Origin of the sequence: Microbispora siamensis (genome assembly GCF_016863095.1) — a bacterium.
Taxonomy (GTDB): Bacteria; Actinomycetota; Actinomycetes; order Streptosporangiales; family Streptosporangiaceae; genus Microbispora; species Microbispora siamensis.
In genome coordinates, this window is sequence record NZ_BOOF01000014.1 from 1 (window position 1) to 55,709 (window position 55,709).

At 68.4% G+C, this 55,709-nt stretch carries 58 protein-coding genes and 1 tRNA gene (1 of these 59 running past the window's edge); 25 read left to right on the forward strand and 34 right to left on the reverse strand.

Features of this window, described 5'->3' with window-relative positions:
- Positions 1-33: 33 nt before the first annotated feature.
- Positions 34-879, reverse strand: a complete 846-nt coding sequence (locus Msi02_RS14860) for a PIG-L family deacetylase (protein ID WP_239108416.1) — start codon at positions 877-879, stop codon at positions 34-36.
- An 80-nt stretch (positions 880-959) separates the two neighbouring features.
- On the opposite strand from Msi02_RS14860, the gene Msi02_RS14865 reads away from it, so the two are divergent.
- Positions 960-1,433, forward strand: coding sequence for a hypothetical protein (locus Msi02_RS14865; protein ID WP_239108417.1), 474 nt, complete (start codon positions 960-962; stop codon positions 1,431-1,433).
- Here the strand turns inward: Msi02_RS14865 and Msi02_RS14870 are convergent.
- The gene (locus Msi02_RS14870) at positions 1,430-2,629 is read right to left on the reverse strand and encodes an MFS transporter (RefSeq protein ID WP_204048901.1); all 1,200 of its coding nucleotides are present in this window, start codon (positions 2,627-2,629) and stop codon (positions 1,430-1,432) included. The genes Msi02_RS14865 and Msi02_RS14870 overlap by 4 nt on opposite strands.
- A 147-nt stretch (positions 2,630-2,776) precedes the next feature.
- Here Msi02_RS14870 and Msi02_RS14875 point away from each other — a divergent pair, with 147 nt between their 5' ends.
- Entirely contained in the window at positions 2,777-3,457 is a 681-nt protein-coding gene (locus Msi02_RS14875) for an alpha/beta fold hydrolase (protein WP_204048902.1), read from the forward strand.
- A 7-nt stretch (positions 3,458-3,464) separates the two neighbouring features.
- Here the strand turns inward: Msi02_RS14875 and Msi02_RS14880 are convergent, their stop codons facing one another.
- Positions 3,465-4,415 (reverse strand): sigma-70 family RNA polymerase sigma factor, encoded by a 951-nt coding sequence (locus Msi02_RS14880; protein ID WP_204048903.1) that lies wholly within the window; start codon positions 4,413-4,415, stop codon positions 3,465-3,467.
- A gap of 121 nt (positions 4,416-4,536) precedes the next feature.
- On the opposite strand from Msi02_RS14880, the gene Msi02_RS14885 reads away from it, so the two are divergent.
- The 4 genes from Msi02_RS14885 (at position 4,537) to Msi02_RS14900 (ending at position 8,867) form a co-directional block, all read left to right on the forward strand.
- Positions 4,537-5,955: an MFS transporter gene (locus Msi02_RS14885; protein WP_204048904.1), complete on the forward strand. Its 1,419-nt coding sequence runs from the start codon at positions 4,537-4,539 to the stop codon at positions 5,953-5,955.
- A gap of 170 nt (positions 5,956-6,125) precedes the next feature.
- Positions 6,126-6,551 (forward strand): ester cyclase, encoded by a 426-nt coding sequence (locus tag Msi02_RS14890; RefSeq protein WP_204048905.1) that lies wholly within the window; start codon positions 6,126-6,128, stop codon positions 6,549-6,551.
- A gap of 72 nt (positions 6,552-6,623) precedes the next feature.
- On the forward strand, positions 6,624-7,469 hold the full coding sequence (locus Msi02_RS14895; protein ID WP_079313389.1) for an MBL fold metallo-hydrolase: 846 nt from the start codon (positions 6,624-6,626) through the stop codon (positions 7,467-7,469).
- Positions 7,470-7,637: 168 nt separating this feature from the next.
- Positions 7,638-8,867, forward strand: coding sequence for a glycoside hydrolase family 16 protein (locus tag Msi02_RS14900; protein WP_204048906.1), 1,230 nt, complete (start codon positions 7,638-7,640; stop codon positions 8,865-8,867).
- Positions 8,868-8,917: 50 nt separating this feature from the next.
- Here the strand turns inward: Msi02_RS14900 and Msi02_RS14905 are convergent, their stop codons facing one another.
- From Msi02_RS14905 to Msi02_RS14920, 4 genes are all read right to left on the reverse strand, one after another.
- Positions 8,918-10,027 carry a calcium:cation antiporter gene (locus tag Msi02_RS14905; RefSeq protein WP_204048907.1) on the reverse strand — a complete coding sequence of 370 codons (1,110 nt, stop codon included), beginning with the start codon at positions 10,025-10,027 and terminating at the stop codon, positions 8,918-8,920.
- Positions 10,028-10,061: 34 nt separating this feature from the next.
- Complete coding sequence (locus Msi02_RS14910; protein WP_204048908.1) at positions 10,062-10,937, reverse strand: NUDIX domain-containing protein; 876 nt, start codon at positions 10,935-10,937, stop codon at positions 10,062-10,064.
- 39 nt (positions 10,938-10,976) lie between these two features.
- The gene (locus Msi02_RS14915; protein ID WP_204048909.1) at positions 10,977-11,228 is read right to left on the reverse strand and encodes a hypothetical protein; all 252 of its coding nucleotides are present in this window, start codon (positions 11,226-11,228) and stop codon (positions 10,977-10,979) included.
- Between the two features lie 413 nt (positions 11,229-11,641).
- The gene (locus Msi02_RS14920) at positions 11,642-12,487 is read right to left on the reverse strand and encodes a M15 family metallopeptidase (RefSeq protein WP_239108418.1); all 846 of its coding nucleotides are present in this window, start codon (positions 12,485-12,487) and stop codon (positions 11,642-11,644) included.
- A gap of 174 nt (positions 12,488-12,661) precedes the next feature.
- Here Msi02_RS14920 and Msi02_RS14925 point away from each other — a divergent pair, with 174 nt between their 5' ends.
- From Msi02_RS14925 to Msi02_RS14950, 6 genes are all read left to right on the forward strand, one after another.
- Positions 12,662-13,495, forward strand: coding sequence for a prolipoprotein diacylglyceryl transferase (locus Msi02_RS14925; protein WP_079320109.1), 834 nt, complete (start codon positions 12,662-12,664; stop codon positions 13,493-13,495).
- A gap of 281 nt (positions 13,496-13,776) precedes the next feature.
- Positions 13,777-14,082 carry a hypothetical protein gene (locus Msi02_RS14930; RefSeq protein ID WP_204048910.1) on the forward strand — a complete coding sequence of 102 codons (306 nt, stop codon included), beginning with the start codon at positions 13,777-13,779 and terminating at the stop codon, positions 14,080-14,082.
- Positions 14,079-15,647, forward strand: a complete 1,569-nt coding sequence (locus tag Msi02_RS14935; protein WP_239108419.1) for a radical SAM protein — start codon at positions 14,079-14,081, stop codon at positions 15,645-15,647. The genes Msi02_RS14930 and Msi02_RS14935 overlap by 4 nt, the downstream gene beginning before the upstream one ends.
- Positions 15,644-15,988, forward strand: a complete 345-nt coding sequence (locus Msi02_RS14940) for a hypothetical protein (RefSeq protein ID WP_239108420.1) — start codon at positions 15,644-15,646, stop codon at positions 15,986-15,988. The genes Msi02_RS14935 and Msi02_RS14940 overlap by 4 nt, the downstream gene beginning before the upstream one ends.
- 175 nt (positions 15,989-16,163) lie before the next feature.
- A complete protein-coding gene (locus Msi02_RS14945) occupies positions 16,164-17,132 on the forward strand; it encodes an ankyrin repeat domain-containing protein (protein ID WP_204048911.1) in 969 nt (322 codons plus the stop codon).
- 375 nt (positions 17,133-17,507) lie between these two features.
- Positions 17,508-18,689, forward strand: coding sequence for an ATP-binding protein (locus Msi02_RS14950; protein ID WP_079320107.1), 1,182 nt, complete (start codon positions 17,508-17,510; stop codon positions 18,687-18,689).
- A gap of 105 nt (positions 18,690-18,794) precedes the next feature.
- Here the strand turns inward: Msi02_RS14950 and Msi02_RS14955 are convergent, their stop codons facing one another.
- Positions 18,795-19,625, reverse strand: coding sequence for a MauE/DoxX family redox-associated membrane protein (locus Msi02_RS14955; protein ID WP_204048912.1), 831 nt, complete (start codon positions 19,623-19,625; stop codon positions 18,795-18,797).
- Positions 19,626-19,628: 3 nt separating this feature from the next.
- The gene (locus tag Msi02_RS14960) at positions 19,629-20,600 is read right to left on the reverse strand and encodes a hypothetical protein (RefSeq protein ID WP_204048913.1); all 972 of its coding nucleotides are present in this window, start codon (positions 20,598-20,600) and stop codon (positions 19,629-19,631) included.
- 274 nt (positions 20,601-20,874) lie between these two features.
- Here Msi02_RS14960 and Msi02_RS14965 point away from each other — a divergent pair, with 274 nt between their 5' ends.
- Positions 20,875-21,375 carry a SigE family RNA polymerase sigma factor gene (locus Msi02_RS14965; RefSeq protein ID WP_079320105.1) on the forward strand — a complete coding sequence of 167 codons (501 nt, stop codon included), beginning with the start codon at positions 20,875-20,877 and terminating at the stop codon, positions 21,373-21,375.
- Between the two features lie 3 nt (positions 21,376-21,378).
- On the opposite strand, the gene Msi02_RS14970 is transcribed toward Msi02_RS14965, so the two are convergent.
- Together Msi02_RS14970 and Msi02_RS14975 are read right to left on the reverse strand one after the other, a co-directional pair.
- Positions 21,379-22,416 (reverse strand): thermonuclease family protein, encoded by a 1,038-nt coding sequence (locus Msi02_RS14970; protein ID WP_204048914.1) that lies wholly within the window; start codon positions 22,414-22,416, stop codon positions 21,379-21,381.
- A 137-nt stretch (positions 22,417-22,553) separates the two neighbouring features.
- A complete protein-coding gene (locus Msi02_RS14975; protein ID WP_079320103.1) occupies positions 22,554-23,051 on the reverse strand; it encodes a MarR family winged helix-turn-helix transcriptional regulator in 498 nt (165 codons plus the stop codon).
- A gap of 98 nt (positions 23,052-23,149) precedes the next feature.
- On the opposite strand from Msi02_RS14975, the gene Msi02_RS14980 reads away from it, so the two are divergent.
- The gene (locus Msi02_RS14980; RefSeq protein ID WP_204048915.1) at positions 23,150-23,713 is read left to right on the forward strand and encodes a YceI family protein; all 564 of its coding nucleotides are present in this window, start codon (positions 23,150-23,152) and stop codon (positions 23,711-23,713) included.
- Between the two features lie 192 nt (positions 23,714-23,905).
- Positions 23,906-23,995 (forward strand) — tRNA-Ser (locus Msi02_RS14985).
- Positions 23,996-24,107: 112 nt separating this feature from the next.
- Here the strand turns inward: Msi02_RS14985 and Msi02_RS14990 are convergent.
- The 4 genes from Msi02_RS14990 to Msi02_RS15005 all read right to left on the reverse strand — a co-directional run bounded on the left by Msi02_RS14990 (position 24,108) and on the right by Msi02_RS15005 (position 27,443).
- Complete coding sequence (locus tag Msi02_RS14990) at positions 24,108-25,457, reverse strand: tyrosine-type recombinase/integrase (RefSeq protein ID WP_204048916.1); 1,350 nt, start codon at positions 25,455-25,457, stop codon at positions 24,108-24,110.
- Positions 25,457-25,633 (reverse strand): helix-turn-helix domain-containing protein, encoded by a 177-nt coding sequence (locus tag Msi02_RS14995; protein WP_239108427.1) that lies wholly within the window; start codon positions 25,631-25,633, stop codon positions 25,457-25,459. Before Msi02_RS14995 ends, Msi02_RS14990 begins: the two co-directional genes overlap by 1 nt.
- A complete protein-coding gene (locus tag Msi02_RS15000) occupies positions 25,633-27,207 on the reverse strand; it encodes a replication initiator (RefSeq protein WP_204048958.1) in 1,575 nt (524 codons plus the stop codon). Before Msi02_RS15000 ends, Msi02_RS14995 begins: the two co-directional genes overlap by 1 nt.
- 80 nt (positions 27,208-27,287) lie before the next feature.
- A complete protein-coding gene (locus Msi02_RS15005) occupies positions 27,288-27,443 on the reverse strand; it encodes a hypothetical protein (protein WP_204048918.1) in 156 nt (51 codons plus the stop codon).
- Positions 27,444-27,529: 86 nt separating this feature from the next.
- Here Msi02_RS15005 and Msi02_RS15010 point away from each other — a divergent pair, with 86 nt between their 5' ends.
- A complete protein-coding gene (locus Msi02_RS15010) occupies positions 27,530-28,027 on the forward strand; it encodes an Imm21 family immunity protein (RefSeq protein WP_204048919.1) in 498 nt (165 codons plus the stop codon).
- An 8-nt stretch (positions 28,028-28,035) separates the two neighbouring features.
- Here the strand turns inward: Msi02_RS15010 and Msi02_RS15015 are convergent, their stop codons facing one another.
- The 6 genes from Msi02_RS15015 to Msi02_RS15040 form a co-directional block, all read right to left on the reverse strand.
- Positions 28,036-29,460, reverse strand: coding sequence for an FtsK/SpoIIIE domain-containing protein (locus Msi02_RS15015; RefSeq protein ID WP_204048920.1), 1,425 nt, complete (start codon positions 29,458-29,460; stop codon positions 28,036-28,038).
- An 87-nt stretch (positions 29,461-29,547) separates the two neighbouring features.
- A complete protein-coding gene (locus tag Msi02_RS15020; protein WP_204048921.1) occupies positions 29,548-29,850 on the reverse strand; it encodes a hypothetical protein in 303 nt (100 codons plus the stop codon).
- Positions 29,850-30,122, reverse strand: coding sequence for a hypothetical protein (locus Msi02_RS15025; protein WP_204048922.1), 273 nt, complete (start codon positions 30,120-30,122; stop codon positions 29,850-29,852). The genes Msi02_RS15020 and Msi02_RS15025 overlap by 1 nt, the downstream gene beginning before the upstream one ends.
- Positions 30,119-30,532 carry a plasmid replication, integration and excision activator gene (locus tag Msi02_RS15030; protein ID WP_204048923.1) on the reverse strand — a complete coding sequence of 138 codons (414 nt, stop codon included), beginning with the start codon at positions 30,530-30,532 and terminating at the stop codon, positions 30,119-30,121. Before Msi02_RS15030 ends, Msi02_RS15025 begins: the two co-directional genes overlap by 4 nt.
- A 334-nt stretch (positions 30,533-30,866) precedes the next feature.
- Complete coding sequence (locus Msi02_RS15035) at positions 30,867-31,457, reverse strand: transposase (RefSeq protein ID WP_239108422.1); 591 nt, start codon at positions 31,455-31,457, stop codon at positions 30,867-30,869.
- Complete coding sequence (locus Msi02_RS15040) at positions 31,400-31,942, reverse strand: winged helix-turn-helix domain-containing protein (RefSeq protein WP_204048924.1); 543 nt, start codon at positions 31,940-31,942, stop codon at positions 31,400-31,402. The genes Msi02_RS15035 and Msi02_RS15040 overlap by 58 nt, the downstream gene beginning before the upstream one ends.
- A 460-nt stretch (positions 31,943-32,402) precedes the next feature.
- Here Msi02_RS15040 and Msi02_RS15045 point away from each other — a divergent pair, with 460 nt between their 5' ends.
- Entirely contained in the window at positions 32,403-32,846 is a 444-nt protein-coding gene (locus tag Msi02_RS15045; RefSeq protein ID WP_204048925.1) for a hypothetical protein, read from the forward strand.
- Between the two features lie 310 nt (positions 32,847-33,156).
- Complete coding sequence (locus Msi02_RS15050) at positions 33,157-34,392, forward strand: acyltransferase family protein (protein ID WP_204048926.1); 1,236 nt, start codon at positions 33,157-33,159, stop codon at positions 34,390-34,392.
- 720 nt (positions 34,393-35,112) lie between these two features.
- On the opposite strand, the gene Msi02_RS15055 is transcribed toward Msi02_RS15050, so the two are convergent.
- The 6 genes from Msi02_RS15055 to Msi02_RS15080 all read right to left on the reverse strand — a co-directional run bounded on the left by Msi02_RS15055 (position 35,113) and on the right by Msi02_RS15080 (position 40,293).
- Entirely contained in the window at positions 35,113-36,579 is a 1,467-nt protein-coding gene (locus Msi02_RS15055) for a DUF2079 domain-containing protein (RefSeq protein WP_308441806.1), read from the reverse strand.
- 285 nt (positions 36,580-36,864) lie between these two features.
- Entirely contained in the window at positions 36,865-37,704 is an 840-nt protein-coding gene (locus tag Msi02_RS15060; RefSeq protein WP_204048928.1) for a protein phosphatase 2C domain-containing protein, read from the reverse strand.
- Positions 37,704-38,546: a sigma factor-like helix-turn-helix DNA-binding protein gene (locus tag Msi02_RS15065; protein ID WP_239108424.1), complete on the reverse strand. Its 843-nt coding sequence runs from the start codon at positions 38,544-38,546 to the stop codon at positions 37,704-37,706. The genes Msi02_RS15060 and Msi02_RS15065 overlap by 1 nt, the downstream gene beginning before the upstream one ends.
- A gap of 146 nt (positions 38,547-38,692) precedes the next feature.
- Positions 38,693-38,920 (reverse strand): hypothetical protein, encoded by a 228-nt coding sequence (locus Msi02_RS15070; protein WP_204048929.1) that lies wholly within the window; start codon positions 38,918-38,920, stop codon positions 38,693-38,695.
- Positions 38,921-38,964: 44 nt separating this feature from the next.
- Positions 38,965-39,384, reverse strand: a complete 420-nt coding sequence (locus Msi02_RS15075; RefSeq protein WP_204048930.1) for an ATP-binding protein — start codon at positions 39,382-39,384, stop codon at positions 38,965-38,967.
- A gap of 96 nt (positions 39,385-39,480) precedes the next feature.
- Positions 39,481-40,293, reverse strand: coding sequence for a helix-turn-helix domain-containing protein (locus Msi02_RS15080; protein WP_204048931.1), 813 nt, complete (start codon positions 40,291-40,293; stop codon positions 39,481-39,483).
- Between the two features lie 249 nt (positions 40,294-40,542).
- On the opposite strand from Msi02_RS15080, the gene Msi02_RS15085 reads away from it, so the two are divergent.
- The 3 genes from Msi02_RS15085 to Msi02_RS15090 all read left to right on the forward strand — a co-directional run bounded on the left by Msi02_RS15085 (position 40,543) and on the right by Msi02_RS15090 (position 43,461).
- Entirely contained in the window at positions 40,543-41,484 is a 942-nt protein-coding gene (locus Msi02_RS15085; protein WP_204048932.1) for an ABC-three component system protein, read from the forward strand.
- Positions 41,481-41,735, forward strand: coding sequence for an ABC-three component system middle component 6 (locus Msi02_RS44275; RefSeq protein ID WP_308441807.1), 255 nt, complete (start codon positions 41,481-41,483; stop codon positions 41,733-41,735). Before Msi02_RS15085 ends, Msi02_RS44275 begins: the two co-directional genes overlap by 4 nt.
- 217 nt (positions 41,736-41,952) lie before the next feature.
- A complete protein-coding gene (locus Msi02_RS15090) occupies positions 41,953-43,461 on the forward strand; it encodes an ABC-three component system protein (RefSeq protein ID WP_239108425.1) in 1,509 nt (502 codons plus the stop codon).
- A 106-nt stretch (positions 43,462-43,567) separates the two neighbouring features.
- On the opposite strand, the gene Msi02_RS44520 is transcribed toward Msi02_RS15090, so the two are convergent.
- Positions 43,568-45,376 (reverse strand): IS481 family transposase, encoded by a 1,809-nt coding sequence (locus Msi02_RS44520; protein ID WP_373308271.1) that lies wholly within the window; start codon positions 45,374-45,376, stop codon positions 43,568-43,570.
- 394 nt (positions 45,377-45,770) lie between these two features.
- Between Msi02_RS44520 and Msi02_RS15100 the strand changes: the two genes are divergently transcribed.
- Positions 45,771-46,472 carry a hypothetical protein gene (locus Msi02_RS15100; RefSeq protein WP_204048935.1) on the forward strand — a complete coding sequence of 234 codons (702 nt, stop codon included), beginning with the start codon at positions 45,771-45,773 and terminating at the stop codon, positions 46,470-46,472.
- Between the two features lie 587 nt (positions 46,473-47,059).
- On the opposite strand, the gene Msi02_RS43975 is transcribed toward Msi02_RS15100, so the two are convergent.
- The 3 genes from Msi02_RS43975 to Msi02_RS15115 all read right to left on the reverse strand — a co-directional run bounded on the left by Msi02_RS43975 (position 47,060) and on the right by Msi02_RS15115 (position 50,108).
- A complete protein-coding gene (locus tag Msi02_RS43975; RefSeq protein ID WP_204048936.1) occupies positions 47,060-47,392 on the reverse strand; it encodes a tyrosine-type recombinase/integrase in 333 nt (110 codons plus the stop codon).
- Positions 47,393-48,873: 1,481 nt separating this feature from the next.
- Positions 48,874-49,566, reverse strand: a complete 693-nt coding sequence (locus Msi02_RS15110; protein ID WP_204048937.1) for an iron-dependent transcriptional repressor DtxR — start codon at positions 49,564-49,566, stop codon at positions 48,874-48,876.
- 8 nt (positions 49,567-49,574) lie between these two features.
- Positions 49,575-50,108: a YbhB/YbcL family Raf kinase inhibitor-like protein gene (locus tag Msi02_RS15115; protein ID WP_204048938.1), complete on the reverse strand. Its 534-nt coding sequence runs from the start codon at positions 50,106-50,108 to the stop codon at positions 49,575-49,577.
- Between the two features lie 151 nt (positions 50,109-50,259).
- Here Msi02_RS15115 and Msi02_RS15120 point away from each other — a divergent pair, with 151 nt between their 5' ends.
- Positions 50,260-50,958, forward strand: a complete 699-nt coding sequence (locus Msi02_RS15120; protein ID WP_079319492.1) for a GntR family transcriptional regulator — start codon at positions 50,260-50,262, stop codon at positions 50,956-50,958.
- Between the two features lie 131 nt (positions 50,959-51,089).
- Here Msi02_RS15120 and Msi02_RS15125 read toward each other — a convergent pair whose 3' ends face one another.
- On the reverse strand, positions 51,090-51,668 hold the full coding sequence (locus Msi02_RS15125; RefSeq protein WP_204048939.1) for a hypothetical protein: 579 nt from the start codon (positions 51,666-51,668) through the stop codon (positions 51,090-51,092).
- A 103-nt stretch (positions 51,669-51,771) separates the two neighbouring features.
- Here Msi02_RS15125 and Msi02_RS15130 point away from each other — a divergent pair, with 103 nt between their 5' ends.
- Complete coding sequence (locus Msi02_RS15130) at positions 51,772-52,545, forward strand: SDR family NAD(P)-dependent oxidoreductase (protein WP_204048940.1); 774 nt, start codon at positions 51,772-51,774, stop codon at positions 52,543-52,545.
- Between the two features lie 22 nt (positions 52,546-52,567).
- Here the strand turns inward: Msi02_RS15130 and Msi02_RS15135 are convergent, their stop codons facing one another.
- Entirely contained in the window at positions 52,568-53,224 is a 657-nt protein-coding gene (locus Msi02_RS15135; protein WP_204048941.1) for a response regulator, read from the reverse strand.
- Positions 53,214-55,286, reverse strand: a complete 2,073-nt coding sequence (locus tag Msi02_RS15140; RefSeq protein ID WP_204048942.1) for a sensor histidine kinase — start codon at positions 55,284-55,286, stop codon at positions 53,214-53,216. The genes Msi02_RS15135 and Msi02_RS15140 overlap by 11 nt, the downstream gene beginning before the upstream one ends.
- Before the next feature lie 234 nt (positions 55,287-55,520).
- Between Msi02_RS15140 and Msi02_RS15145 the strand changes: the two genes are divergently transcribed.
- Positions 55,521-55,709 carry the 5' portion of a hypothetical protein gene (locus Msi02_RS15145; RefSeq protein WP_204048943.1) on the forward strand. 462 nt of this gene lie beyond the right edge of the window, so only the first 189 of its 651 coding nucleotides appear in the window; its start codon is at positions 55,521-55,523; the stop codon falls past the right edge of the window.

Consider the following 55,709-nt stretch of genomic DNA (forward strand, 5'->3'; position numbering starts at 1 on the left):
AGACCGTTTGGAACCGGCCGAATGAGCGCGAGCTCAGCGGAGGCCGGCGAACAGGTCGTCTTCCTTGTCGGGGGCGGCCACCCGGGATGTCGTCCGGATGAAGTACTCGCGTGAGAATGCCTGGTGCTGGGCCTCCGGCGGCATCCTCAGGAAGGGGATGTTCTCGCCCTGGCTCGCGTGGGCCTCCAGGGCCTTCAGCTTGTTCTCCACGTACGGGGAGACATCCACGACGCTGGTGATGAGCTCGTCGGGCGTGCCGAAGTCGTCGGGGAGCTCGAAGTCGTCCGGGGTCATGCCGTTCGCCCGCATGAACTCGAACATCTGCCGGATGCCCTCACGAGGCACGGCCGTGTAATAGAACTTGTCCGGAATGCCGGTCATCTCGGCCGCCGCGACCGCGATGCGGTGGGCCTGGATGTGGTCGGGGTGCCCGTAGTTGCCGTTCTCGTCGTACGTGACGATCACCTGCGGGCGGTAGCGCTCCATCAGCGCGGCGAGCCGGGCGGCGGCCTTCTCGACCGGGACGTTCGCGAACGCGTCGGGGTGGCCGTTGCCGTCCCAGCCGTCCATGCCGGAGTCGCGGTAGCCGAGCAGTTCCAGATGATCGATGCCGAGGTGGGCGACCGACTCGCGCAACTCGGCCAGCCGCCGCTCCGCGACCGCGGCGTCGTCGTGGCCGGGCTCGCCCGGCTTCACCCCGCCGGGGCCGTCCCCCTGCTCGCCGTTGGTGCACGTCACCAGGACCGTACGGATCCCTTCTGCGGTGTACTTCGCGAGGATGCCGCCGGTGCCGATCACCTCGTCGTCGGGGTGCGCGTGCACGGCCATCAGGGTGAGCTCTCGGTCCATTCCGTCCCCCGGGGTGTCGTTTACCGTCACCCGGACGACCCTATATCGCCCGTTGATCCTCGCGCGGGCGTGCGTCGTTTGAGGTGGCCAGGCCCGGTTAGGCGACCGCTATGGGGATTTATCGGGACATGGTGGCGGGAGTGGTCGCGGGAGCGGCCGGCACGACCGTGCTCAACGCGATCACCTACCTGGACATGGCGGTGCGCGCGCGGCCGGCGAGCTCGCTGCCGGAGCAGGCGGCCGGCGCCGTCAGCGAGCGGCTCCACGTCGACCTCGGCGAGGAGGAGGACGCCCGCAATCGGGAGCAGGGGCTCGGGCCGATGCTCGGCATCCTCACCGGCGTCGGCGTGGGCCTGGCCTACGGCCTGTTCCGCCACGCCGTACGGCGGAGGGTCAGCCTCCCGGCCGCGGCGACCGGGGTGGGCATGGCCGCGGCGGTCGCGGGCAGCGCGCCGATGACCGCGCTCGGGCTGACCGACCCGCGTGAGTGGGGCGTCAGCGGCTGGATGGCCGACCTGGTCCCCCATCTCGGGTACGGCCTCGCCACGGTCGCCGCGTTCGAACTGACCAGGAGCCGCCGTTAGGAGACGGCGCGGGGGGCCGGGTTCATGCGGCCCACCACCAGCCACCAGAAGAGCACCTGCAGCAGGGCGAGCGCCACGGCGAAGGGCGGCAGCGTCCAGACCCCGACGCCCTGGGCGATCGCCCCGGCCAGCCACGGGAACACCGCGCCGCCGACCACCGACACCCCGTTCAGCAGCCCGATCGCCGTGGGCACCAGCCGGGTCACGGTGAGCCGCGGCGCGACGGCCATCGTCGTGGGGAAGATCGGCCCGAGCCAGAAGCCGAGCAGCACGAAGCTCACGCTGGCCACCACGCCGCCCGGCGCGATCCACGCCAGAACCGAGCTGACGGTGATGCCGGCCAGGCAGACGAAGGTCATCCCGGTCGCGGTCATGCCGAGCCTGGTGGCCGCCGGGCTGATCAGGAAGCGCCCGAGGGCGAGCCCGAGCCAGTAGCCGGACACGGTGTATCCGGCGAGCAGGCTCCCCTGCCCGTGCTCGTCGACCAGGAAGGTGAACCCCCAGTTGCCCACGCTGATCTCCAGGCCGACGTACACGGCCAGGAACACCGCGCCCAGCAGGACGGCGGGCTGCCGCGACGCGGTGGCCAGCAGGCCCGGACGCTCCGCCTGCTCCTCGGCCGACGCGGGCGGCGGGGCCTCGCGTGCGGGCAGGGTCAGGTGGAAGCCGACCAGCAGCGGCAGGCACACCAGGGCCAGGACCAGCCACACGGCCGTCCACGGCAGGAAGGTCAGGATCCAGGTGGCCAGCAGCGGCCCGAGCAGCGCGCCGACGCCGAAGAACGCGTGCAGGCGGTTGAGCAGCGTCGTCGCCCCGGGCAGGTCCGTGAGGTAGGCGTTCAGCACCGATTCGAGGATGCCGGTGCCATACCCCGCCAGGATCTGGACCGCCACGAAGGCCAGGAACGGCGGGCGTACGGACGAGTAGAGGCCGGCCAGCACGAACGTGCCGCCGCCGAGGATGAGCGAGGCCCGGATCCCGAAGCGGTGGATCAGCAGGCCGGCGGTCGACCCGGCCAGCATGAACCCGGCGGAGAAGGTGAAGAACTGCGTGCCGACCGTGGCCTTGTCGAGGCCGTAGTCGTCGATCTGCGCCGGCAGCAGCACCCCGCCCACACCGGCGCTCAGGCCGACGAGGATGAACGTGACGTAGGAGAGGGCGACCGGCGCCCACAGTCCACGCCGCAGTGCGGACACCTGACCTCCCGCGGTACGAGCAGCCTCCGGCCACCCGGCATGCGGGATCGGCCGTATCCGTGATCAACGGTGATCCCGTTTTTCGGCGTCATGGTACTTGGTGTGCCTATTGCTCCAATAGGGGTTGATCGGGGTTATCGTCGCCATGTGACGGATCATGCGAAGGTTCGGGCCAACGGCATCGGGATCGCGTACCGGACGTACGGCCAGGACGACGCCCCGCCGCTGATCCTGCTGCACGGCCTGGGCGAGGGCATGGCCGACTGGGACGGCGTGGCCGGCGCGCTGGCCGCCGGCCGGCACGTGTACGCGCCGGACCTGCGCGGCCACGGAGCCAGCGACTGGCCGGGAGACTACGGCCTGGAACTCATGCGCGACGACGTCCTCGCCTTCCTCGACGCGCTGTCGCTCGGCACGGTGGACGTGATCGGGCACTCGATGGGCGGCGTCGTGGCCTACCTGCTCGCCGCCGGGCGGCCGGACCGGGTGCGGACGCTGGTCCTGGAGGACGTCCCGCTCCCGGTGCCGCGCGAGCCGCCCCCGCTCGTACGGCCGGAGGAGCCCCTGTCGTTCGACTGGGCCATGGTGGAGGCGATCAGGCCGCAGATCGACCACCCCGACCCGGCCTGGCTGGGGCGGCTCGGCCGGATCACCGCACGCACGCTCGTGATCGGCGGTGGACCGGACAGCCACATTCCCCAGGACCGGGTCGCCGAGATGGCCCGCCGCATTCCCGGCGCCGCGCACGTCACGATCCCGGCCGGGCACCTGGTGCACGAGAACGCGCCCGACGCCTTCGTCCGCGAGGTCGCGGCCTTCCTTTCCTAGAGCACGGCTAGAGCTCGGGCGGCAGCGAGAAAACGGCGAACAGGGCGGCATCGCCGAACACGACGTTCCGCGCGATGCCGTCCGCGGCGATCGCGAGCACCTGGAGCGAGTGGGCACGGAAGACGCCGTCGCCGCCGTCCAGGTAGGCCGCGAGCGCCGGCTGTCCGTTGGCGCGCGTGGGGACCATCCGCCAGGGGCCCCGCGTGGCGCAGACCCAGCGGATGAAGCGGCCGAACGCCTCCCGCCCGGCGAACCACGACAGGAACGGCGGCATCTCCAGGACGGCGTCCTCCCGCAGCAGCCGTTCCAGGGCCGCGACGTCGGCCTTCTCGAACGCCGCGACGTACCGGTCGAGCAGGTCGCGGCAGGCCGGGTCGTCCGGTTCTGTCAGGTGGTCCTCGGCCGGGGCCACCCGGGCGAGCTGGGCGCGGGCGCGTTGCAGGGCGCTGTTGACGGCGGCGACCGAGGTCTCCAGCAGGTCGGCGACCTCGCTCGCCCGCCAGGCCAGCACCTCGCGCAGGATGAGCACCGCCCGCTGCCGCGGCGGCAGATGCTGCAGGGCCGCGACGAACGCCAGCCTGATCCCGCCCCGCGACGCGACGACCGCGGCGGGGTCCACCAGTGCGTCGGGGATGGGCTCCAGCCAGGTCACCTCCGGCAGCCGCCGTTGCGGTCCCGCCTCAGGGTCGTCGCCGGGGCCGGTGAGGCCGGACGGCAGGGCCCTGCGCCCGCGCTGTTCGAGCGCCGTGAGGCAGGCGTTCGTCGCGATGCGGTAGAGCCAGGTGCGCGGCGAGGCCCGCCGCTCGTCGTAGTCGCCGGACGCCCGCCACGCCCGCAGCATGACCTCCTGCAGCAGGTCCTCGGCGTCGTGCACCGAGCCCAGCATCCGGTAGCAGTGCGTCATCAGCTCCCGCCGGTAGGGCCCGGTGAACCGCTCGAACTCCTCGTCACTCCACATGTGCTCTCCCGCGTCGCGTCGCCGTCACCGGTATCTACCGCCGCGCCCGGCGGAACTCATCGATGAGTTCTCCGCCCGGCGCCGGTAGGTACCGGCGGACCCACTGCGGAAGGACCAAAGAGTGACAATCAGCCATACCGTCCGCCCTGCCCCGGCCCGTGCCGTACGGCCCTGGCCGATGCTGGCGGTGCTGCTCGCCGGCCAGTTCATGGGGCTGCTCGACCTCTACATCGTCAACGTGGCGATCCCCAGGATCGGCGCCGACCTGGGGGCGTCCGGGGCCGCCCTGCAACTGGTCGTCGGCGGCTACATCATCGCGTACGCGACCCTGCTGGTCACCGGCGCCCGGCTCGGCGAGCTGTACGGCAGGCGGCGCATGTACATGATCGGAGTCGCCGGCTTCACCGCGGGCTCGCTGCTGTGCGGGCTCGCGCCGGACGCCGGGACGCTGATCGCCTTCAGGTTCGTCCAGGGGGCCGCGGCGGCGGTGATGGTCCCGCAGATCATGAGCGTGATCCAGACCAGGTTCACCGGCAGGGCCAGGGCGACGGCGCTCAGCGCGTACACCGCGGTGCTCTCGGCCGGTTCGGTCGTCGGGCTGGCGCTGGGCGGGGTGCTGGTCGGCGCCGACCTGGCCGGCACCGGCTGGCGGCCGGTGTTCCTCGTGAACGTCCCCGTGGGCGTCCTGCTGACGCTCGCGGTGCCCCGGCTGGTGCCGCCGGACGCGCCGTCGGATCGGCCGCGTGGCACGCGCCGGCTCGACCTGCGGGGCCTCGCGCTCGCGCTGCCCGCCACGCTGCTGGTCGTGCTGCCGCTCGTGCTGGGCCGGGAGGCCGGCTGGCCCGCCTGGACGTACGCGTCGATCGCCGCGGGGGTCGCGCTCGCCGCCGTGTTCGCCGTGACGCAGCGCCGTACGGCGGCCCGGGGCGGCGACCCGCTGCTGAACCTGGACGTGCTGCGCGCGACCGGCATGCCGTCGGGCCTGACGACGCTGCTCGCGCTGATGGTCGCCTACGGCGGGTTCCTGTTCACCTTCGCGGTGCACCTGCAGGGCGTCCTCGGGGAGAGCCCGCTGCGGGCCGGGCTCACGTTCCTGCCCATGGCGGCCGCGTTCGGGCTGGGCAGCTTCTACTGGCGCAGGCTGCCGGGGCGGATCCACCACCTGCTGCCACCGGCCGGGCTGGCGCTCAGCGTCCTCGGCACGGCGGCCCTGGCCGTCTCGGTGACCGGCGGCCCATTGCTGTGGGCCGCGCTGGTCGTGTACGGCGCGGGACTGGGCGTCTCGACCAGCCTGCTCACCCACGCCTTGGTGCACGTGCCGCCCGCCCGCGCCGCCGACGCGAGCGGCCTGCTCACGACGACCATGCAGTTCGGCCAGCTCAGCGGGGTGGCGGTGTTCGGCGCGGTGTTCCTCGCCCTGGCCGACCCGCCGCGAGCGGAGGCCATGAGCACGACCGCGTGGTGGCTGGCGCTGGCCGCGGCCGCCGGCGCGGCGGGCGCGGTCGCCCTGGCCCGCGCCGCACGGCCCCGGCCCGCGTGACCCTCGACGTGCACGCCAAGCGGACCCCGGGCCCACCGGGGTCCGCTTGGCCGGAAGGTCCGGACGCTGCAGGCGCTTCGCACGTTGCATCCGGCGGTGTTGCGTCTCCTGCGGACGGCCTTTGCCATGGCGGCGTTACCGTGGGTGTACGCCCTGGGGAGTGATCCGCCATGCCTGATGGCCGACAGCTCGCGGACCGCGTGCTGGACGCGGTGAACGCTCACGACCTGGACCGGCTGTCGGCGTGCTACGACCGGCACGCCGTCCTGGCCACCCCGTTGGGCGTGTGCGAGGGGCGCGAGCAGATCGCCCGATACTGGGAGAGCCTGTTCAAGGGTTTCGCCGACATCGCCATGACGGTCTGGAACAGGGTGGAGTGCGCCGACCCCGGCTTCAGCGAGTGGACGATGACGGGCACGCACACCGGGTCCTTCGCGCTGCCGGACGACGGTGTCGCGGGCGCGAGCGGCCGGCGGATCACCGTGCGCGGCTGCGGGGCGTGTCACGCGAAGAACGGCCTCGTGGTCGCCCACCGGGACTATTTCGACCTGCTGGAGCTGTACTCCCAGATCGGGTTCTCCCTCGTCCCTGACTAGGTAACTACCCCCCGCTTTCGGGTGATTTGTGGCGGTTTACGTAGCCTGAAAGTCTGGGAGAGGGGAGGCGTCATGCCCGATCCAGCGGACGCGACCGTGTTCTTCGTGGGAAACGCCACCATGATCATCCGTTCTCACGGGTTCACCGTGCTGACGGATCCGAACTTCCTGCACCAGGGGCAGCGAGCCCATCTCGGCTGGGGGGTGAGCACCCGCCGCCGCACCGAGCCGGCGATGGAGATCGGGCAGCTTCCGCCGCTGGACCTCGTCGTGCTGTCGCACATGCACGGTGACCACTGGGACAGGATCGCCAGGAACGGCCTCGACAAGGACCTGCCGATCGTCACCACCCGGCACGCGGCGGCCAGGCTGCGCCGTCAGGGATTCGGCCACGCCATCGGCCTGGAGCCCTGGGAGTACCACCACGAGCGACACGGCGACGGCACGCTGACGGTGACGACCACGCCCGCCCGGCACGCGCCGGGCCCGGCGAACGCGCTGATGCCGCCGGTGGTGGGGAGCGTGCTCGACTTCGCCCACGCCGGCGAGGTGGACCTGCGCCTGCACATCAGCGGCGACACGATCATGGACGAGTGCCTGTCGGAGATCCCGCGCCGCTTCCCCGACATCGACGTCGGCATCGTGCACCTCGGCGGCACGCGGATCCTCGGCGTCACGGTGACCATGGACGGCGCCCAGGGGGTGGAGTGGCTCAGGCTGATGCAGCCGGAGTCGGCCCTGCCCGTCCACTACGACGACTACGAGGCGTTCGCCTCCCCGCTCAAGGACTTCCAGCAGCACGTCCGGCGCGCGGGGCTGTCGCACCTGGTCCACTACATCATGCGCGGGGAGACCTACCGCCTGCCCGTACGGCAGGCCGGCGTACGCCCGCACCGCCCGGTCATCGGGCCCGGCTGACAAGGACAAGTCAGGGCCTATTGACAGCCCGCGCGATGAGGGTGTTGCATCTTAATTCAAGCTCTAAAGCTTGCCTGAAGCGCTGGACACGCCGGCGCGCGCCCCCGCACACCGCGACGGCGCGGGCCGGAGATCCTGCTGGCATCCCCCCACCAACCGGAGATCTCCATGCGCAAACCCCGGCTCCTCATCATGGCCGCGGCCATGGTCGTCACCCTCGGCGGCGGCCTGGTCGCCGGCCCGGGCGCCGACCGGGCCGACGCCGCCATCGGCCCCGTCACCTGGTCCGACGAGTTCAACGCCGCGGCGGGAACGCCCGTCGACGGCTCCAAGTGGAAATTCGACATCGGCGGCGGCGGCTGGGGCAACAACGAGTTGGAGTACTACACCAACTCGACCCGCAACGTGTACCACGACGGACAGGGACACCTCGCGATCACCGCCCGCAAGGAGAACCCGTCCAACTACCAGTGCCACTACGGCACCTGCCAGTACACCTCCGGCCGCATCCTGACCGCCGACAAGTTCAGTCAGGCGTACGGCCGCTTCGAGGCGAGCATCAAGATTCCGAAGGGCCAGGGCATCTGGCCGGCGTTCTGGATGCTCGGCGGCGGCAACTGGCCGAACACCGGCGAGATCGACATCATGGAGAACGTCGGCAACACGCCCAACACCGTCTACGGCACCGTGCACGGCCCCGGCTACTCCGGCGGCAGCGGCGTCGGCGGCAACCGCACGATCGGCGCCCCGCTCGGCGACGCCTTCCACACCTACCGCGTCGACTGGTCGCCCAACCTCATCGTCTGGTACCTGGACGGCTCGGAGTACTTCCGCGTCACGCCGGCCGACATCCGCGGCAACCAGTGGGTCTTCGACCACCCGTTCTTCCTGATCCTGAACGTGGCGGTCGGCGGTTACTGGCCGGGCAACCCCGACTCCACCACGTCGTTCCCGCAGACGATGCTGATCGACTGGGTCCGCGTCTCCGCGTGGACCAACGACGGGGGAGGCGGGACCGGCGGCGCGCTGAAGTCCAACCTGAACGGCCGCTGCATCGACATCCCGGGTGCGAACCCCGTCGACGGCGCCCGGCTGCAGATGTACGACTGCAACGGCACCGCCGCCCAGCAGTGGACGATCAACGGTGACGGCACGGTCCGCGCGATGGGCAAGTGCATGGACGCCGCGTCGGCCGGCACCGCCAACGGCACGCCGATCCAGCTCTACACCTGCAACGGCACCGGCGCCCAGCGCTTCACGCTCACCCCGGCAGGCGACCTCGTCAACACCGCCGCCAACCGATGTGTGGACATCGTGGACGTGAACCCCAACAACGGGGCGCGCCTCCAGCTGTGGGACTGCACCGGCGGTGCCAACCAGAAGTGGACCCGCGGCTGACCGCGTGACCGGCGTGAGAGGCCCGGCGCCTCTCACGCCTCACCCCTCGCTCATGGGCTGACCGCCAGGAGCAGGAAGGCGGCGCACAGCGTGAGATGGACGCCCGCCTGCAGGACGGTGGCCCGGCCGGGCACCACGGTCAGCGTCGCCACGACGACCGTCAGGGCGAGCAGCACGATGTGCGTCGGGCCGAGTCCGAGCAGCAGCGGCCCCTCCAGCCACAGCGACGCCCCGGCGATCGTCGGGATGGTGAGCCCGATGCTGGCCATGGCCGAGCCGAAGGCGAGGTTCAGGCTGACCTGGACCCGGGCCCGCCGGGCCGCGCGTACGGCGGCGAGGGTCTCCGGCAGCAGCACCAGCAGCGCGATCACGACGCCCACCGCGGACTGGGGAAGGCTCGCCGCGCGTACGGCCGACTCGATGGCGGGAGACTCGACCTTCGCCAGGCCGACCACCGCGACGAGCGCGCCCAGCAGCAGCGCCAGGCTGGCCGCGGCGGCGCGCGTGGTCGGCGGGTCGGCGTGCTCGGCGGCGTCCCCGCCCTGGCCGCCGGACTCCACCGGGAGGAAGTAGTCGCGGTGCCGCACGGCCTGGGTGAGCACGAACAGGCCGTACAACGCGATCGAGGCGACCGCGGCGAACGCGAGCTGGGCCGGGGCGAAGGCGGGCCCCGGCCTGCTCGTGGTGAACGTCGGCAGGACGAGGCTCAACGTGGACAGCGTGGCGACGGTGGCCAGCGCGCCTCCCGTCCCCTCCGCGTTGAACACCGCCACCCGCCGCCGCAGCGCCGCGACCAGCAGCGAAAGGCCGACGATCCCGTTGCAGGTGATCATCACGGCGGCGAACACCGTGTCGCGGGCGAGCGACGACGCGGCCGGTCCTCCTGACGCGGTGAGGCTGATGATCAACGCCACCTCGATCACCGTGACCGCCACGGCGAGCACGAGCGATCCGAACGGCTCGCCCACGCGATGGGCGATGACCTCGGCGTGGTGCACGGCCGCCAGCACGGAAGCCGCGAGGAAGAGCGCCGCGATCAGCACGACGACGGGAGGAATGGTCCGCCCCCACGCCAGCGCGAGCACTGCCACGGCGAGGATCGGCACGGTCACGGTCCAGGTGGTGGCCAGTCGGCGGTAGAGCAGGATCATGTGCTTCATCCTGCCCAAATAGGACGAATGGTAGAAAAAGTATTCAGAGCTGCTTGAGCAACCAGCGGGGGCCGGTGACCAGGGCGCCGAGGGCCGTCACCCGCTCACGCAGCCCTCGGTCGGCGGTGACGACGAGGGCGGTCTCCCAGGGCCGCACGTCGCGCACCGCCTCCACGATCGCGTCGTCCCCGCTGCCTGCGGCCACCACGACCGTCAGGTCCCCGGCCACCGGCCCCGGGTCGGCCGCCCCGGCCGCCGCCCCTTCGAGCACCACGACCATGCGCGGGAACCATCGGGTCAGGGCGGGCACTCCTTCCGGCATCTCGCCGAGGCCCTGCCCGCAGAGCGGGATCAGCTCGTTGAGCAGGCGGTTCGCGGCGCCCGCGCGGTCCTTCCACCAGCCGTGCTCGGCCCGCGCGCCGATGATGTTGGCCATGTCGAGGACGACGACCACCGGGCTCAGCGCGGGCCGGATCCTCGGCCACGAGTCGGCGAAGCCGGGGTGCAGTTCCTTCGACACGACCTCGTCGGCCGCCACCCAGCGCATGTCCGCGCTCTCGCCGTTGGCGGGTGCGGCGTCGAGCAGCCCTTCGGCCTCCGCGATCACCGTCTGGAACGACCAGCCGCCGTGGTCGTCGACGTAGAGCCCGCGCACCCGGACGAGGTCGGAGTCCAGCGCCGCCTCCTCCCGGGCCTCGCGCAGCGCGCCGGTGATGGCGTCCTCATGGCTGTCGCACGCGCCGCCCGGCAACCCCCAGGTTCCGCCGTGATGGCTCCACCAGGCACGCTTCTGCATAAGCACGTACGGCATGCCGTCGAGCGTGTGGTGCACGGTGAGCAGGCCGGCGGCGCCGTACAGTCCCCAGTGCTGGTGACCCAGCGCGCACAGGGCCCAGCCGTCGCCGTCCTTCGCCGTCATGCACCCATCTTGCCGCAGCCTGCAGGCTCGCTCTAATGGTCACCAGCGTTCGAGGGGGACCTCCACCCCGGCGACCAGGTCGAAGAGGGTCACTCCGTCCTCGATGCGGACGACCTGGATCTGTGTCGCGAAGCGTACGTCCCGAAGACGCGTGGCGGCCTCGTGAGCGGTTCGCGGGAGGTGGTAGCGATCGGCCGCGCCGCCGTCCGGGATGGGCCGGGTCGAGCGGACCTCGAACCGGTCCGGCGGCCATACCGGGGGAAGGGGAACGGAGTGCTGCCAACCAGACATGTCTCTCCCGTCATGCCGTCTTCAAAGCAGTTGACCTGTGGAACCTGATTGATCGCTAGTGCGTGACGGGGTCGTAGGCCGATCGTTATTAACCGGTAAGCGATCCTTTCCGACCCGGAGTCCGTAGCCCGTTAGCGTTTGAGCCCTCACTCGTGATTCCCCCTTTGTCTGGAGAATCAGGAGATGTCATATCTGGAGAGACGCCCGCTTCCTGCGGCCGGAGGAGCGGGCGTTGTCCTCCCTCTTGTCCTTGCTCTTCCGCCACCTGCCCGTCGACGGTCGTCTCTGATCCGCTGCGATCCCGCTCGGCCACTTCGGGCCGGTAGGCGGTCTCCGGCAGCCCCCGCCTCCGCGTCGCCGGAAGGGCGAGGGCCCGGCTTCCGGCTGCTCGTGATCGGGCCGCCGCTCCGGTTCTACCGGCCGTTGACGGAGAAGTGCTGGTAGTCCTTGGCGCCGGACCACGAGCCGCCCCAGCCCCAGCCGATCTGCCCGAAGGCCCGCACTACTCGATCGCCCTCGTTGATGACGCCGCGCTTCTTGAGCGGCCGGTCCACGAACGCGTCCGCGTTGCGGTGCGCGTTGGAGCCGTTCGCGTAGACGTACGGGTTCTCCCGCGGGTTGAGGTCCACCGCGAGGCCGTAGGCGTGGTTGGACCAGCTGCCCGAGCCGGTGGCGTTGCGGCAATTGAAGGCCGAGGTGTTGTCGGCGTCGATGGAGTCGTAGTCGCTGCCCTTGTAGACGTCGACGGGCTCCATCCTGCGGATGGGGTAGCGCATGTCGTAGAGCTTCCCGAAGACGGAGGCCACGTCCTCGGCCACCTTCTTGTTGACCACGAGAGTGCCGGTGTGCGCCTGGTCGTCGAAGCCCCAGTAGGTCATGGTGATCTTGCGCAGCCCGCTCAGCGGAACCGGGCAGCCCGGACGCCAGGAGTACCGCACGTCGTCGCGGGACACCTTCTCGATCTTCGCGGAGAAGGGGGGCGGCCCGCTCGGGCTCGGCGAGGGCTCGTTCCCGGGCGCGGGCGAGACCGGCACGGACGAGGGCGTGACGGGCGACGGGGTGGCGGACGCGGAGGAGGTCGGCGCGGCCGAGGGAGCGGCGGGCGTGGACGAGTCCGCCGCCGGTGACGCCGGGGCGGGCGCGGACACCCGGGTCCTGGCGGTGGCGGACGCGCCGGCGTCGCCGACCCCGGCGCAGCCGGTCATCCCGACGAGAGCCGCCATCACTACCGCTGACCTGCGGTTCCACAAGGAGGTCATAGGCGCAGGTTACCCGCGGCCGAGGCGTGCGCAGGCGCTCGCGCACGCTCCTGTGGACAGCGGGGCCCCTGTGGACAAAGCCCGGGGCGGTTGGCCGGAATCGCCGTATAGAGGAGGCGCAAGCCGTACGAATTGACGATCGGAATCGTCGTGGGCCGCCGCTAGGGTGGCGTCGTGCTTGAGCATCTGCGTTTCGGCGAAGTGAGCGTGCCGACCCACGCGTTTTTCGTGGGCCTCGGCGTGCTCCTCGCGAGCGTGGTGTTCGTCCTGGAGGCGCGGCGCCGGGGGGCCCTGCGGGAGGAGTCGCTCGTCGCCGTCACCGGCGCGCTGGTCGGCGGGGCGATAGGCATGCGGCTGTCCGGATGGGCCGAGCATCTCGACCCCGCGCTCAACCCCGGCCTTCTCGAGGCGTGGATGTTCGGCGCCCGCAGCATCCTCGGCGGCCTGACCGGTGCGTACGTCGGGGTGCTGGTGGCGAAACGGCTGATCGGCTACCGGGAGCGGACCGGTGACCTGTTCGCGCCCGCCGTCGCGCTCGGCATGGCCGTCGGCCGCATCGGCTGCTTCCTCACCGAGGCCCCCGGCCGGCCCACGAGCCTGCCCTGGGGGGTCCACGCGCCCGCCACCGTCCCGGAGTGCCCCGGCTGCCTGGCCGGGCAGGCCATGCACCCGTCGTACCTGTACGAGACCGTGTTCCAGCTCGCCGCCTTCGGCGCGTTGCTGTGGGCGCGGAGCCGGGTCGATAGGCCGGGCGAGCTGTTCACCCTGTATCTGGGCGCGTACGCCGTCTTCCGGTTCCTCGTCGAGTTCACCAGGGCGAACGAGACGGTCTGGCTCGACCTGACCCGCCCGCAGTGGTTCCTCGTCCCGGGGCTCGTGCTCCTCGCCGTCCGCCTCGGGCTCGGGTATCGCAAGGGGTTCTACGATCGGCTGCTTCCCCTGCGGGGAGAGCGGCGACCGCTGTTACCGGCCGTCCGGCTGTCGCCCGCGGGCGAGGAGGAGAGATGAGCACACCCCCCGAGCCGCCCGAGCGGCCGCATGACCCCCAACCGGGCCCGCAGCCGGGCGATTCTCCCCGGCATCCGCCCGTGCCGCCGCCTCCCGGCGCGCCGTACGGTCCGGGCGGCCCGCCGCCGTCCCAAGGTCCGGCCGGCCCGCCGCCGCAGGGCCCGGGTGGGTCACCGCCGTACGGACCGGGTGGGCCGCATGGGCCGGGTCCCGGTGGGCCGTACGGACCGGGTGGGCCACGCCCGTGGCCGCCGCCGCCCCCGGCGCAGAACACGACCGGCGTGGTCATCGCGATGACGATCGCGGGGATCGTGGCCTACGTGGTGATCAACTTCGTGCTCTTCCTCGCGACCCTCGCGGCGGCGGACGGAGTCGCGAGCGAGCACAAGAACGTCGCGCTCATCGGCGGATCCGTGATCCTGGCCGTGATCGCGTTCGGCGGCGGAACGCTGCTGCTCCTTCTCCGAAAGCCCTGGTCGCGTGGGCTCGGGCTGGGGCTGATGATCGGCTGGGCGCTCATGACGATCTTCACCGCCGGCTTCTGTACCGGCGTCAACCCCTCGCTCTACACGGACGGCGCCCTGTGACCACCGGAATGCCCCTGCGCGGAGACCGCATCCTCCGCTACGTCAACGCGTTCTGCCCCCGCTGCCACGACGAGCGGCCGGACCGCCCGCTGGCGGAGGTGCCGCGTCTGTCCGGCTGGCTCGCGGCCCGCGACGGCCGGGTCTACCTGGAACGCGGCTGCCGGACCCACGGCATGGTCAGGACCCTCTACGACGAGGACCCGGAGATCCTCGCCTACCTGGAGGAGTGGACGGCCCCCACCAAGGCGCATCTGCCCGACGTCGCCGGCAACTTCGACCCGGTCCCGGAGGCGTACCTGCGGGGACTGCCGGAGATGCAGACCCAGCACACGTGCATCCTCCTGGAGGACGTGGCGGAGGCATGCAACCTGCGCTGCCCGACCTGCTTCACCGACTCCTCGCCCGACCTGCGGGGAATCGTGCCGGTCCGGGAGGTGCTCGCCAACGTCGACCAGCGACTGGCCCGCGAGAACGGCCGTCTCGACGTGCTCATGCTCAGCGGCGGCGAGCCGACCCTCCACCCCGACCTGCCCGAGTTGCTCGCCGAACTGACGGCCCGGCCCGTCACCCGCATCCTGATCAACACGAACGGGCTGCTGGTGGCCCGGGACGACGCCCTGCTCGACCTGCTCACCGAGCACCGCGAGCGCGTCGAGGTCTACCTGCAGTACGACGGCCTGTCGGCCGAGGCGTCCCGGCACCACCGGGGCGGCGACCTGCGGCGGTTCAAGGCGGAGGCGCTGCGGCGGTTGTCGGAGCGGGAGATCTTCACCACGCTGGTCATGACGGCCGCCCTCGGCGTGAACGACGGCGAGATCGGCGACGTGGTGCGCCTGGCCATCGAGACGCCGTACGTCGGTGGCGTGTCGATCCAGCCGCAGTTCGGCTCGGGGCGCTCCGGCGCGATCGACTCAATGGACCGGCTCACCCACACCGGGGTGCTCAAGCGGCTCGGCCCCCAGACGGACGGCCTGGTCACCTGGCGCGACCTGACCGCCCTGCCCTGCTCGCATCCGCACTGCTGCTCGGTCGGCTACATGATCAAGGACGACGCCGACCAGTGGCGCTCGCTGACCGCGTTGATCGGGCACGACCGCCTCAAGGAGAACCTCGGGCTCGTCTCCAACCGCATCGCCGACTCCGAGATCCCCCGCCAGCTCCGCATGGCCGTGCAGGAGTCGCTGCTCGGCCTGCTGTCGGAGCAGTCGTCGCTGTCGCACCCCGAGATCGGCAAGGTCTGGCGCGACATCTGCGAGAACTGCGACCTCGGGCTGACGACCCTGCTGACGCTCGCGTCCTCGGCCGTGCCCGGGCGCAAGCGGCGGCTGCGCCGGCTGCTGGGCGAACGGGTCGTACGCATCACGATCAAGCCCTTCATGGACATGTCCACGATGCTGGAGGAGCGCCTGGTGCAGTGCTGCGTCCACGTCGGCACCCGCTCCGACCAGGACCAGTGCGCGCCGTTCTGCGCGGTGCAGGCCTGGCCCGCGCTCGCGCGTCAACGCCTGTCCGCCGTCGCCGCGGCCGACGCCGCCGTACGGCTCCCGCTGCTGGAGATCACATGAGCCTCCCGTACGGGAAGCCCGGCGACCGGCCGACCGGCGTCGCGTACGAGCAGGCGCGCGCCGCCGAGACGGCCCAGGCGTCCGAGGGCGGGCAGGCGACGCCGTACGACCCGCTGAAGCTGTGCGTCTACGCGACGGTGGCGCTGCTCGCCTGGCTGTTCGGGGCCTGGGCCGTGCTCGGGTTCGCGGCCCTGGGGTTCGCCGGATACTGGCGGGCCCGCCGCGCGGGGCTCACCAGGAGCAAGTGCTATCTCAGGGACACCCGCCTCGTCCTCGCCTACCTGGGACTGATCACCCTGGTCGCGGCGGCGGCCCTCGTGCTGCCGCACGTGTCCCGGTAGCGGACTTCGCAGCCACTCGGCGCGGCGAAGCCCGCTCCATGCGTGCCGCAGCTTCGGAGGTCGGCGCCTCGGGACTTCGCCGCGTCGGCCGGAAGCTGAAGCCGCTCCGCTTCGCCCACGGGATTTGTCGGTCGGTTCCGCCATGATCGGCGTGCCTACTCACCGAGGGAGCGTCATGGCTGTCACCCCCGAAGCAGACTGGTCCGGCATCGGCTGGGACTCCTGGAAGAACCTGAGGCTGATCCGAGCCAGGCTCGACGCGGGCGCCGATCCCAACGCCGGTGTCTTCTTCCATGGACGGCCGTTGCACGCGGCCGCCGAATGCGGCTCTCCCGATGTGGTGGCGGAACTGGCCGCCCGCGTCAACGACGTCGACGCCGAGCACGAGGGCCGTACGGCATTGTGGGGGGCCGTCTTCGCCAACCGTCCCGACAACGCCCGGGTCCTGGTGGAGGCCGGTGCCGACCCGTGGCGGCCGATGATGAACGGGTGGTCCCCCGGACGGCTCAGCCTGGCAACGCCCACCCCCGGCCTGTTCGGCGATCTCGCTGGTCGGCCCGGTCTGTCCGATGCCGAGGCCGCTGCCGTGGCCGAAGCCCGGCGTCTGATCGCCGCCTTGGGGGATTTCGACGACGACGGCATGGGGCTGGCATGTGTCGCCGGGATCAGCGCGGCGGAAGCGGTGCGCCGCCTGGAGGCGGTCCCGGCCGACGCTGCCGAGGTCGAAGAGATCGCGGAGGATCCCTTGTCCTACATGGACGAGAGCCTCGGCGTCGTCGGCGTCACGGACGTTCCTGGCGGCTGCGTCGTCAGCCAGCCGTGGGGATATGGGCCGTACATGCCCGGCGTCACGAAGCTCCTGTCGGCCGGCACCGTCTGCTACGCCATGTACGCCAACCCCAAGAGCGGCAACCAGGGGAGCGTCACCCGGGACGGCGAGATCGTGGACTGGGACACCCACCCCGGCGGCGGCAGTCCCTATCCGGAGCAACCGGCCGGGGAGATCCTCATCGAGTACCTCTACCACGGCAAGGCCATGGCGTACTGCTGCGCCGGCGCGGGCCTGCGGCTGGACGACGCCAGAGCGATCGCAGGGGAGCCCGACATGTGGGTGACGCTCCCCGAACGCGACTACTGGAGCTGATCCCCGGGGCACGAACCGGTCTGGACTGCCGCCGGAACGACGGCGTTTGACGGAGCTTTCGTGGAAAGCTCGCGCAGGTGTTCGATGACGCGCTACAGTCATGGCCATCGGATCGAACACGGGTTCGGTCGAGTCCCGGCAGGTAAGGGGTGTGTGATGGCTGTGCCCACGGTGTCCGCCGCCCCCGTTCCGGCCGTCGCCGTTCCCGTGGCGTTCGATCCGGTCGTGCCCTCCCCGGCTCCGCCCGCTGTCGTCCCGGTTCAGGCTCCGCCCACCGCTGGGCGGTGCGTGCCGAGGCCGCGCCGGGCGACACGCCGTAGCGCTCTCTACGGAAATCTACGACGGCCGCTATATCCCGTCATAAAGTCCGAGAGCGTGGACCCCGTGCGCAATCCCTACGCCCCCGGCGCCGGCCAGCGCCCCCCGGAACTCGCCGGACGCGACCGCGAGCTGCAGCAGTTCGAGATCGTGCTCGAGCGGGTCGCCCGGGGCCGTCCGGAGCGGAGCATGGTCCTCACCGGCCTGCGCGGCGTGGGCAAGACCGTCCTGCTCAACACGTTCAAATCCATGGCCATGCAGCGGCTGTGGGGCACCGGCAAGATCGAGGCCAGGCCCGACCAGTCGATCCGCCGCCCGGTGTCCGCCGCGCTGCACATGGCCATCAGGGAGCTCGCCCCCCGGCACCGCGCCCCTGAGCGCATCGAGGAGTTCCTCGGCGTGCTCAAGGCGTTCGCGATGCGCGATCCCGCCGCCGCGAAGGGCACCTCGCACTGGTCGCCCGGCATCGACGTGCCCGCCGCGCGCGGCCGGGCCGACTCCGGCGACCTGGAGATCGACCTGACCGAGCTGTTCGTCGACGCCGCGGGCGTGGCGACGGACCTCGGCGTCGGCATCGCGCTGTTCATCGACGAGATGCAGGACGTGCAGGCGCCGGACGTCTCGGCCCTGTGCGCGGCCTGCCACGAGCTGTCGCAGAACGGCGGCCCGTTGATCGTCGTCGGCGCCGGCCTGCCCCACCTGCCGAGCGTGCTGTCGGCGAGCAAGAGCTACTCCGAGCGGCTGTTCCGCTACGCGCGCATCGACCGGCTCGACCGGGACGCCGCCGACCTGGCGCTCATCGCGCCCGCCGCCCGCGAGGACGTCGAGTTCACCCCCGACGCGCTCGACGCGTTGTACGAGGCGGCCGACGGCTACCCCTACTTCGTCCAGGCGTACGGGAAGGTCGCCTGGGACTTCGCCCCGCGCAGCCCGATCACGGCCGAGGACATCAAGGTGTCCGCCCCGGAGGCCGAGGAGGAGCTCGCAGTGGGCTTCTTCGGCAGCCGGTATGAGCGGGCCACCCCCGCCGAGCGGGACTACATGCACGCCATGGCCCAGCTCGGTGACGACCCGGTGCCGACCGCCGAGGTGGCCGAGGCGCTGGGCCGCAAGCCGTCCAGCCTGTCCCCGGCCCGAGACAGCCTGATCAAGAAGGGTCTGATCTACAGCGCCGAGCGCGGCGTGATCGGGTTCACCGTTCCGCATTTCGGGAGGTTCCTCCGCGCGCAGCCGCTCTGAGCGGCGCGCCCATCGACCTCTCTACGGCTTTCTAGAGGGGAAGCTAGAGAGCCGTAGAGAGTTGAAGTGAAGGTCCTCGATGCGGGAATCTACGCCTGTATAGCGTCAGGCCGATACAGGCGTAGATTCCCGCAGAGAGGCGTCGCCGGGGTCGTCGGCCGCGGCCACACGGCCGTCGGCGCCGACCACGACGGCGCGTACGTCGGAACGCCGGCCGCTGAGCCGCACGGCGAACACGACCTCCGCGTCCCCCTGGGTGGGGAAGACGAAGAAGCGCCAGCACAACTCACGCCACATGTCGGACGGCTCCTCCGTCAGCAGCGACCCCGCGTGGGTCCGCCACGCCGCGCTCGCCCGCAGGCGCGACAGCGCCCGTCCGGGCGGCATCGGCCGCTGCTCGCACGGCGCCCGGTGACGCAGGCGGGAGACGACCCCGTCGATCTCGGGTGAGCAGGCGAGCAGCAGGACGACACCCCCGCCGATCCAGGGCGCCGTCTCCGCGGTGACATGAGGCAGGCCTGTGACGCCCTCGGCCCCGGCGAGGGCCGCCATCGCGGTCAGCGCCGCGGCCCGGCCGATGGACCGCAGCCCGACCGGGGTGTCGCTCACGTCTCCGAAGCAGCCGCACCCCACGTCCGGCCGCCGCCTGCGCAGATCCCACAGGACGTACGTCGCCATGGCGAAGAACGCGGCCGGCAGCCACCGGGCGACCGGGTGATCCACGACCAGCAGACCGGCCGCCAGCGCGAACTCGACCAGGGCGCAGGCGATCATGGCGGGCCTGGCGAAGCGCTCCGGCATGAGCACCGCCGGACCGAGCCGGGCCAGCGCGCCCGGCGACGCCTCGCGGCCGACCGTGGCCAGCTTGGCGACGCCGCCCAGCGCCAGCGTCACCACGAGGATCGGCAGCGCGGCGGCCGCGATTGTCGAAAGCACCGGTCACCCCAATCCGACGCGGGCATTGAAGCAGCCCTTGGTCAAGTCTCCTCCGAGCGCGACGTACGAGGACGCGGTCAGTTCCACGATCCTGCCGCGCGGGGACGTGCCGCATTCCAGGCATCGGTCGCAGAACCGCCCGGCCAGGCACCCGCACGCGACGATCGGCAGCGCGTCCGTCCGGCCGTCGCACACGTTGCGTACACGCAGCAGCGAGCCCAGCGCGAGGTACGGCAGGCCCGCGCAGGAGACGCCGGCGTCGTCACAGCCGGTGTCCTCGCGCTCGAGCATGGGATAGGCGACACCCTCCGTGACGCCCTCGTCCGCGAGGTCCGTGAGGTCCGCCCACACCGCCGTGCCCGAGATGCCCGCCTCGCTTCCTCCGTACGTCACCGTGGGCGGGGGCACGGCCGTGGCCCGGTAGGGCGGCTGCGAGGTCGCCGGGAGATGCGCGAACGACGTGCCCTGGTCGAGCAGCCCGATCGCGTCGAACAGGAATCCCGGCTCCAGCTTGGGATGCCGCACCCGGATCCGTCCGGAGGAGCGGTAGGGCACGACGATGGAGCGTTCCCGGCGATGTGGACCGCAGTCGAGTTCGACGGTGAGGTCGCGCCGGCCGCGGACCTCTCGAATGACGCCGGTGATCCGGGTGATGTCGGCCCAGATGCGCTCGGCGACCGTGCCGCCGCGCAGCGCCCGGATGACGACCCGGGCTCCGGCCGGCAGATCGGCGGGCGCCACCGTGCCCCCGCGCCACGCGGTCGCCCACGGCGCGATCACCAGGCGCCGCTGCCCGCCATCGGCGGTCTCGAGGATGATCAGGTGCGGGCTCACGTCGAGAAGGTGGCCGCTGACCACGTCGAACGGCTCCGTCTCCTCCTGCGACCGCGGCGCGGGCCCGGGGTCGCGGCCGAGAACCGCCGCCGCCAGCTTCCGCCTTCGCTCTCCGGCCCGGTCGGGCCTCGCCCCCTCCACGCTCTCCAGCCTCACACGCCGGACGGGGATGGAGAGGCGTTTTTCCGGGCGATGGTGGCGTCCGGGATCAATATTCCTCCTCCCGGTGCAAGGCGTTGCCACCTGTTTCGGGCAAACCACCGCCCGACAGGACGTACGAAACGCGCGACGGGCCGCCACCGGCTTGCCCGGTCTTTGCCCAGGCGGGTGCGAAACCTGGATTTCGGTTCAGCCGGATCGGGGGGCGCGGCTGCGATTCTGGCACGAGATGCCTCTCTGGCCGGGTTGGTGATCCCTGATCGTGAACCATGAGGAGTTCCGCACGTACGTCCAGTCTCGCGGGGCGGCCCTGCTCCGTGTGGCCAACCAGTTGACCGGCAACCCCAGCGACGCCGAGGACCTCCTGCAGACCGCCCTCGCGCGTACGTACCTCGCGTGGGACCGGATCCGTGACCGGTCGTCGCTCGACGGCTATGTGCGGCGGGCGATGGTGAACATCAACATCTCCTGGTGGAGGCGGCGCAAGCTGGAGGAATACCCCTCCGAGGAGCTCCCCGACGTACCGGTGCAGCAGGATGCGCGGCACCGGTACGACGAGCTGGAGCAGGCGCTCGACCGCCTCCCCGCCAGGCAGCGTACGGCGATCGTGCTGCGCTACTACGAGGACATGACCGAGCCCGAGATCGCCAGGACCCTCGGGATCAGCGTGGGCACGGTCAAGAGCTCGGTCTCGCGCGGCATGGCCAAGCTGCGCGGCGACCTGGTCGTGCCCGACGCCCGCAAGCGGGTCAACTGACCGTCACCTCTCGCAGACCACGCCGTCATTGTCGCGGTCCTCGTACCACACGTACTCGGGGTCGATGCCGCGGTAGTACGGGCCGTATCCGTTGGCGTTCGCGTCCTCACAGGTGTCGTACTTGGGGTCGAGCGACCCGTTCGAAGCACTGGGGCTGGCGCTCGGGTTGGGGCTGGGAGTGGGGCTCGGGGAGGGCCGCACCGTGGCGACCGAGCCGGGAGTGGCCCCCTGCGGAATGGGCTCGAGGGAGTACGTCGTGCCGGGCGGGGCCGGAGAGGCGTCCACCGGCTCGATCGGCGCCGGGGTCGCGCCGCCTGCCCCCGGCGGGGGCTGGACGCTCTCACGCTTGTCGTACGTGTCGGCCGCCCAGCAGCCCGACCACAGTCCCAGCTTGTCGGTCTGCGCGCGCACCTGCTCCCAGTACTGCCAGTCCGTGTAGCTGTGCTCGGGGAAGGAGTTCACGGTCTGGGCCAGGCCGTTCCTGACCATGTCGCCGTTGACGTAGACGCCCTTGGGCGACCACAGGTAGATCAGGATGCGCCCCTGCTCGGGCACCTGCTCGGCGGCCCGGACCCACGCCGGCTTGCCGGCCGGTAGCAGGGCCTTCAGCCGGGCGGCCGCCTCCTGGGACCAGCAGGCGCCCTTGGCGGGGGCGTCCGCCTCCAGCAGGCCGATCCGTACGGTCCTGCCGCTCACGGTGACGACATCGGCGGTGTCGCCGTCCACGACCTTCTTCACGGTCACCTGGACGGCGTCCTTCGGCACGGTCTTCGGCCGCGGCGCCTTGGCCGTCGTGGTCTTCGTCGTCTTGGGGGCGGCCTTGGGGGTGATCGTCTTCGTGACGGTGACCGTCGGCTGCGGGCTCGGGTTCGTCGCGGCGGGTGTCTGCGTCTGGGTCGGCGAGGGCGTCGGACTCGCACTCGGGCTCGGGCTCGGGCTCGGACTCGCCGTGGCCGCGGCGAACGCGGAGGTGGAAGCGGCGACGGGAACCGCGAGGGCCGCGGTGGCGAGGACGGCGAGTGCGCGTGAGGGGAAACGCACGGGCGCTCCATGGGCTCGGGTACGGGGGACTGCGTCGGCTGTCGTGGAGCCGTTTCCTGGATTACGGAGTCCACCAGAAATCGATCGTTTACGCCAGTCCGTCCGGTCGGTTCCCTCGAATCACGTTCCGCCGGGACTCAGCCCGTCCTGGTCCGCGCCGTCCTGCTCGCCTCCCGTACGCCGGCGGTCGCGCAGGGCCGTACGACGTCGCGGATCACTCGCAGCGCCTTAAGGAAGTCGGCGAGCTGGTTTTCGGTCAGCAGTCCGGTGAACCAGGTCTCGATGTCCTCGATGTGCTGGGGAAGCACCGCCCGCAACCGTTCCGCCCCCGCCTCGCTCAGCACGGCGTAGGAGGCGCGGCGGTCGCTGGCGCAGGCATGCCGCTCGACGAGCCCGTCGCGTTCCAGGCGATCGACCACGCGGGTGATCCCGCTCGTGGACAGCGATGTCTGCGCGGCGAGGTCGCTCATCCGCAGCCGTCGAGCGGGCGAACGGGCAAGGCGGATCAGGGTCTCGAAGTCGACCTCGGAAAGTCCGGCGGCGGCCAGCGTCGGGCTGGTCTTGCTCGACAGCCCGGTGAAGACCTCCGCGAACAGGCCCATCGCCGTGAGCCGGGGGTCGTCGAATGGGTCCATGACCCAAGTCTACGGCACGATAGTTGACGCGAGGAATATTTCTCCGGTAGACATTTGCTGAGTGAGACATCCGCACAGCAACAATCTGGGGAGCAGTCATGAGCATCCGTGAGTGGCAGGGCCTGAAGGTCCCGACGGCCGGCGAGTTCGCGCTGGACAAGGCCCACACGCGCGTCGGCTTCGTTGTCAAGCACATGATGGTCAGCAAGGTCCGCGGCCACTTCGCCGACTACGAGGGCAAGATCGTCATCGCCGAGAACCCGCTCGAGTCCAGCGTGGACGTCGTCATCAAGGCGGGCACGATCGAGACCGGTGCGGCCGACCGCGACAACCACCTGCGGAGCGATGACTTCCTGAGCGCCGACAAGTTCCCCGAGATCACCTTCCGCAGCAAGCGGGTGAGCGACCTGTCGGGCAACGAGTTCACGCTCGTCGGCGACCTCACGATTCGCGACGTGACCAAGGAGGTCGAGCTCAAGGTCGAGTTCAACGGCGCCGCCAACAACCCGTGGGGTCAGGAGATCTTCGGGTTCGGCGCGGAGACCGAGATCGACCGCGAGGAGTACGGTCTGACCTGGAACCAGGCCCTGGAGACCGGCGGCGTCCTCGTCGGCAAGAAGGTCAAGATCGAGATCGAGGGCGAGGCCGTCCGCCAGGCGTAGCCTGTGCCGACGCTGAGGCGGGTTATCCACACTGTGTGCACAGCCCTTGTCCACATCCTGTGGACAAGGGCTGTGCATCGATCCAAACGCCACGCGGCGTGGATCTCCAGCACAGTGGGCGAACCTCACCCGGCAATCCGCTTTGCCGCCTTGGGCGATCGCCGGTACGCTGTGCTGAGCAACGCGCTACCAGGAGGCTTCGCCTAGTCAGGTCTATGGCGCCGCACTGCTAATGCGGTTTGGGTCTTAAGCCCATCCGGGGTTCAAATCCCCGAGCCTCCGCAGTTCAAAGCCCCTCTCGCTGGCTTCAGCGAGAGGGGCTTTTTGATCTCCACAGGGCCTCTAGTTGCAGTTCTAGTTGCAGTTGCCTTCAGCCTTCGGGTTGGGGGCGCTTTCAGTCCTCGCCCCACAGGGCCGCCCCCATGCGCTCGCTCGCGTCCTTCACCTGCGGACTGGCGATATGGGTGTAACGCTCGGTGGTCGTCACCCTCGCATGACCGAGGATCTCTTGCACGACCCGGATGTGGACGCCCTGCTCGACGAGGAGCGTCCCGGCCGTGTGTCGCGCGTCGTGGAGACGGGCTTCCCTGACCCCGGCCTGGCGGAGGAGCGCCTTCCACATCTTGTAGTCCTCGCTGCGCTCCATCGGCCGGCCCCGGCGGGTCGGGAAGAGAAGGTCGTGATCCTCCCAGAGTTCACCGGCCTCGGCGCGTTCGGCGTCCTGGCGCTGCTTGTGCTCACGGAGGATCGGAAGCAGCTCGGGCGGGCACTGGAGAGTGAGCCGACTGCGGCCCTTGCGTTGCCGAAAGACGATGCCGCCGCCCGTACGCTTCGGGCACCGGTCGGCGTGGCCGGTGCAGTCCTTCGCGCATGTGCGGGTCGGGCAGACGTGGCCGCGCTTTGTGCAGTCCTGTGGACAGCCGGGGTCGTGCTTGTGGACCTTGCACCGCGGCTTGCACGGCCAGCGGTGCCACTCCTTGCCGCACTCCTGCGGGTCGTCGCAGCCGTGCTTCCACGGTGCCCGCTGTGCCTGGTACCAGGCTTTGATCACGCCGGTTTCAAGGTCGACGAAGGACCACCGCAGACCGAGCGCTTCGCCTTGGCGAATGCCGAGGGCAAGGGCCACCGACCAGCGGGCCGCGTTCCGGCGCGACTTGGCCGCCTCGAGGATCTTGCGCGCCTCGTTCCGCGTCAGCGGCTCAAGGTCGGGATCGGCGGCAACCGGAGCGTCCACGAGCGTGGCGACGTTCCTGGTGACCTTGTTCCGGCGTACGGCGATCTTCAGGGCGCGCGACAGGATCCGGTGGACCTTGAGGACTGTGCTGGACGAACGGCCTTGTTCCAGCATCGTGGCGTACGCCTTATCCAGGTGCTCGGGAGCGAGCCGGTCGAGGCGGTGTCGGCCGAGGAGCGGGATGATCCAGTGGCGGGTCTTGGACCGGTAGTCGTCGAGGGTCCGGGGCGCCATCTTGCCCGACGCCACGAGACGGTCACAGATCACGTCGAGGTATTCGGTCATCCATTCCGCGACGGTCGGGACCTTGCCCGGCTTGGCGACGTGCCCGGTCTCGCGCTTGCCCTCCAGCTCGCGGACCTTGCGCGTGACCTCCGCCTCCGTCTTCCCCATCCGGTGACGGCGGTCAGGGGAGCCATCCGGCTTGAAACCCACGGTCACCCAGCCGTGCCAGTAGCCGTCCTGGCCCAGGTAGATGGACGATCGCCCGTTCGGTTTGCGGTCGGCCATCACGCCGCCTCGTTCAGACGGCGGGCGAACTCCTGAAGGGCGTCAGCCGGAACGAGGCGGTATCCGTCGTACTTGACCGAGCGAAGCTCACCGGTCTTGATCAGCCGGAAGACCGCCGTACGGCTCATGCCGAGGACGACCGCCGCATCCTTGGGTCGGTAGAAGAGTCTGTCCATCACGCTGCCCTCCCTTCAGGTGCCGAAAGAACTTGTCCGTCTGCCTCGGCCTGGAGCCGGTCCAAGTGGTTACGCCAGCGCTGGCGTTCGTGGACCGACCGCAGGAGCCGGACGCCGATGGGGGCGAGGTCAGGGTCACCGGGCTTGACCGGTCGCCAGATGTAGCGGTGAGGGTCGACCGGCTCGTCTTGGACGCCGAGGGCTTCCAGGACCCAGGTGCGGCGGTCCTGCTTGTGCTCGGTCAGGGTCTTGTTGGACCACTTGCGGGACACCAGGACGCGACGGCCCGCGTAGCCGAGGTGATCCGGCTTGTGCGCCTTGCCCCTGCATCGCCCAGGGGCCATGCCCGGCTTGGCGCCCTTGGGCTGGACGCCGTAGCGAAGCCAGTTCGGGCAGGTCGGCGAGCACGGCTCGAACCGCAGCGCCTCCAGCAACCGTTCCGCATGAGCCTTCCGACGAGGATCATCCGTGCCGAGGGCATCGCCGAGGCTCTTGGTCAGATACTTCGAGAGGTACTGGATGAGCTGGTCGGCGTCCGGGGTTCCGGCGAGCACGCTCTGAATGTCGAGCTGGTCGCCGAAGCGGAGCACATGCAGGGGTTCGGCGTCCTCGTCGGCGTCGAGCTTGTCGAGGGCCTGTTCCCAGGTGGGTAGGACTTCCCCGGTGGTGGGGTCGAGGTAGCCGGCCCCGTCCTCCCATACCGGCAGGTGGTCACCCTCGAAACGGATCGTGTCCGTCGAGGGCCACCACACTTGGTGGTAGGTGGCGGCGATGATCTGCCGCAGTTCCGCACGGGGCAGGGTGCCGCGGATCGCCATGTGCAGATGCGGCGCGAGCCGCTTCTGAGGCTCGACGATGGCGAAGTACTGCACGTCATATCCGGCGACCCGGCGGAGGTTCTGCACGAAGCGGTCCACGAGCTTGGAGAAGTGCAGCGCATCGCGGGCCGCCCGCGCGTAGTCGTACCGGCCAGGGTCCAACGGCGCACCCTCCAGCACCCGCCCGTAGGAGGGGAGGGTGAGCGTGACGAACATGGAGGGCCGGTAGGTCTTGCCGTCCGAGCCGGTGAAGGTCCGCCCGAGCGTGGTCTTGGTCATCTGCCGCTTGGGCAGGTCCGGGGCGTCCTGCCGCCGCTTCGTCGAGCGCGAGCGCTTGCCGGAGGTTCGGCCGAGGACGTTGCCGCGCATCCCGGCGGCGTTGATCTCCTCGTCCAGGTCCTCGATTGCGGCGTCGAGGTCGGTGGTGTCGCCGCCGGCCTTCTCGACCTCGTCCCGCCAGGCTTGGGCGTCGGCCCGCAGCTCCACGAGGTGACGCTGATACTCATCGGCGTTGTCCGGGAGGTTGACCGGCTCGGCCTCCAGGTGCCAGCCCTCCCGGCACTGCGCCCTACGGAGTTGCCGGTTGCGCTTGGCGCACGGCGGGCACTTGCTCTCCAAGGTGGCCCCGCAAGGGACGTCGATGACCTCAACCTGTCCCGTGACGATGTCCTGCCGCCGAAGCGGAACCGGCCGGATGCACACCCCGTACTGCTTGGCGATCTCTTCCACGACCTCACGCGCCAGCGGTTGAGCCATGCGGACGGCGCGGGGAGTGGAGCGGTCGTTGAGCCGAGCGGGGGAGGTCGGCTGGTCTCCCCCGGCCTGCTGGGCGTCGATCAACTGTCCTCCTCTGCGGTCTCGGGGATGGTGAGGGCGGTCTGGCCGCATTCGTGGCACTCGATCAGGCCGCGGAGGGGGTCGAGCCACAGGACGTTGAGCGCGCCGCAGATGGAGCAGCGCAGCCCGTCGAGGAAGTGCGCCAGGCCAGTCATGCCGACCATCCGCCGTACTTGTCGTCCTCGCTGGCACGTGATCTCATCTGCGCACTCACAAGCGACGGCCGGGGAGACTCACAAGGATGATTTGGGCGGAATCGGTCGGAGGGCCTTTGGCCCTCATAGAGACGAGTTCGGTGGGCGAGTGGACCGGCTACGAGGGGGATTACGAACGCGCCTGCGCCGTCGACTTTGTCGACGTGATTCCGTTCGGCCGAGACGCCCAGGCGCTCATCTTCGGAGACGAGCCGGCCGCAACTGCTTTCCTGCCTGAAATGGACACGTTCGTGCAGTGGATGTACGCCGATCCTGGAGTCGATGTCATTCGGGCGCTGGGGACGGTGACGGATGCTCGATGGGAAACGGGGCCGATCTTTGAGATCTCCGGCCCACTGGTTCTCCTGGATGCAGCTCTGCCGGGAGCCGATGTAACTCTCGATCAACCCAGGCAAGACGGCTTCGGAGCAGAGGCGCTCAGCATCGACATCACTCCGGGCCGGTATCGGGTCGAGTCGGCCGATGTGCAGCCTGACGAACACACGTGCTTCCGTCTGCACCGGTTCGTCAACGAGGGCGAGTGAAGGAAGCATCAGCGGTCTCCCTCGCTGCCGTACTCGGCGACCATCTGCCGAATGTCGGCGTCGGAGACGTAGGCCGCCCGGACCCGGATGGGATCGGGTGAGGTTTCGAGACGGACGTAGCCGACGCCCGCGCCGAGCTCGGGGATGGGTGAGATGTGGTCGGCGAGTGCGCCCCGGTCGCGTGCGCCGTCGCCGAGGACCATGTCCACCTGTTCGGACTCATCGAGCCGGAGCGCGATCTTGTCCGGGAACAGGTTGCGGATGTTCATGACCTCCTTGCGGGGGTCCTGAAGCGCGGCCATCACGCCGACGCCGACCGCCCGGCCCTGCGTGGTGAGCGTGGCCAGGGCCGCCGTGATGCGCTGCCGGAGGCCCTTGTCCGACTGGTAGGCGGTCAGGAACGCCACTTCGTCCACGAGCACCAGGACGAACGGGTCATCGACGGTCGGCGTGTGCGAGCGCTGGAGACCGGCGAACCGGTCGGCCCGCTCCTGCATTACCGAAACCGCCTCGTCGAGCAGGTCGGCACACTCCTTCGGATCGGCCGCATACCTCGCACCGAACAGCGTCCGCCCGAAGGACAGCTCCATCCGCTTGGGGTCGAGTGCCCAGACCTGCACCAGTCCCGCCCGCATGGCGGGGAGCAGGCCGCGGATTGTCGACCACAGCCACGAGCCCTTACCGGCCCCGGTCGCGCCCGCGATCAGGACGTGTGTGCCGTGGACCTTGAGTCGGTAGGGCGTGCCGTCCTCGCACCGGCCGACCTCCACCGGCCCAACCGTTGCCACCTCTGGAACGGGTACGGCGGGCAGGGGTTCGGCGAGGGGGTCGCGTCGGGGGAAGGTGAGCACGAGCCGCCCGGCCTTAGCGACGGCGACGCGGCAGGAGGGGGAGCCGAAGCCATGGGCGAGGTGGTCGGTGCGGTCGGCCCAGTCCTTGACGGCTTGCCCGGACAGCATGCGCACGGTGACGCGGTCGGCCCAGCCGTCGCACTCGACCCGGAGCAGGCGGGGCAGGTAGTCGCGGCCCTGGAGGTGACGGCCGAGCCCGGACACGATCATCACGGGTTGCCAGTGCCGCCGGTAGATCCAGAACCGGCGCCAGAAGGCCAGCAGCCGCCAGCCGATCCAGCGGGCGAACGATGCCCGGTCGGCCAGCACCCACCCGAACAGCAACGAGCCGGGGACGGTGAGAGCGGCCACCGCGGCGGGCCAGCCGTACCGGACCCAGATCACCCCGGGCAGGGCGAGCACCGCCACGGCGATGGGGTGGACGAGGAGTGTACGGACGAGACCGGCGACCAGGCGGCCGAGGAAGACCAGGACGGTGAGGATCGCCGGGGTCTGGACGACGGCCGGTTTGAACACGACCGCCGTGTCTGGAGTAGTGGACACGAGGTTGCGGACCTCGCCACCGGGAAGGCGCTTGAGCATAAGCTGAACTCCTCTTCTCTTGATTCGCAGTCAGGGAGAGATCGAGGGGCCGCCGGAAGTTGCCGCTTCCAGCGGCCCCGCTTCGTGTCAGGCCGCCGAGTCGCGGGCCTGGGCGTGTTCGGCGTGCAGACGCTCGCTGTCGGCCAGGTACCGGGCGGCGGCGTTGAAGATCTGCCGCGCGACCTCCAGATCCTCCGGGGTGACCGGTCCGGCTCCGGTGGTCGAGACCGTCACGTCCGCTTCGTCGGACTCCAGGACCAGGTACGGCCGCCCGGACTCCAACACCCGGGCACGCGCCCGGGTGAGCGAGGCGTAGAACGAGATGCCGATGCGGGGCCGCTGGCCGGGGTTGATCGACATCGACACGTGGGTGTAGGGGCCGTGTGCCATCACGCCACCCCGCGACCGTTGGCCAGACCGTGAAACCGCCGCTCGACCGACCGGGCGAACGAGGCCGCCTCGCGGGCGAGCTGCCGGGCGAACTCGACATCGGCCGGGCTGACCTGGTCGCTATTCGAGGTGGTCAGCAGCACCGAGGCCGAGCCGAAGTCCAGCGCCAGCACCGGCGTCCGGGCCGGGTAGGGCATGGTCTTGGCCGAGGCCCCGCCCCCGGTGTTGAGGCTGATCACGGCCGAGGGCCGCACCGTCCGCCGCCCCATCACGCCGCGTCCTTCCCAGCCGTATTGGACTTGCCGGCCGAAGCCGAGCGAGGAGCCCGCATCACCCGAGCCGAGATCGAGTAAGCCAGCCGCCCCGTCGCCTGGTGCACGTACGGCTTGACCTCCAGCCCCTCGAACTCGGCCGGGGCCAGCGGCACACCCGGCAGCGACGGCGGGACGACCGGCTGAACCTCGGCGAGGATCTTCACGGTCACCGTCTTCTGCGCGGCCTTGAGCGAGGGGTCGGCGTCCATCACCGGGACCTGCCAGACCGGAAGCCCGGTCACCTTGTCCTTGGCCTGGGTGTCCCGCTTGGCGTCGAAGTCCTTCGCCGCCGTCACCTCCCCCACGACGTAGCAGCCGTGCGGGAACAGCAGCTCGAAGCTGATCGGGATGGGTCCTTGCAGTGCCATCGTTCACCACCTCCTTGTCGACCCCCCTAGACAGTGATGGTCGGTCCGCAACGGGAACTGTCTAGGGGGCTATGCGGAAGACGGTAGCAGAGCTCACAGCAACTGTCTAGGGGGCTACTCAAAGTCTGATAAAGAAGGTGACCCACCCCTTACGTCGCCTGCTGGGTGTCAAGCCAGATGATTGAAAGCAGGCGCAAGAAGCTTGGAATGTCTCAGGTGTGCCGCGCGTGGCATGTGAGCGGCCGCTAGGCCGAGAGGGCCCGGGCCTACGTGACCAACCAACCCGGAGAGTGCACCTGCTCTCTGGCTAGCTAGAGACGCTTAATGGCTGGGGTTACGGGGGTCGGAAGTCCAGGCCGGTCTTGGCGAGGAAGCCGGTGACGAGGGCAGGGCGGTACTGCATCCGTTTGAGCCGGTTCTTCACCAGGGCGATCAGTTGGTCGACGGTGCGCATGGCGAGGTTGGCCAGGCTCTTCTTCATGTGCGCCCACACGCCCTCGACCGGGTTGAGCTCGGGGGCGTAGGCAGGCAGGTAGAACACCGTCAGCCACGGGCGGGCGGCGATCAGCCGTCTCATCTCAGCCGAGGTGTGGGTGTTCAAGTTGTCCCACACCACCACCAGCGGCCCGCCGAGCTGCTGATGGGCGGCGTCGAACAAGGCGGCGTAGTCGGCCTCAGAGAGCCCTCGGCGTTCGCCCTTGCGCCCGCGATGGGTCCGCAGCCGGTAGATCAGCCGCGGCCGCGCCTGTGGGGTGCCGGGTCGGGCGGCGATCAGGCCGGCGACCGACACGCGTCCGGTGCCCTTGACCGGCAGCGACACGATCGGGGTGTGCCCCTTGCGGCCCCAGGTGCGACCTTTGGGAGACCTCAGGGTCTGCCCGGCCTCGTCTTCGAAGCACAGCCACGCACCCTGCTGCGCCGCCACCCTTTTATGATCGGCCACTGCTCGTCCCTCCAGGCGGCGATGGCACGTTCATCGCGTTCGGCGGCGCGGCGACTGGGGGCCTGCCAGCTCCAGCCGAGGCGGTGCAGCAGGTAGCAGACCCCGCCCACGGTGTAGCTCACGTGGAACAGGCGCCCGATCACCTCGGTGATCCGGGCCAGGGTCCAGCACTGGTCGTCCCAGCCATAGGCGATCGGTCCTTCCTGAAGGGTCTGCTCCAGCCGGGTGAGCTGGGCGTCGTCGAGCTTGCAGGCCGCCCCGCCGGCTCCTTTGGAGGCCAGGGCCTCGCGGCCGCCGTTCTCCAGCGCCCGCCGCCACCGGTTGGCCGACATCCGCGACACCCGAAACTCCCGCGCGACCTGGGCATCACTCGCGCCGTCGGCAAACCGGTCCGCTGCTTGCATCCTCACCTGCTCGCGGCGTAATCGCTGCTCGGCGGTCAAGCCACCGCCCTCGGGATACCTCATGCACCCCAGGTAGCACCGCTACGACCGGCCGCCAGCTCACGCCGAGGTCAGGCCATATAACCCTCACCATTGAAGGTCTCTAGCTCGTTGTCTATCGCTCCCCCGATCGGTCTACCGGCCGATCTTGCACCCGATCGCCCGGGCGAGGCTGCGCGCAGGAAATCGCATCCCTACTGTCTGTCCGGCCTGGTCGCCGCATCACCGTCGCGCGACCAAATCACCTAATTGAGGCCGTCCATTCGAGTGCGCCCTGCACCTGAAGGGGGAGATCCTCGGCAGGAATCGCTGTGACGATTCTCACAGTAATGGCTTGAAACATCTAGTTCACGCAACATTATTTTCGCCAGCGAACTGCGAGGATTACAAATCGTATCAACATAACTACCTTTTCTCCTAACTGGCTATACCGGTACAAGTCAAGATCTGTGCGGCAGGCATTCGGTGAGGCAAGGTATGGAGCGTGCCGTTGATCGCGCCCGACCTTGGATGCATCTTCATCACCAAGTCAAAGCGTGATCCCAACTCGGGGGTTAATCCCTCACCATCGAAAGGATTCAGCTTGTCCGTTTTCACACGCCTCGCTGTCGGTGCAGCCGGTGCCGTTGTCGCGGCCTGGGCAGTTGCGGCTTCCCCTGCCTCCGCGCAAGTCCTCACCTCCGACCCGGTCTCCCCCAACCAGGCCTACTCCGCCCAGGCGGTCCCGCCCGGTTGCGCCGCATGGATCGACTGGTATGCGGGTCGCGGCCGGGGTCACCTGAACTGCGAGGGCAGTGGTCGGGATGTGCAAGTCACCGTCGCGTGTGGCGACGGCAGCGTCAAGCGCACTGTCGTCGGCTACGAGTACGCTCATGCCGATTGCCCCACGGGGCTGGGCGCAATTGCGGTGAGTGGCAAGTACGCCTGAGCTAGGAAGCGTTCCTAGTATGATGAGCCAGGCAGGTGACAGCCTGGCTCCTCGCCAATTCCTAATAATTTTCCCGTAACAGGTAGTTTTTTCCCAGCCTGGCATCTGGAGTGGTGTCTTGAAGGGTGCCAGCACGAGCAGCTAGACGGCAGACACGGGTCACTGTCAACGCGAGACCATCATCTCATCACAGATGGCCGCGTACTTTACCACACAGGGCGCTAGCAGGAGTTGGAGTTTCTCGCACCGACTGTAGGCGTTCCCTCCCGCAGATTTATAGGTGCTGCCATTGATCGCTAGCATGAGCCGGATGGCTAGATCACAGCAAGTACTGAAGCCAACCAGGAAACGTCTGACATGGCTCGACGCACTACGCGGTATCGCTGCCCTGACAGTGGTCTTTGAGCACACCCTCCAGCCGTTGTTACCCGAAGCGCGGCTCCCGGTGAAAACGGCCTTCGACCCCGGCTGGTATGGGGTGATGGTGTTCTTCTTGGTCAGCGGGTACATCGTGCCAGCATCCTTAGAACAGCGGGCCAGCTTACGGGCCTTCTGGATTTCCCGCTTCTTCCGCCTGTACCCGCTGTTCGGAGTGGCGGCGGCGGCCATGACTCTCCTGGCGGTGCTCGGGTGGGACGACCTTCACATCTGGTGGAAGTCCCGGCCTGCCTCCCTCGCCCTGGGCCACCTCACGATGCTCCAGAACCTGCTGTACATGCCCAACTTGATCAACGTCCTCTGGACGCTGTCCTACGAGATGGCCTTCTACCTGCTGCTGACGGCAATGTTCACGCTCGGTATCAACCGAAGAAGCACCATCAGTGCACTCGGCTTCACCGCAGCGGCCCTATTAGGCTCGGGTGCCCTGCCCGTCACCCTATTATCTGCTGGCGGGCCTGGCCGGATGCTGACGGTCACCCTGGTGGTGACCGCGCTGATCACAGCGGGCTTGGCCGCTGCCATCATGGGCTCGGGCACACTGCGGCAAGCAGGCGCGATCGTCATCGGGCTCACCGTGCTGATACTCCTGGCAGTCAACCAGAGCTATCCCGGGCCATGGCAAGGGTTGCTGATCCTGGCCACCATGTTCGCCGGTACAGCACTGTATCGGGCAGAGCAGCGCCAGCTCTCCTGGAAACAAGCGGGATGGGTGGCCTGGGTCCCGCTGGCGGGGATCTGGCTGGCACGTGATGATTTCGGCACACAGATGGCCACAGCCGCCGCTTGGCTCACCTTTATCGCAGGGCTGGCGTTACGGCACCGAAGGATGCCGCGCGTACTCGCATGGCTGGGGCTGGTCAGCTACTCGGTTTACCTCCTCCACCCTCTACTGTTGGAGAGCGTCGAGTGGTTCTGGCCGGAGCCATTGGACGTACCCCTAATCCTGCGCGTAGCAGCTCTAGTGTGCGTAGTGATGCTGCTGCTCGGGCTTAGCGCGCTGACGTGGCGTTTCGTCGAAGCCCCTGCACAACGACTGGGTAAGCGCCTCATATCATCGGACCGGACACCGCAGCAGAGCCATGGATGCACCGCAAGGCTGCCGTGATGTTGCCCCGGTTCTGTTGGCACCTGATCGCTTTGGGACGATGTGTCTCGGGACATGTTCACAAGTGTCGATGTTAAGAGCTCTCTTTCTCCCCTCCCGGCTGGCCGTCGAACATAGCCGGCACTCGTCACGGATCAAGGGCGCCTGCGGCGTGGCTATGCGATCGAGGCTGCGCCCGCCCCTTGACCCGTTCCTCGCTGCTCCGCTCCTTTCTCCTTTTCGCCCCCCCGGGAGGGGAAAAGGGGGACACCCACACCGCCCCGCGTCTCCCGGGCGCGCATCCCTTCGGCGCCGCGCCTTGGAGAGATCACCACGCGGCAGGCACAGGCACACCTCGACGGCTCGACCGGGCAGGCCCTCGCCGTACAGCTGCCCTCGACTGGTCGGGCCCGGCATTTCCGTGAGCCGACGGTGAGCGATGAGGACAAGCTCGCCGACTGCTGGCCACCAAGATCTACCCAGTGAAGATGTCGCGGGATCGGCTGCGCGGCGCGCTGCCGCGAAGACAGGATCGAGCCGCCGAAGACGACCCGGATCGAACGCGTGCTGGGCGCGACCGAGGCGATGTTCGAGGAGAACTTCACCGCCACGACCGTGGGCACTGATCGTTCGAGTCAGCCGGCAAGCTGGAAGAGTTGATCGTCGCCAACGTTCCCCCGGCTGACGTCCCAGTCGCCGGAGAGGATGCCCCATGACCCAGTGCAGCCCTTTCACACCAAATCAACAACCGAATCTGCGCCTGGTCCCAGCCCCTGCCGCCTCACCTCCTTGCAGGTGAAGGACGACGTACCCTTCGCGTTCCATCACCAGCCTGTAGCCGCGAGCCTGCAGTTCGGCGACGTCGGCCCGCTGTTCCTCAACCGACTTAAAGATCGGTTGGCGCGAGGCCACATCGGCCACGATCCATGGAGCTCGGCGTGGCATAGGCCGCCACATGACCACCTTGGTCCTGGCCGAGAGGTTCGGTCCGACCTGATTGGCGGCCTCGACCAAGACCCCGTCAGGAACAACCGCGACCGCCGCGGCAGCCGCGTCCTCGCGTGCGCCACTTCGATACCAGGCCGGATCGAAGACATCGCGCAGAGGGAAGGCCGCCACCAGCCCGAGGCTGAGCACAGCACAGGCTGTGGCCCAGGTAAGGCCCAGACGCCAGCGAGACACCTCTGCCGTGCCGCGACGCTGTTGGAAACGGTCGATCGCGTCGATGGACGCGCAGAACAACGCCATGACGACCGCGGAGTTGTAGTGGTAGCTGGTGCCCCACCAACCTGGTTGATCGGTGGCCAGCATCCGTTCCAGGATGAGCATCGTGGGCGGCAGCGCGTACGGCGACAGCAGCGGCACGAACAGCACAAGCGCCAGCAGCAGCAACATCGTCTGCACCTTGACGCCCGGTGAGGTGAGCACGGATAGGACATCCAGCGGACGGGTGAAGAACCGGGTGACGACCTCCCCCGGATGTGATCCGAGGCCACTGTAGTACCAGTAGCGGCCTGACGAGCCGCCGAACGCCGGGATGATGATCTGACTCGTCACCCACACCGCCACGGGGCCGAGCACGACCATGGCCGCCCCGATGAGACGCCACGACGGGCGGAACAGCAGGGCCAGGCCGAGACCCGCGACGAAGAAGCCCAGATCCTCCTTGACCAGGAGGAGCGCGGCCGCCGAGACGATCACAGCACCGCGCCGACCGGCATCGAGCCGTTCGAAGAGCACAGCCGTCAGCAGGGGTACGAAGGCGTACTCGTGAAAGTGGAAGGCCGCAGCCTCGGCTATCGGCCACGACAGCAGGTAGGCGGCGGCGACCAGGTAAGCCGCAGGCGTTCCTAATCGGCGTCGGCTCAGCCGCCACAGCGGGATGGCCGCGACAGCAAAGAGGACCGCCTGGGCGACGATGAGGGTCTGCGGGCCGTCGTAGATCCAGTACAGGGGCGCCAGAACGGCCAAGATCGGAGAAAAGTGGTCACCCAGGATCGTTACCGCCGTGCCGATCTGGTTCCACTGATCTTTGACAAACGAGCCAGGAGCCCCGAAGCGGGAGTAGCCACGGACCGCCTGGTCGAAGATCACCAAGTCATAGATGCCAGTACGAAAGCGCGCATACTTAACCAACCCTAAGATCGCGTAGGCTGCCGCCGCAGGAATCAGACATGCTAAGGGCCATATACGCCGCATTTCGATCATGGTAGAAGGTCCACAAGCGACTTGTATCGCAGATCGCGTCGCCAGTCGCTCTTCCAGCTAAAAGCTAGGCGTCCTAAGCTACGCCGGCGGGACTGAGCGGCGGCTTGATCTCTCCGATAGAGAGAGGGCGCACTCGTCTGACCGAGAGTGCAAGTGGAGCAATCGAGCTAGCGCTGTTGCATGGCGAAGGCTGTAGTGCCTCAACGGGTCATGGCTGCCGTGCACGCGGCTGAAACGGCGGTGCGTGAGCTGCGTTCAGCAGTGATTGCGGCGCACCGCTGCTGATCACGAGCCCGCTTGTCGCGAGGCGAGTTCTATGTGAGCTGCTGTTGCATCGTCGTGGGTCTTGCTGCGTGGCCAGCGCTCGCCATGCGGGTCAACTCGCTCGGCCGTGCGTACTCGGCGCATCAGCTCGGCCGGTCCGTCCTGTGCCAGAACGTTGAGGAGTTGCTGCCAGGTGGTGAGGTGGTAGCGGTTGACGGCGTCGGCGGCTCCGTCGGTGAGCAGGGCCGCGGCGTGTACCTGGTTGGTGGGGATGGTGCCGGTGAGGGCTTGGTCGGCGGCGAGGGGGTCGGTGGATGCGACCCAGAAGCCGCCGTCGCGGTTGCGGTAGGTGCCGAGGGTTTCGACGTACTCGCGGCGGGCTTCGGCGTGCTCGTGTGTGCCGCCGCGCAGGCTGTCGAGCCGTACCCGGTGGGGTGCGGCGACCTGTTCTAGCCGGTCGTCGCAGATCACGATCGGCTCGGACGTGCGGGTGTCGAGGATGAGGGTTGAGTCGCCGAGGACGAGCCAGTCGAGGTGGTCGGCGGTGTGGCGGAGCATGATGACGGTGGCGGAGGGGGAGCCGCCGTGGGCCAGGTCGCAGGTGAAGTCGTGCAGTGAGGTGACATGCTTGATGCCCTGGGCGAGGAGTTCGGGCAGGGGGCCGGCGCTTTGGGTCATCTCGGCGAGCAGGGTGGAGCCGAGGGTGTGGGAGTACCACCGCACGCTGTGCGAACAGGATGAGGTGACACCTGGGGGGATGCTGGCGCCGTCGAGCAGGACGACGGCGTCGGCGGTGGCGCCGATGAAGTCTTCGTTGGGCCGGTCGGGGTAGGCGGGTTCGCTGGCGAAGGCGACGCGCATCAGGTGTCCTCGTGCCGGTAGAGCGGGCTGGCCAGTTCCGCCCGCACTGGTTCCCCGCTTTGCGGGTCGTACTCGACGCCGACCACGCACGAGAAGCGGCGGTCGCCGACCTGCCCCCACAACGTGGCGATCTCATTGGCGAGCAGGTGGATGACGCCGAGGGAGCCGTTGGGGTGGATCCCGGCGATGGCCAGGAACGACCCGTTACCGTCCGGGCGGGGCAACCGGCCGAGGAAGGCCGAGTCGGCCGGCTGCTGCGGGTCGAGCTGGGAGCCGGACCGGTACTCGCGGCCGGTGCGCGTGTCGACGAGCTTCCAGCCCTTGTCGTCCCGGTCCCAGCGGATGACCGGGTCGGCGTCGTACGCGGTGCGTATGGCATTCGACATGCGGGGGCCGCAGATGACGAGCAGGCCGGGCCGGTTGAGGTCGATCTGCCCGTCCACGGTGACGTTGTCGGTGGCGACGGTCAGGCCGAAGGTCCGGGCGAGGTCTTCCAGGCGCTTGCCGGCGCGCATGTCGTCCAGGGCGACCATGGAGCGGCCGGTCGCGGCGTCGTGCCGCAGCGGAGTCACCACGGTTACCGACCCAACGCCGAGGAAGGCGCCCTCGGGGGCCGGGCCGGTGTGGCGGATCTGGTGGATACGCCCGCGGGACAGGCCGGCCTTCTCGGCGATCTGCGCATACGACATGCCCTGGGCGTGAAGCTCTTGGATGACGCGGCGGCGGAGCCGGGCCAGTTCGGTGACTTCTTGCTGGGCGGCGTTGAGCCGTTCGGTGGCGACCCGGAGCAGCAGGTAGGGATCGTCGATTGCGGCGATTTTGTCCAGGTCGCTCGGTGGCACGGTTCCTCCTCGGTGGTGCTCACCCGAGTCTAGGCCCCTAGACGAAATGCCGTCTATCCCTCTTGACAGTACGGTTTTGGCGGGTTTGCCGGTCCTTGGGTCCACAGCCCGGATCGCCGAGCGCCGGTTGGGGACACCGCGCGGGCTCACCGAGCCATTCCCGTCAGCAGGGCTGCCCAGATGTCACGCGCCTGGGCGATGGGCCAGCGGTGGGTCTCGCGGATCTCGGGTGCGTCCTCGTTCTGGAGGGTGCGCCGGATGAACCCCTGTCCGCCTGCCTGGCACAGCTCATAGACCATGGCCAGGCAGTCGCAGGTCCAGGCGAGCGCGCGCACCCGCGCTCCGTCCGAGGGTTCGAACCATTGCAGCTTCATGGCCCCGGGTTGCCGGCGATCAGGGATGTGCGGGCTCACGCAGGTCATGGCCGGGCCGTTGCCTGTGCGGCGGCGGCGATGGGGTCGACCTTGAGCAGCGCCCAGACGGTACGGCCAGCCTGGTTGCCGTACACGCCCCAGTTGTCAGCCAGGGAGGCGACCAGCAGCAGGCCGCGCCCGCCCTCGTCGTCACTGGGCCGGACGAGCCGGGGAAGGCCGGGGCCGCCTTCGTCGGCGACGCCGAGCCAGACCTGATCAGGTTCGGCCTGGATGCTGACGATGAACTTGCCGCCGAACCGGGCCGAGGCGGTGTGCCGGACGGCATTGGTCGCCAGTTCGCTCACGATGAGTTCGGCCGACTCGACGACCGGCCAGGCTCCGAGGGTTGTGGTGATGAAGCGGCGGGCTTCGGTGACCGAGGCGGGACGGCCGAGGAAGTGCCGGGACAGGCGCCATGCGGGCATGGGACACGCTCCGTCGTATAGGGGGCTAGACATCCCTTCGACTGGAGCGTATGACCAACGCTAGAAGTATCTCAAGGTATACGACGTATAAATGCGTCAGTCATCGAGCTGCTTTGCCAGCTCTCGGAAGTCCGCTGCGATCTCACCCAGTAGCGCCCGCAGGTCGTCCCCGTACACCGCCGCCCCTGCGAATGCCTCGAACGCCTCTTCATGAGCGCCTATCTCGGCCGCTTCGATCAGCGTGAGATCTCCGGTCAGGCTCTCCACCACACTCATAGACCCGTCGAAGATGGTGAACCCGTGCAGCGGGAAGGCGGGGGTCTCTGTCTTCCACGGCACGACGCCGAGCCTGACATGCGGCAACGTCGACACCTGGGCCAACCGATCGAGCTGCGCCAGCATCAACGACGGCGACCCCGGCCAGGTACGCACCGCGCCCTCAGTCAGCACGAATGCGAACCGCCGGCCCTCCTCGAACAGGACCGCTTGAGCATCAACCCGTACGGCCGCGGCCTTGGCCGCATCGTCCTCATAGACATCGCGGCCGATCGCCAGCGCCAGCCGCGCATACTCCGCTGTCTGCAACAGCGCCGGAATCATCGACGAGGAGAAGACCGCCAGCCACTTCGACGAGCGCACACGCGCAGCGTTCGCCGCCTCCCGACCGGCAAGCCCACCTTTCAGCCGCGACACCTCGTCACGCAGCCGCACGAGCAGCGTGTCCAACTCCCGCCGCGAGTCATTATCAAGCTGGAGAGCCGCGGACAGTCGCTCCACCGTTTCCACCGTCGGCAAGAGCCGTCCTGTCTCTATCCGTGAGATCGTCGGCTGCGCCACCCCTGCCCTTCGAGCCAGTTCCTTACCCGTTAGCCCCGCATCCTTGCGTAGCCGCCGCAGCAGCTCGCCCAACTCTCGCAACCGATCCTGGCGATCCCTCACCTGCACGTTCTACCACGCATAGTCCGTACAGTTCCGGACAGCTTGAGGAACTATGCGACGCCCCAAGGTGGACTCAAAGCGCACCGCAGGACAACCATGCGTCATGCTCACACGTCACATCACAGGGGTAACGATAGGAGGAAGGGAAGCGATAGGTACTTGTAGATATCTATATGAACGTTATATTGGGTATGGGTGTGTCTGCCGCTTAGGAGACAGATGCGATTCGAGCAGCGCATGTTCGCGAGACTCAAGTTCTTGGAGAAGCTTGCAGAGCTCAGCGAGAACGCGTTCGAGAATTTCTTTCAGGACCTAATGTGCGCTCTCTACCCAGATTTCGTAGATGTGCGCACACATGGCAACCTGGGAGACCTAGGTGCAGATGGCTTAACTCTACACGATCGCCAGCTATATGCCTGCTATGCCCCATCAACGTTTGATGCATCCGCTATCGAGCTCAAGTTTAAGTCCGACCTGCAGAAGGCAATCAATAAGCGCTCTGGACAGTTCGACACCTTCGTCTTTGTTCATAACGATATGCGTGGCACGCATCCTGAAATCGCAGCCATGTTGGCGGAGGCGCAGCGCGCGCATAAGCCTCTCAATATTGAGATCATGGGCCGGAGGCGTCTATGGCAGAAGATCATGAAACTAGACCTCGCCGAGGTAGAAGACCTGCTAGGGTGCCCCATACCTATCACTGATAGTATTTACGGCATCGGCATGGAGGACTTGGAACCTCTATTAGATCATCTCAAGACAGCGACGGTATCTCCAGATCCTCTCCATCGAATTCCGCAAGTAAGTGAAGAAAAGTTAGATTACAACGAACTCGATGGAGACAGTCGCGAGAGCTTGGTCAAGGCAATGAAGAGTACTCACCTCATCGATGAGTACTACGACCTCCGTATTATGGAAATTCAGAGAAAAGAGGTCGCCGAAGGATTTAGAATCTATTATCAGCAGGTGCGTGAAGCGTGGACTGCTGCGGAAGATATTCTCTGGCAGCTTGAAATGTATGTACTAGGAAACATGCGCCATGATCCGCGAACACACCGCGCAGCCCAGGTTATTCTTGCATACTTCTTTGAGCGCTGCGACATTTTTGAGCAGCCGCCGGCAGATTGGCGCCCCTCTACCACATCTGGCGATGCGACATGATAGCTCCGACTAAGGATATAGCCCCCGACCGAGCGTTATTGAGCGTGGGAGCTCAAGTCTTACAGCAACTAGGTGAGCCCACAACCGTAAGTCAGGCCTGGTTCAAAGTGAAGGCCTACCGGCACGAGTTGGGCTATAAAGCGCCTATCTCCTTTGCGTGGTTCACCCTTGCACTGGACATGCTATATGCGTTAGGCATGCTGGAACTCCGAGATGGCCTTATCTTCAGGAGGAGGGTCGATGCTTCGTAGTCTAGGGGCAAGTGACCCCCGCTTTAAGACGCTGGAGTTTCAGCCTGGGATGAACTTGCTAGTCGCTGATACTACGCCTAGCTCTGCTAACACAGACAGCCGAAATGGGGCCGGCAAGTCCAGTGCAATTGAGCTGCTGCACTTCCTACTCGGCGCTAGAGCCGATCGGCATATGGCGACTCGCAAAGCCCTCAAAGACATAACCTTTCAACTCTTCATGGACTGGCGTGACGCTCCATGGCTAGAAGTCCGCCGAAGAGGTTCGAACCCCAACGTCGTCTCTTTGAATCCTGACGTCTCTACCCAGGAAGCAGGCCAGCTCAGCTTAGGGCCAGCACAGGTACCGCTTCAGACATGGAATAGGCTGCTCGAAGCCAATCTATTCGGCCTGCGAGGCGATCATCCCCACGTGAGTGGGCGCGTGCTTCTATCTTTCTACATGCGACGTGTAGCCAATAATGCTTTTAATGAGCCTATACGTGTCCATTCGCGGCAGGCGGAAGTAGAGGCGACGACTAATCTAGCCTATCTATTAGGCCTCGATTGGAAACTCGCTTCGCAGTATAGAGAAATCGCCGCTAGAGAAGCAGCGCGACAGCAGTTAAAGAAAGCCATAAATGACCCCGTTTGGGGGCGCATCGTCGGTAACTCCGCTGATCTCCGAGGCCAAATCACACTAGCGGAGGCCCGCGTAGCAAGGCTTGAGGAACAGATAAAGGCCTTTCGTGTCGTACCGGAATACGAGAATCTTAAGAACCGTGCAGATGAGATTGCGAGGCGGATTCGGAGTCTATCAAATCAGGATGTTGCCGATAAGCGGAATTTGGAGGATATCGAGGCCGCCATTAGAGAAGAGAAGGATGTCGATGTCCGTTATCTGGAGCCAGTGTATCAAGAATTAGGAGTTATTCTTCCTGGCCAAGTGCGGCAGCGCTACGAAGACGTGCGGTTGTTCCATGAATCGATCATCCGAAATCGTCGACGCTATCTCAGTGAAGAAGCAGCTGCAATTCGTGAACGTCTAGCTGCCCGTAAAAACGAGAGGGAGAGGTTGGGCTCGGAGCAAGCGCAAGTGCTCCGCCAATTGAACGAGGGAGGGGCGTTAGAAGCGCTGACAACTCTTCAGCGAGTCTATGCCGAGGAACAGGCTTCGTTGGATGCCTTACAGAACAGGTTGGCTGCAGCCCAAACATTAGAATCGAGCGCGCGGCAGATAGCTGCAATGCGCCTTGAGTTAGAAGACCGCATGACTGCGGACCTAGAAGAACGTCAAGCGATCATTAGTGAGGCTACATTACTGTTTGATCAATTTGCGAAGGAGCTTTACGGTGAAGAGCGAGGCGGGTATCTGGCGATCAATGCGGGACGCAGTAGCTTGAAGATCTCTCCCCGCATTGATAGTGACGATAGTCGCGGTATCGGCAATATGGCGATTTTCTGCTTCGATCTCACCGTAGCGGTAGTCGCTCATCGGCATGGGCGAGGACCTGATTTCATCGTCCATGATAGTCATCTATTCGACGGGGTCGACGATCGGCAGTTGCGAGCGGCCCTTGAGTTGGCGAACTACGTCGCTGTTACAGAGGATATGCAATATATAGCGACGATTAATAGTGACGATCTAGATAAAGCGATCAATCGCGGCTATGACCCTGACGGAAAGCTATTGAGGACTCGCCTCACGGATGCCTATTCCGATGGCGGCTTGTTTGGCTTCAGATTTTAGCCGAGTTCTCTGTGTTCTCTTTGGAGCGGGTTCGTGGCAACTGGGCTACTGTCTAGTCCCACGACATGATTGACAGTTCTGTCCCACCACTTGCTTGACGGGTGCTCTAGGAAACATGACCGGCCTTGCGGGGCCGGGCCGCTTTGACGCTGCGGACGGGTTGAGTGGTGGTGCGGCGGACCACGCGGGTGTCGTCGGGCAGTTCGATCGTCAGAGTTGTGTCGCTGACGTGCACCGTGACGATCGCGCGAGCGTGAATGCGGCCGAGGGCGACCTTCTGCCCGACGACCATGATGACCCCGCTGTTGCTGGCCACCCGCTGCACCGTGACCGGCTCGGCCGAGGGCCTCGGTGGCGGCCCGGCAGGGCGGGCGTCGCGCAGGTGCCGCACCCGATCCCAGCTGATCGGGTTGGGCCGGGTGCGCAGCAGCTCGCGGGTGTCGGGGTCGAAGAACATCAAGGTGTGTTCCTCGATCCGGACGGTAACGCGGCGGCCGTTGAGGATCTCGGCCGCGAGCACGACGCGTCCGGCCAGGCTGACCGTGCCCGAGCGGCTGATGGTCCGATCCACCTCCACCGCCGTTCCCGGCTCGGTGGGCGGCAGCGGCGCCGGCCCGGCCGCGCGTCCCCCGCTGGCGGCGAGTTTGGACAGGTCGGCGTTCGACAGGTGGGAGCGGAAGCTCTTGATGCGCACCCCGGCGACCAGCAGGTGGATGACGTCGGTGTCGGCCCAGAACGTCACCATCATCCCGGCCCGGTCGGGGCCGAGCCAGAACTGGCGTCCCGCCACGAACATGTTGCCGCTGGCCGGGACGACGCGGTCGAACTCCACCGGCCCGCCCGACCACGCCCGCGCCGGCTGCTCAGCGTTGACCGGGTGCCGCTGCGGTTGTTCCCCGGCAGGGGTCTGCGCGTCGAGGTCGGGCGTTGAGGACGGTGGATGGGCGATGACCTGCCCGTCGATCGCCTTGAGCGCGCCGGGCAGCCGCAGCGGCAGCAACTGCTCCCCGCTGTCGGTCGTGGGCGTGAATCGCTCGGCCGGGCAGGCCATGCCGATCGCCTGATGCGGACGCCGGGTGTTGTACTCAACCACCCAGGCATCCACCGCGGCCTGCGCCGCCGCCAGGTCCTCAAACGGCACCCCGTCATCGAGCAGCTCGCGGCGCAGCGTCTGATGGAACCGCTCGACCTTCCCCGTCGTGGTCGGCGAACGCGGCTGAGTCAGCCGATGAGCGATGCCGTTGTCCCGGCAGATCCGGTCGAACAACACCTCCCCGCCCTTGCCGAACCGGTCGGTGAACTGCTTACCGTTATCCGTCAGCACCTCCTCCGGCACCCCGAACCTCTGCAGCGCCTGAGCGAAGGCCAGGCACACCGCCCGTCCGGTCGGACGAGCCACCACAGAGGCGATCACGCAGTAGCGGGAATGGTCATCGACCCCGGTGACGACCTTCGCCTCACTCCCGTCGGCCAGGAACACCCCGCCGACGATGTCCATCTGCCACAACTGCATCGGCGCAGGCCGCTCCCACCGCAGATAGCCCTCCCGACGTTTGCGCCGCTGCCGAGGACTCACGAGGCCATGGCGCACCAGCGCCCGATACACCGCCATCCGCGACGGCACCGGATCCACCCCCAGGCGCTTTGCCTCGTGCACCAGCCGGACCGGACCCCACCGCGGATGCTCGCGCCGCAGCTCACACACCACCGCCTCCACCTCCGCCGATAACTGCGACGGCGACGACTTCGGACGACGGGAACGGTCGACCAACCCCGACAAACCCGATTCCCGATAGCGGCGCAGCCAGGAATGCATCGTCTGCCGCGACACCCCAACCTGGGCGGCGATCTCGCTCACACTCGCCCCGGCGAGGACCGCCAAAACCGCCCGATAACGCTGCTCGACAACCGACAAATCGACCAGGGCCAATCCCGGCCTCCCGACGCGCGCCACCCGCAAACGACGCACGAAAGATCGACCGAAAACGGCACCTGTCAAACATGTCCTGGGACTGATGTGTCAAGCATGTCGCGGGACAGGACATGGCAACTGGGCTACTCGTTGCCGAATCATGCTTATAGTGATCAAGGGCGGCGCTGCGCGCCGCCTCGCGGCCCTACGCCCGCGCGGCGGCCGGGCGTGCGGCCTGGGGGCCGGTCCCGGCCGCCGGCAGCTCGGGCCGTCCATATCCATCGCGTACTTGCTGACCCGCCTCGGGTCTCCCATCGCGCATGGTGATGCCTACCGCTCCATTCAACGAGCGGAACCAGCTCCCAGCGTCCCAGCAGCCGCGCCATAGCATCCGAGCATGGACACGCCGTCTGATCTCTACCGCGCGTTGGAGGCTCTCTACGCGGCCTTCTCCCGGTATCCGCTGCCGGTTAAGACCGAGGTGTGTGACCACTGCGTGTCCGATGAACAGGTTCGCGCGACTCGCACAGCACCCCTCCGCATGCTCACCGCATCCGCCCTGGAGCCTTACGCCTGGAAAGCCCTGTACACATGGGGAGACGTCGAGGAGTTCAAGCACTATCTGCCCCGGTTACTGGAGCTGCTCATCCTCGAAGAGCTCGATGGCCTTCACGCCCGCTCCATGATGCTGCGCGTCGCCGTCAGATGGCAAAGCTGGCCCAAGATCGAGCAGGAAGCCGTCATCGCCACCGTCGGCGCGTGGTGGCGACACACCCTCAGCAGTTATCCGCGTGACGTCGACGGCATGGATCTGATCGAGATAATCGCCGATTACCTGAAGTTGGACCTGGCTCCCTACCTGGCAGAGTTGGAGTCGAACACCACCGAGGCGGCGGCCCGGCACATGGCCTGGCTCATGCACGACTTCACCGTCAGCGTCGCCCACAGCGCCGAGTGGTATGTGCTCCTGGACAACTGGATCAGGGGAACGGCACCCGCGACGATCCTGGAGCGCGCATTCTTCGCCGCCAGCTCGCCGGAAGTGGCCCAGGACCTCTCCGACGCACTCGAGACCCACCGCATCTGGAGCCGACACTGAACCTCAACCCAAAGCGCCTCCGGCGGGGGCCTCCGGCTCCGGGATGGCGCCGAGCTGGAGAGCGCGGGCCGTTAGTGGCTGAGGTAGGTGCCCGCGCATCCCTTCTGCCATCGACCCAGGCACAGCCCAGCAGACCGGCTCCTACGGCTCAAGCCCGTCTGTGACTCTTGGCGTCCAATGGCCGTGGAACGGCGACCGGCTAGAGTACACGCGAAGACGGGCTTGCCCCTCCGTCGCCGGCCCGCTGCCGCTTCGCGGTGGGTCGACGGCATACGGGATGCGCGGAAGGCGAGGTGTGCGCGTCCGCGCAGGTCACGAGCCCGCTCTAGTTGCAGTTTTAGTTGCAGTTCCCCGCCGTCCCAGGCCGTTCGAGAAGGACCGCCGAACGGTGTCGGTCCAGGTGGAACGGATCGGGACGGCCGAGAGCCGAGCTGCTAATGCGGTTTGGGTCTTAAGCCCATCCGGGGTTCAAATCCCCGAGCCTCCGCAGTTCAAAGCCCCTCTCGCTGACTTCAGCGAGGGGGGCTTTTTGATCTCCACGGGGCCTCTAGTTGCAGTTGCTCTCAGCCTTCGGGTTGGGGACGCTTTCAGCCCTCGCCCCACAGGGCTGCCCCCATGCGCTCGCTGGCGTCCTTCACCTGGGGACTGGCGATGTGGGTGTAACGCTCGGTGGTTGTCACCCGCGCGTGGCCGAGGATTTCTTGCACGACCCGGATGTGGACGCCCTGCTCTCCGGGGAGTGTCCCCGCTCGCGCGTCGTGGAGACGGGCCTCCCTGACCTTGGCTCGGCGCAGGAGTGCCCTGCCACATCTTGTAGTCCTCGCTGCGCTCCGTCGGCCGGCCCCGCCTCGTCGGGAAGAGCAGGTCGTGATCCTCCCAGAACTCCCCCGCTTCCGCCCGTTCGGCTTGATGTTGAGCATCAGACGGAAGTAGATCAGTCAGTACGAAAGTTCGTTGACAATGCGATTGGTGACGAGCATTGGGACTCGGATCGGTAAACAGAAGAATCCAGGCCGAAGGCCAGTGTCTAGGAGAGGGTTGCCGAACCTTGCTGCCGCCTCTGACGGCTACGACACCCCGTCGGACGCGCCCCGCTTTCCCTGATCTCTATTGGCGCCGCGCTCACGCCCTACCGATTTCCTGCGGGCCCACTCGTCGCGAATCTCGCGCAGCACTCCAAGCATGCCGCTCATCAGCGTGAAGACGAGGACGTGGTCCCACCCGAAGTCGTACTCGAATGGCCAACGTCTATCGGTAAACACCCACATGGCCAAGAGGCTCAACAGGAAGCCTGCGCAGAGCGACCCCAGGATGCTGTTGAGGGCCGCTTGGAGCAGCCCCCTCGGCCGTCTTCGCATCTTCCGCCCCTTCTCTTTCGCCTCCGGCAGAGCACTCCGGCTCCGGGATGCCGCCCGAGCTGAAAAGGCCGCAAGTGGCTGAGGTGGAGCACGCGCGCCCCCTTCTGGCATCGGCCCAGGCAAGCCCAGCAGACCGACTCCTCCGGCTCAAGCCCGTCTGTGACTCTTGGCGTCCAATGGCCGAGGAACGGCGACTGGCTGAGGTACATGCGAAGACGGGCTTGCCCCTTCGTCGCCGGCCCGCTGCCGCTTGGCGGCGGGTCGACGGCATACGGGATGCGCGGAAGGGCGAGGCGTGCGCGTCCGCGCAGGTCACGAGCCCCGTTCTAGTTGCAGTTCCCCGCCGTGCCAGGTCGTTCCAGGGGGAGCGCCAAGCGGTGTTGGTCCAGGTGGAACTAATTGGGACGGTCACGAGCCGAGCTGCCGATGCGGTTTCGGTTTACCGCCCACCTGTGTCGGCTACCTGTCCCTCTGGGGTGTTCGGCGTGCTTCTAAAGCAGGCCCGGTGTCGAATTTGACCGATCAAACTGCTCAGCAGCACAAGCATCTGGATACCGAAGAATATGCACAGATGAGCTGGAGGCCATGGCCGCTCGTTGCCCTCAACGACGAGCACAAAGTAAGTGCCTGCAGCCAGCCAGCCGATACCGAAGAGGGCCAAGGCTCGCCCCGCTCGGTACCAGATCGAGCGTCGATATAGTTCCATGCCCGGAACTGTCCCACGAACAGTGCATCACCAACAGATAGCCTCCGGCGGGGATACGTCTCGGGACGGGGTGACGGGTTGTCTCCCATGCGGCTTTTGATCGAGGTGCCTATACGGCTCCTGGCGACGGCCACTATTCCTCTCCCGGAAAGATCAGTCTGTTGGCTGTCCAGCCATTCCAGGTCCAGGTGCGCTCCGCTGAGGGTCGAAGTGCGCGTCACGCTCCTGGGTGTCGCGGACGTCGCGGGTCGCCGCGACGAGGATGGCCCTTCGGCTGTGATCGTGGTCGAGGGCCATCCTCGGGGCCGGGGCGAACGAACCGGCACCCCGGCTGGATTCAGTGCTTGGCCACAAAGACGTGCGCGGCGGTCCGCGCGGGGAGTACGGCGGACTCCCCGCCGCTGCCGACCATCACGCGGCCGGGTGACGACGTCACGCTCACGACCGCGCCGGGCCGCACCCCGGCGTGCCGCAGGGTGTGCATCAGCTGGGGGTCGGTCTGGATCGGCTCCCCGATGCGCCGTACGACCGCGCTCGCGCCGTTCGGCCCGGGCTCCAGGCTGCTGAGGCTGACGATGCCCTCGTCGAGGAACGGATCCGCGGTGCCCTCCTCCCCGAGCTCCTCCAGGCCCGGGATCGGGTTGCCGTAGGGCGACTCCGTCGGGTGCCGCAGCAGGTCCAGGACGCGGCGTTCGACGGCCTCGCTCATGACGTGCTCCCAGCGGCAGGCTTCGGCGTGGACCTGCTCCCACTCCAGCCCGATCACGTCGACCAGCAGGCACTCCGCGAGCCGGTGCTTGCGCATCACGCGCGTGGCGATCCGCCGGCCCTCCTCCGTCAGCTCCAGGTGCCTGTCGCCGGCGACGTGCAGCAGACCGTCGCGTTCCATGCGGGCGACGGTCTGGCTGACGGTGGGGCCGCGCTGGTTCAGGCGCTCGGCGATGCGGGCACGCATGGGGACCACGCCTTCCTCCTCGAACTCCAGGATGGTGCGCAGATACATCTCCGTGGTGTCGATGAGTCCGGACATGCTGGTGGTCAGGCGGGCGTTTCGGCGGTGGCGGTCAGGACCGCGCGGCCGAGGGTGTGGCCGGACATGGTGAAGCCGAGGAGGGCCGGGGTGGCGTCGGCCGGGACGCCGATGGACTCGACGTCGAGGGCGTGCACCACGATGAAGTAGCGGTGCTGGCCGTGCCCGGCCGGCGGCGCGGCGCCGATGAAGCGGGCCGCGCGGACATCGTTGGGCAGTTGGAAGGCGCCCTCGGGCAGGCCCGAACCCGTGTCGTCCCCGGCGCCCTCGGGCAGTTCGGTGACGGCGGCGGGGATGTCGGCGACCGCCCAGTGCCAGAACCCGGAGCCGGTGGGAGCGTCGGGGTCATAGACGGTGACGGCGTAGCTCTTGGTGCCTTCCGGGGCGCCGCTCCAGGACAGCTGCGGGGAGATGTCCTTCCCGCCGGGAATCCCCGAGGAGAACTGCTCGGGCGGCCAGGGGGCACCGTCGGTGACGGTGGTGCTGGTGACGGTGAAGGAGGCCGCCTCGGGGAGGCGGGCGAAGGGGTCGTTGGCGCTCATCGCGTCGTTCCTTTCAGGCCGTGCTGTGGGCCGGCGGTGATGCGGCCGGCGGAGAGCCGGCGGTTCGCGTAGAGGCACCGCCGACGTCTCCCGTCGCAATCGACCATAACACGGATAATCGATTATTTGTCGAATCGTCTATGATGTCTGCATGACCCAGACGGCCCACGCCTCGAACTCGCAGGGGAAACAGATGCTCTCCGAGCAGGTCTACGCGCACCTGCGGGATGCGATCATGCGCGGGGACTACGCCCCCGGTGACGCGCTCAAACCGCAGGACCTGGCCAAGGAACACGGCGTGAGCCTGGCCGTCGTACGCGAGGCGCTCGTGCGTCTGGTCGGCGAGGGCCTCGCCGACCGGCTGCCCAACCGCGGCTTCGCCGTCCCGGCCTTCTCCGACCGCCGCTGGCAGGAGATCGCGGAAGCCCGCCGGACCATCGAACCGGTCGTGCTGCGCATGTCCATCGAGCGCGGCGACGTCGACTGGGAGGCCCGCGTACGAGCCGCTCACCACCGTCTGGCCCGCACTCCGGCGTATGTGCCCGAGGAGGGCGAACACTACAGCAGCGCATGGTCCGAGGCCCATCGCGTCTTCCACCGCACCCTGCTGGAGGGCTGCGGCAACCCCGTCCTGCTGGAGACGTTCGACCGGATGTGGACCGCGAGCGAGCTGGCTCGCCGCTGGGCGGCGCAGCGCACCCCGGACCGGGACGCCCTCGGCGAGCACCGCCGTCTGGAGGAGGCGGCGCTGGCCCGCGACGCCGACACCGCGGCCGAGGTTCTGGCCCAGCACCTCACTCTGACCGCGGCCGCGCTGACCGGCTGTCCCCACCAGGCGAAGGAAGCATGATCCGCGCCTCGCCAATCTGGCCCATGAACTGGCGGGTTCGGCCCCGGACCGACAGAGGATCTATGGTCAAAGGGCACCGCGGGCCGGGGCCACGGCCGGCGCTCCGTGCCCCGTCGGAGGGGTGAAAGGGCCTAACTCTCCCAGGTGGCGTTCTTCAGTACGGTGGCGAGCCCCGGGGTGGCCCACTGGTCGACGATCAGGAGCCGCTCCTTCGGCAGGTACCACTCGCGCTGCTTGAACGTCGACTTCTCGGTCGCGTCGTCGTACGTGACGCAGCGCCCCGGCCATACGCGGTAGTGCGCCTTGTGACCCTCTCCGATGTTCCGGTGGCCGACCGCGATCGCCTTGCCGAGGACATGGCCGAGCTTGGGGTCGGTCGGGCAGGGAGCCACGTCGACGGCGGGATAGAACGGTCCATTGACGGGGTTGTAGGGCCGGAAGCCCTCGCCCCCGGTCTTGAGCGTCTTCGCCCCCATCACCCAGAAGCCCTGGCACCTGGGCTCGAAGTAGTGGCTCTTGGGCTTGGCGCAGGCGCCGGTCACCACGTGCACCTGGTCGGCGCTCCGATAGACCCGCCAGGCGCGGGGAATCTCCAGGGTCAGCCCGCCGGACAGCCGCAGGGACGTGGTGGAGGAGGCGGAGGCGCGGTCGGCCCCGGCCACGGCGACGGCCCCGATGACGGCACCGGCAGCGGCGGCCAAGGAGATCATTTTTCTCATCACGGCGCAAATAGTAGTGATGATCTATATATAGGTCATTCAGGGTACGTCGTCCGGCGACCACGTAGATCTCGATGCCGCGAAAGGGGCGGATGTGGGCTCTTCGTACGTTGTCACCGGGGGCGGGCGTGGCGTCGGACGTGCGCTCGTCGAACGGCTCCTCGGCGACGCGAACAGCGTCGTCGTGATCGAATTCGACCCGTCGGCGCTCGAGTGGACCCGCACTCACCCGGCCGGTTCCCGGGTCATCGCGGTGGCCGGCGACGCCGCCGACGAGGCTGTCGCGGAGCGGGCCGCCGACCTGGCACAGGCGGCGGGCCCACTCGCCGGCTGGGTCAACAACGCCGCCGTGTTCCGCGAGGCCTCGCTGGACATCCCGTCCGCGCGTGAGGTCCTGGACCTCATAGGGGCGAACTTCACTCCCGCGGTCGTCGGATGCACGACCGCGATCCGCCGCTTCCTGAGCGCGGGTGCGGGCGGGGCGATCGTCAACGTCTCCTCCCACCAGGCGCAGCGGCCGGTGCGTGGATCCCTGCCGTACGCGACGGCCAAGGCCGCCGTCGAAGGACTCACCCGGGCACTCGCCGTCGACTACGGACCGCGTGGCGTCCGGGTCAACGCCGTCGCCCTCGGCTCGATCAGCACCGAACGCTATGAGGCGTTCCTCAGTGGTCAGGAGCCCTCGGCGGCCTCACGCGTCGAGAACGAGATGGGCCTGCTGCACCCGGTCGGCAGGGTGGGACGCCCGGAGGAAGTGGCCGCCGCCGTCGCCTACCTGCTGTCCGAGGACGCGAGTTTCATCAACGGCGCGATCGTCCCGATCGACGGGGGCCGGTCGGTGCTCGGACGCGACCCCGAAGAAGCCTGAAAGCCCCGCTCACCTACACCGATCAGCGGCCGAGGCCGGCGTCGCGGGCGCGGATGATCGCCTCCGTTCGGTCGGCGGCCTGGAGCTTGGTGAGCACCGCGTGCACATGGTTGCGTACAGTCTTCTGGGACAGGAACAGCCGCGCGGCGATCTGGCTGTTCGACAGGCCGGCGGCCACCAGGTCGAGCACCTCGTGTTCCCGGGCGGTCAGGGCCGGGAACGGCGAGACGCCGCCGCTCTGCGGCCTCGGGGCCAGGAAGTCGGCGATGCGCGAGGCGAGGACCGCACCGAACACGACGCCGCCGCCCGCCACCGTCGTGATCGCGCGTACGACCTCGTCCGGCTCGGCGCCCTTGAGCAGATAGCCGCGGGCACCGGCGCGGAGCGCGTCGAAGATGGTGCCGTCCTCCTCGGACATCGTGAGCACCACGACGCCGATCTCCGGGTGCTTCTCGAGGACGCGGCGGGTGGCCTCGATGCCGTCCATGTCGGGCATCTGAACGTCCATGACCACCACGTCGGGTTCTCGCTCGTCCACCTGGTGAAGGGCCTCGACGCCGGTCGAGGCCGTCCCCGCGACCTCGACCTCGTCGATGCTGCTCAGCAGTGCCGCGAAGCCTTCACGGAACACCGGGTGGTCGTCCACCACGAGGACCCTCACCGGCCGCTTACCGGTCATCTCCCACCTTCCCTGTAGACGTGAGCACGGGCGGCTGCCCGGACGACGTGACGGGCAGCCGCGCCCGCACCCGCGTGCCGGCCGGTTCCGCGGAGGTCACGGTGCACGACCCGCCGAGTTCGGCGGCCCGTTCGCGCAACGACACCAGTCCCACACCCGCCACCGGCTCGGCGGCGAGGCCGACGCCGTCGTCGGTGATCACCACGTCGAGGTGCCCGCCTTCTACGTCGCGGGTGAGCGACACCACGCACTCGCCGGCCTGCGCGTGCCGGACCACGTTGGTGATCGCCTCCGAGGCGATCCGGTACGCGGCGACCTCCACGGCGGCCGGCAGGCCGGTGAGGTCGCCTCGCTCCTCGACGCGTACGGTCAGTCCCGGGGCTCTCAGCCGCTCCGCCTGCTGGCGGATCGCCCCGACCAGGCCGACGTCGTCCAGCGCGGGCGGGCGCAGGCCGTGCACCAGCCGCCTCACTTCGGCGAGCATCCCGGTGAGCTCCTGACGAGCCAGGCCGAGGATCCGGTCGGCGTCCTCGTTCGACCGCCGCGCGGTGATCCGGGCGGTGTCGATCCGGGACGCGACCGCCGCCAGGGCCGGCCCGAGGCCGTCGTGGAGCTCGCGGCGCAGGCGGCGGCGCTCGTCCTCCACGGCCGACACGATGCCCTCACGGCTGCGCTGCAACTCCTCCGCGAGCCGTACGGCACGGGCCGCCGCGGCGGCCTGGCGGATCAGGTCGGCCAGCAGTCGTTCGTCACCGGCGGTGAGCCGGCGGCGGGCGGCCCGGCGCGGCAGCAACAGCCGCCCGATTATCTCCCCCCGATAGGTGATGGGGAGCGCCTGCGTCTCGGCGGGGCGCTCGCCGTCCTCGACGAGCAGCACCTCGCCGCTGACCTGGGTGATCTCCACGCCGACGTAGGGCGTGCGGAAGGCCCGGGCCACCGTCCTGGCCAGCGTGACGAGTTGCGCCTCCGAGTCGTCGGTCCGCTCCAGCCTCTCGGCGAGCCCGGACATCACGTGGTAGGGATCGTCCCGATCGCCGACGATCCAGCGTCGCACCAGACGCCACAACCGGTGCCGGAGTTGCGCGTACAGGATGGCGACCGCGAAGACGGCGATGACCAGCCGCTCCCCCTCGTTCAGGCGCGGCCCGAGCAACCGGCCGGCGCCGCCCAGGACCAGCAGGTCGAGGACGAACGTCAGGGCGAGCAGGAGGCCGTACACGAGCGTCCCGCCGAGCAGCCGGTCGACGTCTACGAGATCCGGCCGCACGATCCCGATCGCGACCGACGCGGAGGTGAGGATCACGGCGACGGTCAGGCCGACGGTGCCGAACCAGAGGGGCAGCAGCCGGAACGTGAGCATGACCAGGAGGTCGACCACGGCCGCCCACAGCAGCCAGCGCATCCGGGCGCGGTCGACGCCGGTCACCGTACGGTAGCGCCGCACCACCACGACGAACGGCGTGACCAGGCTCAGCGGGAGGCTCAGCTGTGCCACCAGCAGCACACCGGTCCAGACGGCGTCCGGCAGCGGGAGATAGAGGGCCTCGAGGTTCAGCCTGCGCAGCGGCTCGGGCAGCGGGGTGGATTCCGCGGTCGCCTGGGCGATGGCGGACGGCGCCGCGACGAGGGCCAGCGGGAGCAGGCTCGTCAGCGCGAGGCTGAGCAGCGAGGCGACCCGCCACCGTCCGGTGGGCAGCTTCCCGTGCGGGAACAGCAGCAGCACCAGGGGGAGCAGCAGCACCAGGCCCGCTCCGAGCCGCTGGAAGACGATGAAGGCGGCGGACGCGCCGGGGAGCGCGGGATCACGCGTGGTGGCGTAGGCGAGCCACGACGACGCCACGCCGTCCAGCGCCCACCAGGCGCCGAAAGCCGACATCAGGCGTCCGAGGAGATGGCGCGGACAACCGCGGAGCACCACCATGCCGGCCGCGGCCAGTGCGACACCCGCGATCGCGTCGACCACGCCCGGCTGCAGTTCGAGGATGGCGCGGTGGGCCTGTGGCACCCGCAGATCGAGCAGCGCCGCCACTGGTGTGGCGGTCACGGCGATCGCGAGGAGCACAGGCCCGAGGCTCAGGCGCGAAGGCCGACGAACCGTCACAATCTGCACCAGGAAAGTGTGCCTCAGCAGGTAGACGATGTCCCTAGGACACGGGTCCCCCCTGCGCTGGGACGCGAGAGAAGGCCGGAATCGGGACACGATGCCCTGACCGTCTGGGTCGGTCGTTCATGAGGATCGTCCTCGTCGCCGCTTCCGACCTCACGAGTCGGCCGCCTCCCAGTCGAAGGAACAACGATGACCGAGACCTCGTCCGTACACGCCCGGAGTCACACCGCCGGTGCGTCCTCCCCCGCGCCGCTCGCCGAGACGACCGTACGCCGGCTGGCCCTGGGCCTTTCCACCGGCGCGCTGACCTGGTCGGCCGTCAGCTTCGTCTACGGCTTCGACCCCCAGGCCGAGACGGCACTCAAGATCACAGATCTG

Excerpts from the sequence above, each read along its gene's own strand:
- Msi02_RS14865 (WP_239108417.1), top strand. The coding sequence starts at position 960 with ATGGGGATTTATCGGGACATGGTGGCGGGAGTGGTCGCGGGAGCGGCC.
- Msi02_RS14880 (WP_204048903.1), bottom strand. The coding sequence starts at position 4,415 with ATGTGGAGTGACGAGGAGTTCGAGCGGTTCACCGGGCCCTACCGGCGG.
- Msi02_RS14890 (WP_204048905.1), top strand. The coding sequence starts at position 6,126 with ATGCCTGATGGCCGACAGCTCGCGGACCGCGTGCTGGACGCGGTGAAC.
- Msi02_RS14895 (WP_079313389.1), top strand. The coding sequence starts at position 6,624 with ATGCCCGATCCAGCGGACGCGACCGTGTTCTTCGTGGGAAACGCCACC.
- Msi02_RS14900 (WP_204048906.1), top strand. The coding sequence starts at position 7,638 with ATGCGCAAACCCCGGCTCCTCATCATGGCCGCGGCCATGGTCGTCACC.
- Msi02_RS14905 (WP_204048907.1), bottom strand. The coding sequence starts at position 10,027 with ATGAAGCACATGATCCTGCTCTACCGCCGACTGGCCACCACCTGGACC.
- Msi02_RS14910 (WP_204048908.1), bottom strand. The coding sequence starts at position 10,937 with ATGACGGCGAAGGACGGCGACGGCTGGGCCCTGTGCGCGCTGGGTCAC.
- Msi02_RS14915 (WP_204048909.1), bottom strand. The coding sequence starts at position 11,228 with ATGTCTGGTTGGCAGCACTCCGTTCCCCTTCCCCCGGTATGGCCGCCG.
- Msi02_RS14920 (WP_239108418.1), bottom strand. The coding sequence starts at position 12,487 with ATGACCTCCTTGTGGAACCGCAGGTCAGCGGTAGTGATGGCGGCTCTC.
- Msi02_RS14940 (WP_239108420.1), top strand. The coding sequence starts at position 15,644 with ATGAGCCTCCCGTACGGGAAGCCCGGCGACCGGCCGACCGGCGTCGCG.
- Msi02_RS14945 (WP_204048911.1), top strand. The coding sequence starts at position 16,164 with ATGGCTGTCACCCCCGAAGCAGACTGGTCCGGCATCGGCTGGGACTCC.
- Msi02_RS14975 (WP_079320103.1), bottom strand. The coding sequence starts at position 23,051 with ATGGACCCATTCGACGACCCCCGGCTCACGGCGATGGGCCTGTTCGCG.
- Msi02_RS14980 (WP_204048915.1), top strand. The coding sequence starts at position 23,150 with ATGAGCATCCGTGAGTGGCAGGGCCTGAAGGTCCCGACGGCCGGCGAG.
- Msi02_RS14990 (WP_204048916.1), bottom strand. The coding sequence starts at position 25,457 with ATGGCCGACCGCAAACCGAACGGGCGATCGTCCATCTACCTGGGCCAG.
- Msi02_RS14995 (WP_239108427.1), bottom strand. The coding sequence starts at position 25,633 with ATGGACAGACTCTTCTACCGACCCAAGGATGCGGCGGTCGTCCTCGGC.
- Msi02_RS15000 (WP_204048958.1), bottom strand. The coding sequence starts at position 27,207 with ATGGCTCAACCGCTGGCGCGTGAGGTCGTGGAAGAGATCGCCAAGCAG.
- Msi02_RS15005 (WP_204048918.1), bottom strand. The coding sequence starts at position 27,443 with ATGACTGGCCTGGCGCACTTCCTCGACGGGCTGCGCTGCTCCATCTGC.
- Msi02_RS15010 (WP_204048919.1), top strand. The coding sequence starts at position 27,530 with ATGATTTGGGCGGAATCGGTCGGAGGGCCTTTGGCCCTCATAGAGACG.
- Msi02_RS15015 (WP_204048920.1), bottom strand. The coding sequence starts at position 29,460 with ATGCTCAAGCGCCTTCCCGGTGGCGAGGTCCGCAACCTCGTGTCCACT.
- Msi02_RS15020 (WP_204048921.1), bottom strand. The coding sequence starts at position 29,850 with ATGGCACACGGCCCCTACACCCACGTGTCGATGTCGATCAACCCCGGC.
- Msi02_RS15030 (WP_204048923.1), bottom strand. The coding sequence starts at position 30,532 with ATGGCACTGCAAGGACCCATCCCGATCAGCTTCGAGCTGCTGTTCCCG.
- Msi02_RS15040 (WP_204048924.1), bottom strand. The coding sequence starts at position 31,942 with ATGAGGTATCCCGAGGGCGGTGGCTTGACCGCCGAGCAGCGATTACGC.
- Msi02_RS15050 (WP_204048926.1), top strand. The coding sequence starts at position 33,157 with ATGGCTAGATCACAGCAAGTACTGAAGCCAACCAGGAAACGTCTGACA.
- Msi02_RS15055 (WP_308441806.1), bottom strand. The coding sequence starts at position 36,579 with ATGATCGAAATGCGGCGTATATGGCCCTTAGCATGTCTGATTCCTGCG.
- Msi02_RS15060 (WP_204048928.1), bottom strand. The coding sequence starts at position 37,704 with ATGCGCGTCGCCTTCGCCAGCGAACCCGCCTACCCCGACCGGCCCAAC.
- Msi02_RS15070 (WP_204048929.1), bottom strand. The coding sequence starts at position 38,920 with ATGAAGCTGCAATGGTTCGAACCCTCGGACGGAGCGCGGGTGCGCGCG.
- Msi02_RS15075 (WP_204048930.1), bottom strand. The coding sequence starts at position 39,384 with ATGCCCGCATGGCGCCTGTCCCGGCACTTCCTCGGCCGTCCCGCCTCG.
- Msi02_RS15085 (WP_204048932.1), top strand. The coding sequence starts at position 40,543 with ATGCGATTCGAGCAGCGCATGTTCGCGAGACTCAAGTTCTTGGAGAAG.
- Msi02_RS44275 (WP_308441807.1), top strand. The coding sequence starts at position 41,481 with ATGATAGCTCCGACTAAGGATATAGCCCCCGACCGAGCGTTATTGAGC.
- Msi02_RS15090 (WP_239108425.1), top strand. The coding sequence starts at position 41,953 with ATGGACTGGCGTGACGCTCCATGGCTAGAAGTCCGCCGAAGAGGTTCG.
- Msi02_RS15100 (WP_204048935.1), top strand. The coding sequence starts at position 45,771 with ATGGACACGCCGTCTGATCTCTACCGCGCGTTGGAGGCTCTCTACGCG.
- Msi02_RS43975 (WP_204048936.1), bottom strand. The coding sequence starts at position 47,392 with ATGCTCAACATCAAGCCGAACGGGCGGAAGCGGGGGAGTTCTGGGAGG.
- Msi02_RS15110 (WP_204048937.1), bottom strand. The coding sequence starts at position 49,566 with ATGTCCGGACTCATCGACACCACGGAGATGTATCTGCGCACCATCCTG.
- Msi02_RS15115 (WP_204048938.1), bottom strand. The coding sequence starts at position 50,108 with ATGAGCGCCAACGACCCCTTCGCCCGCCTCCCCGAGGCGGCCTCCTTC.
- Msi02_RS15120 (WP_079319492.1), top strand. The coding sequence starts at position 50,260 with ATGACCCAGACGGCCCACGCCTCGAACTCGCAGGGGAAACAGATGCTC.
- Msi02_RS15125 (WP_204048939.1), bottom strand. The coding sequence starts at position 51,668 with ATGATCTCCTTGGCCGCCGCTGCCGGTGCCGTCATCGGGGCCGTCGCC.
- Msi02_RS15135 (WP_204048941.1), bottom strand. The coding sequence starts at position 53,224 with ATGACCGGTAAGCGGCCGGTGAGGGTCCTCGTGGTGGACGACCACCCG.